This window comes from Micromonospora sp. NPDC005254, assembly GCF_042872525.1.
Lineage (GTDB): Bacteria > Actinomycetota > Actinomycetes > Mycobacteriales > Micromonosporaceae > Micromonospora.
Map to the genome: position 1 here is coordinate 255,995 of NZ_JBIAKM010000003.1, position 57,479 is coordinate 313,473.

Sequence of the window (57,479 nt, forward strand, 5' to 3'; positions counted from 1 at the left end):
CCCAGGCCGCCCAGAACCCGGCCGCGTTCGCCGAGAGCTGCTACAACCTGGTCGAGGACCCGCGCTGGGCGGACGTCTTCGACGGCATCGACGTCGACTGGGAGTACCCCAACGCCTGCGGCCTGAGCTGCGACACCAGCGGCCCCAACGCGTTCAAGAACGTGATCGGCGCCCTGCGGTCGAAGTTCGGGTCCAGCGCCCTGGTCACCGCCGCGATCACCGCGGACGGCAGCAACGGCGGCAAGATCGACGCCACCGACTACGCCGGCGCCATCGGCAACCTCAACTGGCTCATGCCGATGACGTACGACTACTTCGGCGCCTTCAACGCCCAGGGCCCGACGGCGCCGCACTCGCCGCTCACCTCGTACACCGGCATTCCGCAGCAGGGCTTCAACTCCGACGCGGCGATCCAGAAGCTCAAGAGCAAGGGCATCCCGGCCAACAAGCTGCTGCTCGGCATCGGCTTCTACGGTCGGGGCTGGACGGGCGTCACGCAGGCCGCACCGGGCGGCAGCGCCACCGGCGCGGCGCCGGGCACCTACGAGGCGGGCATCGAGGACTACAAGGTCCTCAAGAACACCTGCCCGGCCACCGGCACGATCGCCGGCACCGCGTACGCCAAGTGCGGCAGCAACTGGTGGAGCTACGACACCCCGTCGACCATCAACGGCAAGATGACGTACGCGAACAACCAGGGCCTCGGTGGCGCGTTCTTCTGGGAGCTCTCCGGCGACACCAGCAACGGCGAGCTCATCGGCGCCATCAAGGGCGGCCTCGGCTGAGCCGACGGTCGACGCACCACCCACACGGCGGGGAGGGGCCCGCACCGCCTCTCCCCGCCCGTGCCGTACCGGCCCGGTCGACGCCCAGCGTCGGCCGGGCCGCCGGCCTTAGGCGGGTCGGCCGGGCCGTCGGCCTTAGGCGGGTCGGCCGGGCCGCCGGCCTTGGGCAGGTCGGGCCCGATGTGGCAGACTCGCGGCTCGGCACGTCTCGATTCCCCGTCGACGGAGGTGGTCATGCGCCCGATCCACCGCAGGCTGGCGGCGGCCGCCACCGGCCTGGTGCTGCTCCCGGCCGCCCTGGTCGGCTGCGGGATCGGCGGCGGTGACGAGGACGAGTCGACCGCCAAGCCCGAGCGTGCCCCCGCCGAGGAGGCCGGCACCCGGTCCCGCGAGCGCGTGCAGGCGTACCTCGACGCGATGACCGCCAAGGACGTCGCCGCCGGCCGCAGCCAGCTCTGCGGGCTGCTGCACGAAGGGTTCGACCTGGCCGCCACCGGCCCCAACGGCGACTTCGCCGACCACTTCGAGGTGCCCGAGGCGGCCATCACCGACGTCCGGTCCGGCCCGCGCGGCCAGGAGGTCAGCGTCTCGGTCTCGGTCACCGCCGGAAAGAGCAAGGTCACCCGCCCGCTGGTGTTCACCGTCACCCGCGACGGCGGCGACTGGTGCATCGCCGGGGAGGCGCCGGGCGGTAACCCCGCCGCCAGCCCGTCGCCAAACGGGGTCGGCGCCTCACCGGTGTCCTGACCGACCGACATCGGTGGGATTGATCTCCCATCTGCCGGAACCGTCCCCCTCGCCGCTCGGGTACGCCCACGGTCGCCGTACGCTTTCTCTCATGCGCCATGAGTGGCATCAGCTGAGCCATCCCGCGGTAGGCAGCCCGGGCCTGCAGACCAGCCGTCCGACAGTCGACTCCGCCGAGGACGCCGCCCTCGGTCTGGACCGCTGGCGGGAGCTGCCCCGCGAGCAGACCCCACCGTGGTCCGATCCGGCCGCCGTCGCCGAGGTCTGCAAGGTGCTCGACACCGTGCCGTCGGTCGTCGCGCCCTACGAGGTGGACCAGCTCCGGCAGAAGCTGGCCCTGGTCTGCGAGGGCAAGGCGTTCCTGCTCCAGGGCGGTGACTGCGCCGAGACCTTCGTCGACAACACCGAGAGCCACCTGCTGGCCAACGCCCGCACCCTGCTCCAGATGGCGATCGTGCTCACCTACGGCGCGTCGCTGCCGGTGGTCAAGGTCGCCCGGGTCGCCGGCCAGTACACCAAGCCGCGCTCGCTGCCCACCGACGCGCGTGGCCTGCCCGCCTACCGCGGCGACATGATCAACTCGCTGGAGGCCGACCCGGCCGCCCGCGTCGCCGACCCGCAGCGCATGATCCGGGCGTACGCCAACTCGGCCGCCGCGATGAACATGCTGCGGGCGTACCTCGCCGGTGGGCTCGCCGACCTGCACGCGGTGCACGACTGGAACAAGGGCTTCGTGAAAACCTCCCCGGCGGGGGAGCGCTACGAGGCGATCGCCCGGGAGATCGACCGGGCGCTGGCCTTCATCCGGGCCTGCGGGATGACCGACGACGAGGCGCTGCGGACCGTCACCCTCTACTGCTCCCACGAGGCCCTCGCCCTGGAGTACGACCGGGCGCTCACCCGGGTCTCTGACCGCCGGGCGTACGGGCTGTCCGGGCACTTCCTCTGGGTCGGCGAGCGCACCCGGCAGATCACCGGCGCGCACATCGACTTCATCTCCCGGATCGCCAACCCGATCGGCGTCAAGCTCGGCCCGACCACGTCCCCGGACGAGGCGATCGAGCTGTGCGAGAAGCTCAACCCGGACAACATCCCCGGCCGGCTCACCCTGATCAGCCGGATGGGCAACCACCGGGTCCGCGACGCCCTGCCGCCGATCGTGGCCAAGGTCACGGCCTCCGGCGCCAAGGTGGTCTGGCAGTGCGACCCGATGCACGGCAACACCCACGAGTCGTCCAACGGCTACAAGACCCGGCACTTCGACCGGATCGTCGACGAGGTGCTCGGCTACTTCGAGGTGCACCGTGGCCTGGACACCCACCCCGGCGGCCTGCACGTCGAGTTGACCGGTGAGGACGTCACCGAGTGTCTCGGCGGCGCCCAGGGAATCGAGGACCTCGACCTGCCCGACCGGTACGAGACCGCCTGCGATCCTCGGCTGAACACCCAGCAGTCGCTGGAGCTGGCCTTCCTCGTGGCGGAGATGCTGCGTGGCTGACGCGGGCCCCGCAGTCGACGGACGAAGGGATGATCATGGCTGACGCGTTCGTGGACCTGCGTTCCGACACGGTGACCCGGCCGACCGCCGGGATGCGGGAGGCGATGGCCGCCGCCGAGGTCGGTGACGACGTCTACGGCGAGGATCCCACCGTGAACGCGCTGGAGGCGGAGGTCGCCGCGCTGTTCGGGCACGAGGCGGCGCTCTTCGCCCCGAGTGGGTCGATGGCCAACCAGATCGCCCTGCAACTGCTGGTGTCGCCCGGCGACGAGCTGCTCTGCGACGCCGACGCGCACGTCGTCACGTACGAGATCGGCGCCGCGGCCGCGTACGGCGGGATCTCCTCGCGGACCTGGCCCGCTGTCGGCGCGGACATCGACCCGGAGCTGGTCGCCCGGATGATCCGTCTGGACGGCTACTTCGCCGTGCCCACCCGCGCGATCGCCGTCGAGCAGACCCACAACCGGGGCGGTGGCGGGGTTATCCCGCTGGCCACCCTGCGGGAGCTGCGCGGTGTCGCCGACGACGCGGGGGTGGCGCTGCACTGCGACGGCGCCCGAATCTGGCACGCGCACGTCGCCGACGGGGTGCCCCTGACCGAGTACGGCCGGCTCTTCGACACGCTGTCCGTCTGCCTCTCCAAGGGGCTCGGCGCGCCGGTCGGCTCGCTGGTGGTGGGCAGCGCGGAGAAGATCGAACGGGCCCGGCTGATCCGCAAGCGGATGGGCGGCGGCATGCGCCAGGCCGGCATCCTCGCCGCCGCCGGCCGGTACGCCCTCGCGCACCACGTCGACCGGCTGGCCGAGGACCACGCGAGGGCGGCCCGGCTCGCCGAGGCGGTCGCGCCGTTCGGGGTGCTCGCCACAGCGGTCCGCACCAACCTCGTCCCGCTGGACCTGACCAAGCACGCGCTGGACGCCCGCGCTCTGGCCGCCGCTGCACGCGCGGAGGGCGTACTGGTCTCGGTGCTCGGCCCCCGTACCGCCCGCCTGGTCACCCACCTGGGCGTCGACGACACCGCGATCGACCGAGCGGCCACCGCCCTGACCAAGATCCTGGCCGCCTGACCCACCCTTGTTGATCAAGAGCTTTGCGTCATCCGGAGACCGGATTCTGACGCAAAGCTCTTGATCACCCCTGGGGGCGGGCCCGGAGGGCCCGGGGCCGGGTGGGGGTGGGGGGTTAGGGGTTCAGGCGGTTGAGGGTTGCTATGTCGGCGGTGTGGCCGAGCTGCTTCTCGCTGGGGGTTTCCACCACCACGGGGACACCGGCGGTGGCCGGATGGGCCATCAGCTCCGCGAAGGCCGGCTCGCCGATGGTGCCCTTGCCGATGTTCTCGTGCCGGTCCCGGGTCGAGCCGCACAGATCCTTCGAGTCGTTGGCGTGCACCAGCCGCAACCGGTCGGGCCCCACGGTGGCCACCAGCGTGTCCAGGGTCGCGGTCACCCCGCCCTCGGCGGCCAGGTCGTGACCGGCGGCCCAGGCGTGGCAGGTGTCGAAGCAGACCCCGAGCATGGGATGCCGGTCCACCGTGTCGAGGTAGGGCCCGAGCTGCTCCACGCGGGAGGCGAGCGAGCGGCCGCCACCGGCGCTCGGCTCGACCAGCAGCATCGGCCCACCGGCCTCGGCGGCCCAGTCGAGCAGGGGCAGCAGCTCCCGACGGACCTGCCGCATCGCCGCCTCGGCGTACCCCTCGTCGACCGCGCTGCCGGCGTGGAACACCACCGCCCGCGCGCCGATCGCCACACCCCGGCGCAGCGCGTGCGCCAGCGTCTGCGCCGACTTCTCGACCGTGGCCGGCGTGGGTGAGCCCAGGTTGACCAGCAGCGAGGCGTGGATGAACGCGGGGATGCCCCGCTCGGCGCAGCCCTCGCGGAACAGCGCGTCCTGCGCCGGGTCACCCGGGGGAAGCGCCCAGCCTCGCGAGTTGGAGACGTACACCTGCACGGCCTCGGCGCCGGTCGCGTCGACGTACGGCAGGGCGGCCTTGGCCAACCCCCCGGAGGTCGGAGTGTGCGCGCCCACCGGCCGCGAACGAAGCGTCGGCATCAGAAACACGTGATGGTGACCGGGGTGCCCGGGGGCACCTGTGAATTCTCGCCCGGGGCCTGGATCCGGACCGTGGCGTTCGGGTTGAACGCGACGGTCACCGGGTAGCCCTGGCTCTCCAGCAACTGCTTGGCCTGCGGGCAGGGCAGGTCGATCACCCGGGGCACGACGACCAGCGGCGGACCCTTGCTGATCTCCAGCTTGACCTGGGTGCCCTTCTCCACGCCCGCGCCGTCGGCCGGACTCTGGCTGAGAATCTCGTCCTTGGGTTTGTCGGAGTCCTTGAAGGTCTCCACCGGCACCAGGCCAAGCCCGCTCAGGGTGGCCCGCGCATCGGTGAGGCTCTTGCCGACCAGGTTCGGCACCGACACCGGCGCCCGGCCTCGGCTCAGGATGAGGGTGATCTTCGTGCCCGGCTTGACCTCGGCCCCCACCTTCGGGGAGCTGTCCAGGACGACGCCGGCCGGCAGGGTGTCGTCGTAACGGGGGGTGCCCTTGGCCACCACCAGTTTGACGTTGACCAGATCGGCCTCGGCCAGCTCGTACTCCTTGCCGATCACGTCCGGTACCGGGAAGCGCTCCGGACCCAGCGAGAGGGTCAGGGTGATCGTGCCACCCTTGACGATCTTGCTGGCCGAGGCCGGGTCCTGCCCGAGCACGCTGTCCTTCGGAGCCTTCTCGTCGTAGCGCGGCTCCCCGTACGCCAGGGTCAGGCCGGCGCGTTCGGCCTGGGCCTGCGCGTCGGCCTTGCTCAGGCTGACCAGCTGCGGGGCGGACGTGTAGCGGCCGACACCGAACCACCAGCCGCCCAGCGCGGCCACCAGGCCCAGCGTCACCACCACGGCGGCGACGGCCAGCCGGCCCTGCGGATTGCCCAGCACCGTGGTGCGCAGCGCCGCGAGCCGGGCTCCCAGACCCTCCGACGGCTCCGGTGCGGCCCGCCGCCGGCCCGGCCCCTGACTGGCGCCCTCCGGCAGCCGGGCCCAGGTTGGCCGTTCGGCCGGGCGGACCGTGGCGACCATCATGGTCGGCTGGGAGACCGGCGGCTCGTCCGTCACCCGACGCAGCACGGCGGTGCTGGTGCTGTTGACGTCACCCAGGCGGTCCCGGGCGACCTGAACCTCGGCCAGCAGCGCGCCGGCGTCGGCGGGCCGGGCGGCGGGATCACGCCGGGTGGCCCGCTGGACCAGAGCGTCGAGGGCCGACGGCAGGCCGGGCACCAGCGTCGAGGGCGCGGGCACATCCCGGTCGACGTGCTGCCAGGCCACGTCCACCGGACGGTCCCCGTCGTACGGCACCCGGCCGGTGAGCATCTCGAACAGCACGATGCCGGCGGAGTAGACGTCGGTGCGCGGGTCGGCCCGACCCTCGGTGACCAACTCCGGGGCGACGTACGCCACGGTGGCCATCAGTTGGTTGCCCTGCTCCTCGTCGGCGCTGGCCTCGACCGCGCGGGCCAACCCGAAGTCGGCCACCTTGACGACGCTGTCCACCAGGTTGGCGACGCCGCCGGTGGGCGCCTCGGCGACCAGCACGTTCTCCGGTTTGACGTCGCGGTGCACGAGGCCGGCCCGGTGCGCGGCGGCGATCGCGGCGAGCATCTGCTCGGCGATGGCCAGCACCTCGTCCGGGTTGAGCCGGCGTCGCTCAGCCAGCACGTCGCGCAGCGTACGGCCGCGGACGTACTCCATCACCAGATACGGCAGACCGGCGTGGGTGCCCTGGTCGTAGACCGCGACGACGTTCGGGTGGGTCAGCCGGGCGATGGTCTTCGCCTCGTCGGTGAACCGGGCCACGAAGTTGGCGATCCGGGCCCGTGCCTCGGGCGCCTGGGTCGGGTGAATGATCTTGACTGCGACGGTGCGCTCGAGGCGTTCGTCGGTGGCGGTGTACACGGTCGCCATGCCGCCACGGGCCACGCGACCGCGAATGCGGTAGCGCCCGTCGATCAGCGAGCCCAGCAACGTGTCGGCGACCTGTGTGTCCATCGGCAGGGAGTCTATGTGTCCAGGGGGTGGGAGTTGAACAGGATGCTACAGCCCGGAGTCGTCCCTGGTCCGTCCCGTCGTGATCGCCACCTCGGTGGTGGCCCTGATCCGCTGCTCACCGACGGTGCCCGTCGGCGGGCGCGGACTGGCCGTGCGGGGTGCCGGTGGCCCTCGCCGGCCGCGGCGTGGCAGGGTGATCGGGTGACCGAATCCGTACCCGACCAGGCCGTACCCGGCCCCGAGCTCGCCGGCCCCACCGACCCGGCGGGCTGGCTCGCCCTGCCCGACGTCGCCGAGCGGCTCGACGTGTCGATCAGCAAGGTGCACCAGATGATCCGCGACCGGGAGCTGTTGGCGGTCCGCCGCGACGGCATCCGCCGGATACCCGCGGAGCTGGTGGCCAACGAGACAGTTCTCAAGCACCTGCCCGGCGTGCTCAACCTGCTCGCCGACAACGGCTACGACGACGAGGCGGCGCTGCGCTGGCTCTACGAGCCGGACGACACGCTTCCCGGCAACACCCCGGCCGCGGCCCTCTCCGGCGACCAGGCCCGCGAGGTCAAGCGCCGAGCCCAGGCCCTGGGCTTCTAGACCCCTCCCGGGCCTCCAGATCCACCGTCGATCATGAAGTTGTTGCCACGACACGCCGCGCGCGTGGGCAACAACTTCATGATCGACGGCGGATCTGGGAGGGGGTGGGGGGAGGGGGGACGGGGTTAGTCGGCTCGGCGGGTTGCCGCTATGGCCAGGTCCACCAGGGCCTGGCGGGCCTCGGTGTCCAGGTCGACGGCCGTCAGCGCGGCGAGCGCGGAGTCGGTGAGTGTGACGATCCGCTGCTCGGTGCGGGCCAGCGCCCCGCTCGCGTCGATCAGCTCGCGAAGCCGGGCCACGCCCCGCTCGTCCAGGCCCGGGTCGCCGAGCTGGCTGAGCAGCAGCTCCCGGCCCGCGTCGTCGGTGGCCTCCACGGCCGCCGCCACCAGATAGGTGCGCTTGCCCTCGCGCAGGTCGTCACCGGCCGGCTTGCCGGTCTGCGCCGGGTCACCGAAGACCCCCAGCACATCGTCGCGGAGCTGGAACGCCTCGCCCAACGGCAACCCGTACGCCGAGTAGGTCGTCCGGATGTCCTCGCCCGCGTCGGCCAGCGCGGCGCCGAGCAGCAGCGGACGCTCGACGGTGTACTTCGCCGACTTGTACCGGGCGACCTTGCTGGCCCGTTCCACCGACGTGTCCCCGGTGACCTGGGTCAGCACGTCGAGGTACTGCCCGACGGTGACCTCGGTGCGCATCTCGTCGAAGACCGGCCGGGCCCGGGCCACCGCCCGCAGGTCCAGGCCGGCGGAGTGCAGCAGCTCGTCGGACCACACCAGGCAGAGGTCACCGAGCAGGATCGCGGCGGAGTCGCCGAACCCGTCCGGGTCGCCGCCCCAGCCGGCCGCCCGGTGCCGGGTCGCGAACCGCCGGTGCACCGCCGGCTCGCCGCGCCGGGTGTCGGAACGGTCCATCAGGTCGTCGTGGATCAGGGCGCTGGCCTGCACGAACTCCAGCGCCGCGAGGGCCGTGAGGACCTGGTCGCCGTCCACCCCGCCGGCGCCCCGGAACCCCCAGTACGCGAAGGCCGGGCGCAGGCGCTTGCCGCCACCGAGCACGAAGGCTTCGATCGCCTCCGCCACCGGGACGAGGGCCTCGTCCACCCGGGTCAACCGGGCCCGCTGGCCGGCCAGAAACTCGGTGAGCGCCCGGTCGACCCGCTCCCGCAGGCCGGCACGGTCGACGGGGGACACGGGAGCAGCGTGGGTCACGCCACGACGCTAGCGGGTCGTCCCGGCTCGCGCTCCACCGCCACGCGTACTGCCGCCGGTACGGCCCGGACCGGTCCGCCCGGCCGGCCGCGCACCGTCCGCGCCGGGTCGGCCCGACCCGCCGGCCGTGGGCGGGCAGGTTCGCCGGGTGCGCACGGCCGCCTCGGTGAGCACCGCCGCCGGTATGTCCAGCACGACGGCGAGCCAGCCGAGCCAGAACCCGCCGGGTACGCGTCGCTGCCGTTCCCACCGGGACACCTCGTGGCGGCTCAACGTCGGCACGCCCGCGGCGGCGCACAACTCGGCGGCGGTGCGCCGCTGGCTCCAACCCCGGGCCAGCCGATGCCGGACCAGGAGCGGCCCGAGTTGGGTGCGGTGCGGCGGTGGGGACGAGGTCACGGGTCCTCCCGGCGGACGTCGACGCGGTGACACCCCGCCCGCGCCACGGGCCGGGCACACCTCGGCTGGGTGACCCCCACGCGGGAACCGGGCCACCCCCGCCGCCCCTCCCGCGCTCCCCCTTCCTACCCCGGGGGTACGACGGCTTCCTTCGCCGAACGTGCCGCGCGTCGCCGGGCCGCACCGCCCCCGCGTCGGGCACTACCGGCTGCGGGCCCGGTCTGTCGGCTTAGGTGAGGTCGATCCAGTAGTCCAACTCCACCAGATCGGCACGCCTGACGATTCGCGCCACCTCGACCACGCGCTCACCGACATACGTCTGTCGAGTGATCACCACGACGTGAACTCCGCCAGGGATTTGCAGAGCCTCCACCTCATCCGGCGTCGGCATCCTCCATCCCGGCCGCTCACGGATGCCAGTGACTGTGTGCCCGAGGCTATAGAGCTGTGACGTGTTGCCGCCTGGCCAGGGCTCGTTCTCCGGGTCGGCTACCGGGGTGCCGGCGACCATGTCGAGCAGCAGCGACGAGACGGACAGCTGTTGCGGCACGCCGTGAGTACGGAACAGGAAATGGCGCTCCAATAGCATCGTCCCCTGCTCCACCCCGAACAGCTCGGCCATGGACTCGGTAGCCGGCACCTCGAAGAAGCTCTTATCGAGGCTGTAGGCAGACCAGTCGACCTGCTGGTCAGCAGTGAAGGACGTCCCGAGCTCGCCGCTGCGAACCTGCTCCAGCTCTTTGCGGTACCTCTCGGAAGCGAGTCGACGCACGGGCATGATCGGACGGGCGTAGGTGCCTCGTCCAACCTCTGTCAACACCAAGCCCTCTGCCCGCAGCAGCGCCAAGGCTTCACGAACGGTTCCGCGCGCGACTGCGAACTCGGCCATCAAGGTCGATTCACTGGGCAGCAAGGAGCCGGGGGCGATCACGCCGGCCTCGATCCGGTGGCGTAGCTCGTCGGCGACCTGCCGGTAGCGGCGCGGCTGTGGGTGCGGGGTAGGCACGCCCGTCACCGTACTCCCGATCTTCCCGACCGCCTGTTCGCCATGACACGACATTACCTGTCTGAACAGGTTGCCTAGACAGGATTAGGGTTGCAGCGTGGTCGGCACGCTGAGTGATCTAGGGGTAGGCACTGCGTGTCGGCCACCCAAGGAGTCTCGGGAGGCAGCTCATGCGTCGATGGAAGTGGTTCCAACGTCCTAACGAATCGATCGACGTCGTCGAGCGCTCGGCCTATCAGCCCGTGGCCTGTGACCCTCCTACGCCGCCACGGAAGCAGGGAGATACCACCAGCGCACGGCCAGCCGCGAAGCGGCACAGCCAGCGAGACGACCGCCCTAATGCTTGAGGAGAGCAGGCCGGAGCCACCGTTTCTCGTGATCATGGCCGGTTTCATAGTGGATCTGCACATCCGCAAGACGTGCCCACGCTGCCGGCAGGATGGCTGTCCAAAGCTCAGAGCCGCTGGACTCATTCTGAAGCTCTGGCGAGCAAGGAAGCAGCCGTGAAGGCCGGTGACGTTCTGCGGCTTGATCGGAAGGTCAGCGTTCAGTTCATGAGCCCGATAACCGTTCGGGTCATCAGAAGGCTTGACTGGGTTACCTACGACGGTTGGTGCTGGATCGACTGCTACCAGCTCGACAGCAGAGGTGATGCCATCGCCAGACGTTCGTTGTTCATCCGACCTGAGTTTGTGGAGTCCGCCGCGGACGGCCTGGCCGCGCCGCAGGGCCGGGATCGACCGACTCGCGTACGGCGGTGGGAAGCTCCTGGGTCCCGATGGCGTCGCCCGCTAGAGTCGGGTCGTGGCGCTCGGTCTTCCCTCGGTACTCCCCAATCCGCAGCCGGCGATCGGGGAGCTCATCCGTGACCGCCAGCCGACCTTCTCGTTCGAGTTCTTCCCGCCCAAGACCGAGGCGGGGGAGCGGCTGCTCTGGCAGGCGATCCGCGAGCTGGAGTCGTTGCGTCCGTCGTTCGTTTCGATCACCTACGGCGCGGGCGGTTCGACCAGGGACACCACCGTGGCGGTGACCGAGCGGATCGCCACCGACACCACCCTGCTGCCGATGGCCCACCTGACCGCGGTCAACCACTCCGTGGCCGAGCTGCGGCACGTGATCGGCCGGCTCGCCGGGGTCGGGGTGCGCAACGTGCTGGCCGTGCGCGGTGACCCGCCGGGCAACCCGGGCGGCGAGTGGGTCCGCCACCCCGAGGGCGTCGACTACGCCGAGGACCTGGTCCGGCTGGTGCGCGACTCCGGTGACTTCAGCGTCGGTGTGGCGGCCTTCCCGTACAAGCACCCCCGCTCGCCCGACGTGGCCAGCGACACCGCGCAGTTCGTCCGCAAGTGCCGGGCCGGCGCCGAGTTCGCGATCACGCAGATGTTCTTCGAGGCCGACGACTACCTGCGCCTGCGCGACCGGGTGGCCGCCGCCGGCTGCGACACCCCGATCCTGGCCGGGGTGATGCCGGTGACCCAGATCGGCACCATCGAGCGGTCCGTGCAGCTGTCCGGGGCGCCCTTCCCGCCGGCGCTGGCGGCGCGCTTCGAGCGGGTGGCCGACGACCCGGAGGCGGTGCGCCGGCTCGGCATCGAGCAGGCCAGCGACATGTGCCGTCGACTGCTGGACGAGGGCGTTCCGGGTGTCCACTTCATCACCCTCAACCGGTCCACCGCCACCCGAGAGGTCTGGCAGAACCTCAAGGCCGGCGCGCGGGTGTGAACACGGAGTCTGCGACACCTGATGCCCGGCACGACGGTTGATCCTCAGGTGGGCACACAGCTGAACTGGGACCAGTACGCCACGGCGTGGGCGCGGTTGCACGGCGGGTTCGACCCGCGGGTCGCCGCGCCGGTGGTGCGTGCCTGGCTGCGGTTCGCCTACCACGTCGGGTATGTGCTGGGTCGGCTGCGGGTCGGCCCCACCCCGGTCACCGTGGCGGGGGTGCTGCTCTGCTTCTGCGTACCGTTGCTGGCGACCCGGCCGGGCGACGGCCCGTTCCTCGGCGCGCTGTTCGTGCTGCTCGCCGCGGTGGCCGACAGCGTGGACGGTGCGGTGGCCGTCGCCACCGGCCGCACCACCCGGCTCGGCTACGTCTACGACTCGCTGGCCGACCGGCTCGGCGAGGTGGCGTGGCTGCTGGCGTTCTGGCTGGTCGGCGCGCCGGGCGCGCTTGTCGTCGCAGCCGGGGCGCTGTCCTGGCTGCACGAGTACGTCCGGGCCCGCGCGGTCTCCGCCGGGATGCGCGACATCGGCGCGGTGACCGTCGGCGAACGACCCACCCGGGTCTCGGTCGCGCTGGCGGGCCTGGTGGTCGCAGGGCTGGCCGGCCTGATCGAGCCGGAGCTGGCCGCCGGCACCATCACCATGGCGACCGCGGTGTGGGTGCTGCTGGCCGGCTTCGGGCTGGGGCAGCTGCTGTCCACCGTCCGCCGCGCGCTGCTCGACGCCGGCTGAGCGCCCCGTCGGGTCTCACCAGGCGGGGCCGATCTCGTCGGCGACGATCTGCGCGGAGAGGGTCACCATCGGCAGGCCACCGCCGGGGTGGCTGGAGCCGCCCACCAGCCACAGCCCGTGCGCCGGGCCCCGGTTGGCCGGGCGGAGCAGGCCACCGGCGGTGCCGTAGATCGCGCCGCCCGGCGCCCCGGTCGCCGCGTCCAGGTCGGCCGGGGTGCGCACCTCGCGGAACAGCAGCCGGTCCCGCACGTCGACGCCGCGCTCGGCCAGGACATCCAGGATCCGATCGGCGTACGCGTCGGCCAGCCCCGGGCGTCGCCAGTCGACCGCGCCACCGGCGGTGCCCTGCCGGGCGGCGTTGACCAGCACGAACCACGCCTCGTGCCCGGCGGGGCGGACCATCGGATCGTCGGCCACGGTGACGAACACCGTCGGGTCGGCCGCCGGTCGGGCCCGGACGCCCCGCCCCGGATCGCCGAAGACCGCGTCGAACTCCGCGTCGTAGTCGCGCGGGAAGAAGACGTTGTGGTGCGCCAGGCCGGTGCTGCCGGAGACGCCGAGCAGCAGCACGAAACCGGCGAGGCTGCGATCGGTCAGGCCGGCCAGCCGGCGCGCGTGTGGCAGCAGGTCGCGGTAGACGGTGAGCGCGTCGACGTTGGCCACCACCACGTCGGCGGGCACCGGCGCGGTGACGCCGGCGAGGCGTACCCCGTGCACCCGGCCGCCCGCCGCGTCGATCCGGGTGACCGTGGTGCCGGTCTGCACCACCACGCCGAGGTCCAGGCAGCGGGTCAGCAGCGCGTCGGCGAGCGTGCCCAGCCCGCCGCGCAGGTACCACCCGCCGTAGGTCAGCTCGGCGTAGGGGACCGCGACCAGCGCCGCCGGGGCCCGCCGCGGGTCGGCGCCGGTGTAGGTGGCGTACCGGTCCAGCAGCATCCGCAGCCGCGGGTCGGACAGGTGCCGGCGGCCCAGCCCGCGCAGGGTGCGGCCCGGGGCGATGGCAGCCAGGTCACCGACGCGCCAGGCCAGCGACGCGAGGTCGCGGGGGGAGTCGACGGTACGGCGCAGGATGTCCCGCGAGGAGGCCTCCCACACCCGTGCGGCCCGGCGCCACAGCCGCTGCCAGTCGGCCGCCGCCCGGTCGCCGAGGGCGGCCCCGATCCGCGCGGCGAACTCCACCGGGTCGGTGCACGAATCCAGGGTCGGGCCGCCACCTGCGAAGACGTGCCGGACGATCGGGTCCAGCGGCGTCAGGTCCAGGTACTCGTCGAGCTTCGCCCCGGTCGCCTCGAACAGGTCGTGGAAGACCTCGGGCAGGGTGAGCAGGCTCGGCCCGGTGTCGAAGTGGAACATCCCGGCCGGGGTGTCGTGCGCGTACCGGCCGAGCTTGCCGCCGACCGTGTCGGCGGCCTCGAAGACGGTCACCTGGTGCCCGGTTGCGGCCAGCCGGGCGGCGGTGGCCAGGCCACCCACCCCGGCGCCGACGACCACGATCCGCGCCATGCCGCGCCCTCCTAGCTGACCGGGCGGCCCCGCCAGGTCAGGCGGCGTCGCTTTCGCAGATGGTACGACCGCAGCGTCAACCAACCGAGGACCACGACCGACACGGGGTGTGCGAGCGCGTCGGGCCACCACCGGCCGCCGGTCGCCCGGGCAGTGAGCACCCGCCCGGCCACCCCGAGCAGGTATGCGATGAGCGCAACCATTGACATCCGGGGAGCTGTCGAGGCGACCGCCAGCGCGACCAGCGGCGGGGCGGTGTAGAGCAGGAGCAGCAGCGTCACCACGGCGGCCGCCGCGCCGGGGTGCCCGAACGACGCCCACAGCGACTTCGAGTACCCGTCGCGCAGCTGCGGCCAGTCGTCGTACATCCGGCAGGTGGCCAGCCGGGAGCCGTCGGCCAGGGCGATCCGCCTCCCGGCGCGCTTGACGGCCCGGGCCAGCTCGACGTCCTCCAGGATCTTGTCGGCGACGGACGCGTGCCCGCCGGCGGCGGTGTAGCCGGCCCGGTCCAGCACCAGGAACTGCCCGCCCGCCGCGGCCAGCGACGGCCGCCGCGAGCGCTCCATGGCCCGCAGCGGCAGGAAGGTCAGCCACAACCACTGCAACAGCGGCTGCACGAGCCGGTCGGCCGCCGTCGCCACCACGATCCGGGGGTACGGCGACAGCAGCGTCGCGCGGGCGGCGCGCAGCTCGGTGACCGCCGCGGCCACGGCGTGCGGGGCGAGCACCACGTCGGCGTCGACGAAGACCAGCGCGGTGGCCGCCGGGTCGGCCCGGGTGGCCAACTGCCAGCAGGCGTGCGGCTTGCCCAGCCAGCCCGGCGGCGGGGCGACCCCGCTGAGCAGGGTGACCCGCGGGTCGTCGCCGACGACCGCGCGGACCACGTCGGCGGTGCCGTCGGTGGACCCGTCGTCGAGGACCACGATGCGCAGCGCCGGCACACCACGCTGGGCGAGCAGGGCGCGCAGGCAGGGCGTGACCCGGGTGGCCTCGTCGCGCAGCGGCAGCAGCACGGCCACCGGCTCGTCGACGTCATCCGGCCGGTCGGTGGGTCGGCGCAGCCATCGGGCGGCGTTGACCCAGGTGTGCCCGGTCAGCGCGGCGACGGCGAGCAGCAGGGCGACGAGGACGGTCATCGGGTCGCGTCGACGCCCGGGCGGTGCGGTTGGTGGTCGTCCCGGCGCGCGTGGTGGGGCCGGCGGGCGCGCAGCAGGGTCACCGCCAACGGCACGGCGGTGACCGCCATGCCTGCCGCGCCCCAGAGCGCCGACGCGGGCAGGTCCAGGAAGACCGCGTGGGCCAGGATGCTGGAGAAGTACGTCCACAGGTACAGCGCGAGCATCGGGTGGTCCCGCCGGTCGGTGTGCTCGGCGGCCGGACCGGCCAGCGGGCGCAGCGCGCTCATCAGCAGCACCGCGAAGAGCAGCCAGCCCAGGTAGTTGCTGACCGGGATGCCGGCCAGGCCGGGCAGCGCCGGGGTGGCGTCCCGCCAGACCCAGTAGCCCTCGGCGACCATCTGCGGGTCGAGGAAGAGGTCCCAGGCGGCCAGCCCCACCGCGGCCAGCGCGATCCGGCCCACCCACCGGCCGAGCGGCGTGCCGCTGCCGCCGGTCAGGCGGACCGCGGCCAGCCAGGCCGGCCAGGCCATCCAGGTCCAGGCCAGCGGGATGATCAACGGCACCCCGGCCAGCTTGGGGCCCAGCTCACCGGAGTAGTCGTAGCTGCCGAACGGCACACCGGTGGCCACCCCGATCGCCTCGATCGCGAACCCGCCGCCGGTGGCCACCGCGACCAGCGCCGCCGCCACCCGAGGGCCCCGGCTGAGCAGCGCGTGGCCGACCGAGAGCAGCCAGCCGAGCACGACCGTGGCCACGGTCAGCCCGGCCCGGGTGGCGCCGGTGGTCAGCGGGTAGCAGATCTGGGCGAGCACCAGGACGGCGAGCAGCGTCCAGGAGATCCGCCGGGTCATGACGCGGCGGGCTCGAGCGGCAGGTCTCGACCGAGTACGCCGAAGGGCCGCTCGTCACCGGGGAAGTGGAAGTCGCGCAGCACGTCGACGAAGCCGAACCGCCGGTACAGCCGCCAGGCCCGCGAGGTCTGCTCCTCGGCCTCCGGGGTGGACAGCAGTGTGGTGTCGCCCTCGGCCATCGTGAGCAGCGCCCGCAACTGCCCGGCGCCCAGCCCGTGCCCCTGCGCCGGCGGACGGACGTGCAGCTCGACCACCTCGAAGCAGTGGGTGAGCCAGCGCTTGCGGGTCGGGGCGTCCAGCGCCCGGTGCACCTGGTCGTGCCACCACTGGCCCGGACCGCCCAGATAGCCGTACCCGAAGCCGGCGAGGTGACCCTCGCTGGTCAGGCTGGCCACGGCCCGGAACCCGGGCCGGCGGACGTGGGTGGCGATGTAGCCGCGCCGGGCCTCCAGCAGGTCGGTGCGGTACCCCATCGCCTCGCCGTAGACGGCCACCACGTCGTCCAGCCGTCGGACGAGATCGTCCGGCGTCCAGCGCACCAACCTCATGCCCGTCCACCCTTCACTGTCGCCTGGTCGCCGTCGGCGACCCACCCGAGGACCGTCCGGTCGCCGACCACGTCACGTACCTCGAACCGGGCGAACAGCTCCTCGGCGTACCAGCCCGCGGTGGGGGTTCGCATGATCGCCGCCCGATGCTGCGGGTGACGGTACGCGAACGCCACCAGGTCCGTCGGGTCGCGCCACACGCTCACCGTGCCCTGCCATCCCAGCGGGGCCTCACCGACGCCGAACCGGGCCAGCAACCCGGGCGCGTCGCGCAGCGCGGCGGCCACCGGCGGGATCGCCCGCCAGAAGGTGGCCGCCCGGCGGGCCCGTAACCGGGCCCGGGTCAGCGCCAGCACCGGGCCGGTGACCCGGCCGCCCGGCGGCTCGCCGAACGGTCGCTGGCCGGACCACTCGCCCCGGCTGCTCAGCGGGCGCAGGTCGACCCGGGCCTGGGCGTGGGCGATCCGCGCCCAGGCGCGTCCGACCGGCGAGTCGTCGAAGCCGGCCGCCGCGGCGGGGGAGTCCCAGACGGTCAGCGCCGCCCACCGGGTCAGGTCGGCGTCACCCGGCCCGAAGCCGGTGCCGGTCCCCGTGCCCAGCAGCTTGCCGAACCGGACACCCGGCAGGGCCCGCAGCCGACGCGGGTCCACCGCCATCCGGGTCAGCGCCCGGGGCAGCGCGCCGCGGGAGGTCCGCCACACGTGCAGGGTGACCAGCTCCGGTACGGCGCTGCTGGGCCGGCCGGTTCGCTCGCGCGGCTCGCTCACGCCACCTCGGCCGGGACGCCGGCGGTGACGCGCAGCAGCTCGGCGTAGGTGGTCGGGAAGACCGCCTGCGGTACGCCGCCCGCGGCCCAGATCTGCGGGTACGCCGCCAGCGCGGTGTCCACCAGGGTGCGCAGCGCCTGCGGGTGCCCGAGCGGGGCTACCCCACCGATCGGCTGCCCGGTGTGCTTCCGGACGAACTCCGGGGTGGCCCGGCGCAGCCGGGTGACTCCGATGGACGCGGCGAGGCCGGCGGTGTCGACCCGGTGCGCGCCGGAGGTGAGCACGAGCAGCGGCGCGTCGTCCGCGTCGAAGATCAGCGAGTTGGCGATCTGGCCGACCTCGACGCCGAGCGCCTCGGCCGCGGCTGCCGCGGTGTGCACCGCGTCGGGCAGCAGGCGGACCGTGCTGGGCTGGCCGGCGCCGTCGCGCGCACCGGCGCCGTCGAGTGCGTCCTGCACCGCCCGTACGTTCGGGTGTGGCTGCATGGGGACATTCTTCCCGGTCCGCCGGCGCCGGTTCACTCCGGTGCGTACGGACGGCGAGCCTCGGCGCGTCACACGTTGCATTTTCGTCGGAGGGGAGGTGTACTGTCAGGAGCAGTTAGAACGAGTGTTCGATTGCCTCGAACGCCCGTTCCAACCAGCCGGAGCGCGGTGTTTCGCGGCGCCAGCTCCGGGCGGTGTGGCTTCGCGGGCCGCACCTGGGTTTCCGGGCAGTCGCGAGCCCGGTCCCGTCAGGCAGGAGCGTCGCTCGCCGCCCACGACCCCCGGGCGGCGGGCGACGAACCCGCCGGTACGCCGGCCGGGTGTGGTGTGGGGAAGCATCCACACCCGGCCGGCCACCCTCGGTGCGTCTTCCTCCGCACCACCCGACCTCGGCGTCTCGTCGGCGGCACCACTGCCCCGGCCGACGCCCCGGCCATGTGGAGGAGACAGTCCATGCCGATCAACCCGGCTCAGGCACCGACGGTGCCGGCGCACGTGCTGCCGCACCGCACCCCTGCCCAGCTCCTCACCCTGGCCCGCCGTGGGCTGGTCGAGGCCGGCCAGACCCGACCTGACGGCCTGCGCTATGCGGCCGCCCACCTGGCGGCGCTGCGTGCGGCGGCCGCCCTGCTCGCCGCCCGGGCCCGGCCCGCCCCGAGCCGGCGCAACCGGATCACCAGCGTCTGGGTCCTGCTCTGCGCCGTCGCCCCCGAGCTCGACGAGTGGGCCCGGTTCTTCGCCGCCGGGGCCGGCAAGCGAGCCGCCGCCGAAGCCGGCATCCCCCGGGTGGTCAGCGCCCGGGAGGCCGACGATTTGCTCCGCGCCGCCGAACAGTTCGTCACGGTGGTGGAGACCGCGCTCGGCGTGGCACACCAACCGGCCCTGGACGGCCTCGCCGCATGAGCCCGCCGTGACGCCGACCGCCTGGAAGGGAAGCCGGGCGGCCGGCGTCACGGTGCGTCGGTCCTGATCTGTTCCACAGCAACGACGGGGGAGTTGGTCCAATGGCGGGCCGCATGGTGGTCGGTTCCGCCGCACTGGCCGATCTGGTACGCCCGGCGAGCGCACCCGATCCGGTCGGCGGCCACCGGGTGCTGCCGGTGGCGCCCGAGCTGACCGGCCTGCTGCCCAACCGGGGCCTGCGCCGCGGCAGCACGATCGCGGTCGCCGCCGGTCAGCCCCGACGCAGTGGCGGCACCTCGCTGGTGCTGGCCCTGCTGGCCGAGGCGTCCCGGGCCGGTTCGTGGTGTGCCGTGGTCGGAGTGCCGACGTTCGGCGCGGGTGCGGCAGCTGAGCTGGGCATCGCCCTGGACCGGCTGGCCCTGGTGCCGAATCCCGGCCCCGAGTGGGCCACAGTGGTCGCCGCGTTGATCGACGGGGTGGACGTCGTGGTCACCGCCGTACCCGCCGCGGTCTCCGCCTCGGTCGCCACCCGGCTGGCCGCGCGGGCCCGGCAGCGCGGCAGCGTGCTCGTTCCGTACGGCCGGTGGGACGGCGCGGACGTGACGTTGCAGGTGGTCCGTGGGGTCTGGGAAGGGCTCGGCCAGGGCCGGGGGCGGCTGCGTCGCCGGGAGGTCACCGTCTCGGCGCGCGGGCGCGGAGCGGCCGCCCGCCCCAAGGAGATCAAGGTCTGGCTTCCCGGTGCCGAGCTCACCCGGGTCATTCCCCGGGCGGTGCGGTCGACCGTGGGCCGTCCGTCCGTGCCGCTCGCCCTGGTCGGGTCGGGGTGACCGGCTCGCCGATCCGGACCCTGCTGCTGTGGTGCCCGGACTGGCCGGTGCTCGCCGCCGAGATCGTCGACGGGGTGCCGGCCACCGGTCCGGTCGCCGTGTTGCACGCCAACCGGGTGGTCGCCTGCTCCGAGCGGGCCCGCGCCGAGGGCGTGCGCCGAGGGCTGCGCAAGCGGGAGGCGCAGGGCCGTTGCCCGCAGCTCACCGTCGTGGAGTACGACCCCGGCCGGGACGCCCGGGCGTTCGAGCCGGTGGTCGCCGCGCTGGAGGAACTGGTCGCCGGCGTCGAGGTGGTCCGCCCGGGCGCCTGCGCGGTCGCCGCCCGGGGCCCGAGTCGTTACCTCGGCGGTGAGGAGGCGGCCGCCGAGCGGCTCATCGAGCATGTCGCCCAGTCCTGTCTGGTGGAGAGCCAGGTGGGCATCGCCGACGGGGTGTTCGCCGCGGGGTTGGCCGCCCGCGCCGGCCGGGTGGTGGCGCCGGGCGGAACACCGGCGTTCCTGGCCGGGATGCCGGTCGAGGCGCTCGGTCGGTCCGCACTGGCCGATCTGCTGCGCCGGCTGGGGGTGCGGACCCTCGGCGACTTCGCCGCGCTACCGGCCGGTGACGTGCTGGCCCGGTTCGGGTTCGACGGCGCGCTGGCCCACCGGCTGGCCGCCGGCCGGGATCACCGCCCGCTCGCCGTCCGGCAGCCGCCGACCGACCTGACGGTGACCTCCGCGTACGACGAGCCGATCGACCGGGTCGACGCGGCGGCGTTCGCCGCCCGCGCGCTGGCCGAGCAGTTGCACGACCGGCTCGCCGGGCACGGGCTGGCCTGCACCCGGCTCGGCATCGAGGCGGTCACCGAGCACGGGCAGGAGCTGCACCGGGTGTGGCGGCACGACGGCCTGCTCACCGCCGCCGCCATCGCCGACCGGGTGCGCTGGCAGCTCGATGGCTGGCTCTCCGGCAGCAACGGCCGCGCCGGTGCCCGACCGGCCCGGCCGACGGCCGGCATCATCCGGCTGCGGCTGATCCCGGACGGGGTGATCGCCCAGGCCGGCCTGCAGACCGGCCTCTGGGGGGAGACGGGCGAGGAGCGGGAGAGGGCGCACCGGGCATTGAGTCGGGTGCAGGGCATCCTCGGCCCGGAAGCGGTGGTCACGGCGGTGCTCGGCGGTGGGCGTTCCCCGGCCGACCAGGTGCGCCTGGTGCCGTGGGGCGACGAACGGCTCCCCGCCCGGCCCGGCCCGCCGGCCGTTGCCGGCGCCGACCCGGCCCCCGGCGGTGACCGTGCCGGCGGTGACCGTGCCGGCGGTGACCGGGCCGGTGGTGCCGGTCGGCCTGCTGACCGCGGCGGGGGCGTTCCGCCGTGGCCGGGCCGGCTGCCGCCGCCCGCGCCCGCCGTGGTGCTGCCCAGCCCGCTCGCCGCGACCGTGCACGACGCCACCGGCGAGCCGGTGGTGATCAGCGCGCGGTTGGCGGTGAGCGCTGTTCCCGCCCGGCTGGTGGTCGGCGACGGCCGACCGGCGGAGATCGTGGGCTGGGCCGGGCCGTGGCCGGTGGACGAGCGCTGGTGGGCGCCGGCCGAGGCTCGCCGTCGGGCACGGTTCCAGGTCAGCCTCGCCGACGGCACCGCTCTGCTGCTCGCTGTGGAGTCCGGGCAGTGGCTGGTGGAGGCGATCTATGACTGAGTCAGGTTGGCCCATGACCGGCGTTGGCCGGGAGGCAGATGTCCTGATGAGCGGTATGACTGTGAGTCATAAATATGACTCACAGTCATACCGCTCACGGTGGCTGTTGCCGCTGGCGGGGTCGCGCACCGCCGGGCGGCTGGTCGGTCATGCCACCGCCGTCGGGCCGGCAGAAGCGGCCGGCGCGGTCCGAGCGGGCGGCGCGGTCCGAGCCGGCGGAGGGGCCGGATGAGCTTTCACAACCCGAAGATGCCCTGGTCGGAGCTGGAGCGGGTGCTCTCCGGCCGGGCCAGCGGCGGCTCCGGCGGCGGGCGGTCGCGCGAGGAGCGGCACCTGCACGTGGTGGACCCGCTCGCCGTGGACGCCGACGGTGGGGACTCCCCGGCCTGGAGTCGCCGGCGCGAGCAGTACCAGCCGCCGGAGCTGCCCCGCCCCGACGGTGTGGTGCCCTACGCGGAGCTGCACGCGCACACCAACTTCAGCTTCCTCGACGGCGCCAGCCATCCCGAGGAGTTGGCCGAGGAGGCGGCCCGGTTGGGGCTCACCGCGCTCGCCGTCACCGACCACGACGGCTTCTACGGGGTGGTCCGCTTCGCCGAGGCGGCCCGCACGCTGGGCCTGCCGACCATCTTCGGCGCGGAGCTGTCCCTCGGGCTGCCCGGCCCGCAGAACGGCGAACCCGACCCGCACGGCGCGCACCTGCTGGTGCTCGCGCACGGCCACGAGGGGTACGCCCGGCTGGCCACCACCATCGCCCGTGCCCAACTGCGCGGCGGGGAGAAGGGCCGCCCGATCTACGGGGACCTGGAGGAGGTCGCCGCCGAGCTGCGCGACCACGTGCTGGTGCTGACCGGCTGCCGCAAGGGGCACGTGCCGGGCGCGCTGCTCACCGAGGGAGTGGACGCGGCGGCCCGCGAACTGGACCGGCTGACCGCGCTGTTCGGCGCGGAGACGGTGGCGGTGGAGCTGACCGACCACGGGCATCCCGTCGACGCCGACCGCAACGACGCGCTCGCCGAGCTGGCCGCCGCGGCCGGGCTGCCGACGGTGGCCAGCAACAACGTGCACTACGCCAGCCCCGGTCGGCGTCGGCTGGCCACCACTGTCGCCGCCGTCCGAGCCCGGCGCAGCCTCGACGAGATCGACGGCTGGCTGCCCGCGGCGGCCACCGCCCACCTGCGCAGCGGCGCGGAGATGGCGGCCCGGTTCGCCGCGTACCCGGGCGCGGTGGCGCGGGCCGCCGAGTTCGGCGCCGAGCTGGCCTTCGACCTGCAACTGGTCGCGCCGCAACTGCCGGCGTACCCGGTGCCGCCGGGGCACACCGAGATGAGCTGGCTGCGCAAGCTGACCGCCGACGGGGCACACGAGCGCTACGGGCCGCCGCAGGCGCACCCGACGGCGTACGCGCAGCTCGACCACGAGCTGAACATGATCGAGGAGCTGGGCTTCCCCGGCTACTTCCTGGTGGTCTACGACATCGTCACGTTCTGCCGCGAGCAGGACATCTACTGCCAAGGTCGGGGCTCGGCGGCCAACTCGGCGGTCTGCTACGCGCTGCGCATCACCAACGTGGACGCCGTCCGGCACCGGCTGCTCTTCGAGCGGTTCCTCGCCCCGGAGCGGGACGGTCCGCCGGACATCGACGTGGACATCGAGTCCGACCGCCGGGAGGAGGTGATCCAGCACGTCTACACCCGCTACGGCCGGGAGCACGCCGCCCAGGTCGCCAACGTCATCTCCTACCGGCCCCGGTCGGCGGTACGGGACGTGGCCAAGGCGTTCGGCTTCTCACCCGGTCAGCAGGACGCCTGGAGCAAGCAGATCGACAGGTGGGGCTCGGTCGCCACGGTCGACGTCGAGGGCATCCCGGAGCAGGTGGTGGAGTACGCCAACGAGCTGCAGACGTTCCCCCGGCACCTGGGCATCCACTCCGGCGGCATGGTGATCTGCGACCGTCCGGTGATCGAGGTCTGCCCGGTGGAGTGGGGGCGGATGCCCGGCCGCAGCGTGCTCCAGTGGGACAAGGACGACTGTGCCGCCGTCGGCCTGGTGAAGTTCGACCTGCTCGGCCTCGGCATGCTCTCCGCGCTGCACTACGGCTACGACATGATCGGGTCCCGGCTCGACCTCGGCGACATGACGCTGGACGACCCCGAGGTCTACGACATGCTCTGCCGGGCCGACTCGGTCGGGGTGTTCCAGGTGGAGAGTCGCGCCCAGATGGCCACCCTGCCCCGACTCAAGCCCCGCGAGTTCTACGACCTGGTGGTCGAGGTGGCGCTGATCCGACCGGGCCCGATCCAGGGCGGCTCGGTGCACCCGTTCATCCGGCGCAAGAACGGTCAGGAGCCGGTGACCTTCGCCCACCCGTTGATGCGCAACGCGCTGGAGAAGACCCTGGGTGTGCCGCTGTTCCAGGAGCAGTTGATGCAGCTCGCCATCGACCTGGCCGGTTTCGACGCGGCCGAGGCCGACCAGCTGCGCCGGGCGATGGGCGCGAAACGCTCGGTCGAGCGGATGACCCGCATCGCCGACCGGCTCTACGCCGGGATGGCCGAGCGGGGCATCACCGGCGAGCTGGCCGACGACGTCTACCGCAAGCTCACCGCGTTCGCCAGCTACGGCTTCCCGGAGAGCCACGCGATGAGCTTCGCCTACCTGGTGTACGCCAGCTCCTGGCTCAAGCGCTACCACCCGGCGCCGTTCCTGGCGGCGCTGCTCAACGCCCAGCCGATGGGCTTCTACTCCCCGCAGACCCTGGTCGACGACGCCCGCCGGCACGGGGTGGAGGTCCGCCGCCCGGACATCAACGCCAGCGGGGCGCTGGCGGTGTTGGAGTCCACCCCGGACACCCGGTGGGGCAGCGGGCCGGGGGAGCCGCCGCACGCCTGGGGACTGGGCGGCCCGGCCGTCCGGCTCGGACTGTCCAGCGTGCGTACCCTCGGCGCCGAGGTGGCCGAGCGGATCGAGGCCGAGCGGGCGGCCGGCGGGGCGTACCGCGACATGCCGGATCTGGCCCGGCGGGTCGGTCTCACCGCCGCGCAGCTGGAGGCGCTGGCCACCGCGGACGCCTTCGCCTGTTTCGGGCTGACCCGGCGGGAGGCGCTCTGGGCCGCCGGCGCGGCGGCCCAGGACCGACCGGGCCGGCTGCCCGGCACGGTGACCGGCGCGGCGGCGCCCACGCTGCCCGGCATGGAGGCGGTGGACCGGCTGGTCGCCGACGTGTGGGCCACCGGGTTGTCGCCGGAGAGCCATCCGGCCCGGTTCATCCGGGGGCAGCTCGACGTGCTCGGCGCGGTGCCGATCGCCCGGCTCGGTCGGGTGGAGCCGGGCCAGCGGATCCGGGTCGGCGGCATCGTCACCCACCGGCAGCGCCCGGCGACCGCCGGCGGGGTGACCTTCCTCAACCTGGAGGACGAGACTGGGATGCTGAATGTCACCTGCTCACCGGGGCTGTGGCAGCGTTACCGGCGGGTGGCCCGCACCAGCGCCGCACTGGTGGTCCGGGGGCGACTGCAACGGCACGAGGGAGTGACCAACCTGGTCGCCGACCGGCTGGACGCGATCGAGCCGCCGGTCAGCCCCGCGTCCCGTGACTTCCGCTGATCCAGTGATCCACATTACGGTTTTCGGCGTCGCCGGGCGGGAGACTCGTCCTGAGCGGGCAGAGCGGCCCGTGATCCGTGAGGGGGAATGACAAGTGATGGGGAACCACACGTACACCGGCGGCGGAATCGCCAACGCCCGGCGGACCCGGCTGGGCTCCGGCTGGATGCCGTCGCACCTCACCGACCCCCGCGAGTACGAGGTGACCAACGGTCCGGTGGCCAACGAGCGCCGGTCCCGGGCCGAGGACGCGGTCGAGGGCACCGAGTCCTGACCACTAGGCTCGACCGGGTGGAGCAGACCCGAGGCCGGTTCGCCGGGCCGCCGCTGACCCCCCGTACCGCCGTGATCTGGTCGGTGCTCCGCGCCGAGCTGGACCGGCGCGGCGCCGCCGAGCTGACCGTGCTGGACGTGGGCGGCGGCACCGGCGGGTTCGCCGTCCCGCTGGCCCGCGCCGGGCACCGGGTCACAGTCGTCGACGCGAGCCCGGACGCGCTGGCCGCGCTGACCCGTCGGGCCGCCGAGGCCGGGGTCGCCGACCGGATCGTGGCCGTGCAGGGCGACGGCGACGCCCTGGCCGGGCTGGTCGAGCCGGCCAGCGTCGACCTGGTGCTCTGCCACGCCGTCCTGGAGGTCGTCGACGACCCCACTCCGGTGGTCGCCGCGCTGGCCAGCGCGTTGCGCCCCGGTGGCGCGGCGAGCGTCCTGGTCGCGGGGCGGGCCGCCGCCGTGCTGGGCCGCGCCATGAACGGCCATCTGGAGGTCGCGGCGGCGCTGGCCGCCGACCCGGCCGGCACCGCCGGGCCGCGCGACACGCTGCGCCGCCGCTACGACGCCCCCGGCGCCGCCGCGCTGCTCACCGCCGCCGGGCTGGCGGTCGAGGAGATCCACGGGGTACGCGTACTGGCCGACCTGCTGCCGGCCGCGGTCGCCGACGGGCAGTCCGCGGCCCTGGTCGAGCTGGAACTGGCGCTGGCCGCGCAGTCTCCGTACCGGGACCTGGCCGCCCAGCTGCACCTGTTCGCCCGCCGGCCGGCATGACCGTCGCGCCGGGTGGTGGGCCGCCGCCGCTGGCCGTCCTCGGCCCGGCGCACAGCGGGGACCGGCTCGCCGACGTGCTGCCCAGCGCGCTCGCCGTGCTGGGCGTTCCCGGGTCGACCGACCCGCTCGGGCTGGCCCCCGCCCTGGCCGGGGTACGCCGGATCGCCGTGCTGCTGGTCGACGGGCTCGGCTGGTACCAGGTGCCGACCGCCGCGCCGCACGCGCCGACCCTCGCCGGGCTGGCCGCGACGGTGGGTCGGCCGCTCATCGCCGGTTTCCCGTCCACCACCCCGACGAGCCTGGTGACGCTGGGCACCGGCGTCGCGCCCGGAGCGCACGGGGTGCTCGGCTTCACCGTGCGGGTGCCCGGCACCGACCGGGTGCTCACCCACACCGACTGGACCGCCGACCCGTCGCCGCTGCGCTGGCAGCCGGTGCCCACGCAGCTCCAACGGGCCCGCGCGGCCGGGGTGGCGGTGAGCGTGGTGAGCCGGCCGGAGTTCGGCGGCAGCGGGTTGACCCTGGCCGCCAACCGGGGCGGCGACTTCCGGGGCGCCGCCGGCGTCGACGAGGTGGCTGCCACCATGCTGGCCGCGTTGTCCGCCGGCCCGGGGCCGACCCTGGTCTCCGGCTACCACGCCGACCTGGACCGGCACGGGCACCTCAGCGGACTCGACTCCGCGCCCTGGCGGGTCGCCGCCGCCGAGGTGGACAACCTGCTCGCCCGGCTGGTCGACGGGTTGCCACCGGACGCCGCGCTGCTGGTGACCGCCGACCACGGGCAGCTCGACGTGCCCCTGACGCACCGCTTCGACCTGGACACCGATCCACGGCTGCGCGACGGGGTCCGGGTGGTCGCCGGCGAGGCCCGGGTGCGCTACCTGCACGTCGAGCCGGGCGCGGTCGACGACGTGGTGGCCGCCTGGTCGGCGGTGCTCGGCGACGCGGCGCGGGTGCGTACCCGGGCGGAGATGGTGGCCACCGGCTGGTTCGGGCCGGTGCCCGAGGAGCACCTGGAACGGATCGGCGACGTGGTGGTGACCTGCAACGACACGTACGCCGTCATGGCCAGCCGCACCGAGCGGCCGATGGCGTCGAAGTTGGTGGCGTACCACGGGGCGGACACCGCCGCCGAGCTGACCGTGCCGCTGCTGGTCGTGCGGGGCTGAGCGGCGCGCGGTCCGGCCGGTCGGCCGGTGGTGCTGTCGTACCCCCGGGTTAGCCTGCCGGGATGGGTCGCAGCCAATCGTTGCCCCGGGGCGACGATCCGCGCTTCGGGCCGGACGCCGACGACTCCGCCAGCCCGATCCTGCACGTCGACATGGACGCCTTCTTCGCCGCCGTCGAGGTGCGCCGTCGGCCCGAGCTGCGCGGCCGGCCGGTCGTCGTCGGCGGGGTGGGGCCGCGCGGCGTGGTCAGCTCGGCCAGCTACGAGGCCCGCCGGTACGGGGTCCGCAGCGCGATGCCGACCAGCCAGGCCCGCGCCCGCTGCCCCCACGCGGTCTACCTGCCCCCGGATTTCACCGCGTACACGGCCGCGTCCCGGGCGGTCATGCAGATCTTCCGGGACGTCACCCCGCTGGTCGAGCCGCTCTCCCTCGACGAGGCGTTCCTCGACGTGACCGGTGCCCGCAGACTGTTCGGCTCCCCGGCGACGATCGCCCGGCTGATCCGGCGCCGGGTCGTCGACGAGCAGGGGCTGACCTGCTCGGTCGGGGTGGCGCCCAGCAAGTTCGTGGCCAAGCTGGGCTCCACCCGGGCCAAACCCGACGGTCTGTTGGTCGTGCCTCCGGGGCAGGTCCTCGACTTCCTGCACCCGCTACCGGTGGACGCGCTGTGGGGCGTGGGGGAGCGGGCTGCCGAGACACTGCGCCGGCTCGGCCTGGCCACCGTCGGCGACCTCGCCGCGGCACCGCTGGGCATGCTCCGCCGGGCGGTGGGTGCGGCGTCCGCGGCGCACCTGCACGAGCTGGCCGCAGGGCGTGACCCGCGGCGGGTCACCCCGGAGCACGTCGACAAGTCGATCGGCGCCGAGGTGACCTTCGACGCGGACGTGGCCGACCCGGTGGAGATCCGCCGCGCCCTGCTGGCGCTCAGCGCGAAGGTCGGCGTCCGGTTGCGCGGTTCCGGCCAGGTCGGGCGCACGGTCACCCTCAAGGTGCGGCTGGCCGACTTTCGCACCGTCAACCGCTCCCGCACCCTCGGCGTGCCCACCGACACGGCCCGCGAGATGTTCGACACGGTCTGGGCGCTCTACACCGCACTGGACCCGGGCGAGCGGATCCGGCTCGTCGGTGTCCGGGTGGAAGGGCTCGCCCCGGCGCAGGGCGCTCCCCGGCAGCTCACCCTCGGCGCGCCCGAGCGCGGTTGGCGGGAGGCGGAAGCTGCCGCGGACGCCGCTGCTGCCCGATTCGGGCGGTCCGTCATAGGTCCGGCCAGTCTGATGGGCGACCGTGACGCCCATCGAAAGGAAAATCCGCCCCACCCGTAGGTCGTCCCGCTTTCCGACGCGCGACCCCCCTCGTAGACTTGCGGGTAAGCAGCCGGTTGGCTGCCACGGTCTGTCGGCCCGAGTGGGCCCGACCAACGTGACCGGGGAGGAGTGCCGTGCCGCTCTCGGAGCACGAGCAGCGGCTGTTCGAGCAGATCGAGCGGTCGCTTGCCGAGGACCCCAAATTCGCCTCGGCCGTGCGCGCCAGCGATCCGCGCTTCCACGCGCGGCGTCGCCTGCTCGTCGCTGCCGGCGTGATCATCGCTGGCTTGGCTCTACTGGTCTATGGCGCGGTGATCAAGACTCCACCGCTGGCGGTGGCGGGCTTTGTCGTCATGCTGGCGTCGGCCGCGTTCGCGGTGCAGTCGCACCGGCGGGCGCAGTCACCTGACCTGCACGTGGTGGGTGGCACGACGAGTCGTCGTCCCCGCGGTGGCCGGTCCGGTCGCCGCCGGTCGATCCTGGACCGGATGGAAGACAGGTGGCGGCAGCGCCCGGAGGGGCACCGCTGAGCCCGTCCCGCCGCTGAGGCGGGCCGTACACCGCGACGAGCGGGTCGCCGGGAACGCCCCGGCGACCACTGTCGTATCCGTGCGCCCCGCCACCCTCCCCGACTGCCCGCCGCTTCCCGCGCGCGCCCGCTGCTTCCCGCGCATGCACGCTGCCTGCCGCTCTCCGCGCGTGCCGCTTCCCGCGCGCGCCCGCCGCTTCCCGCGCATGCACGCCGCTCTCCGCGCGCGTCTTCGGTGGGCGCGAAGATCCAGGCCAGGTCGCCGATGTGGGCGTTTCCAGAGGCTCGGATCCGCCCACATCGCCGACCCGGAGTCGATCAAACATTCGGGGCGACGGCCGCCGGCCGTCGCCCCGAACGTGACAGACGTCGGTCAGCGGGCCGCTCGGTCGGCCAGCACCCGCCGCGGATTCCAGCGCAGCAGCCGGTAGCGGATCCGCCCGGTCAGCGCCACCAGGCGGCCGGAGGCGTCCGCCAGGGCGATCCGCCAGCGCAGCAGCACCGAGGGCGGCAGCACGGTGGCGACCAGTCGGGTCCGTCGATCCGCCCGGGTGGCGAGCGCGCTGCGGATCGCGCGTAGCGCCGGCGGTAGCGGTTCGCCGGTCAGCGGGTTCCGCGCGTACCGGGCCCGCTCCTCCGCCCGGCCGAGCAGACGCGCCGCTCCGACCGCCGCCGTGTCGTCGGCGAGGGCATCGCGGACCAGCCGGTCCGCGGTCGCCCGGGGCGTCTCGGTCTGGTCCACCCGGACCTTGAAGTCGACCATCGTGTCCAGCAGCTCCGCCCAGGCGGCGTGCGCGTCCGCGCGAGCGCGACCGGCGTCCGCCTCGACCACCATCACCGGCTTGCCGTCGGCCGACGGGGTGTCGTCCCCGGCGGCGGCGGTGGCCACCATGGCGTCGGCCCGGCCGGCCCGCCGCCGACGCAGCGCCAGTCGACGAAGCGCCGGCACCGCCAGCAGCGCCAACAGGGCCAGCACGCCCGCCGTCCACCATGGCCAGACCGGCGGCTGCTCGGCCGGCGTCTCACCGCCGAGGGAGAGCCCGGAGTCGGTGTCGCGGTCGGCGTTGTCCGGGCCGGCCGGCCCCGCCGACGAGTCCGGGCCGGTCGGGCTGTCCGTGGCGCCCGTCTCCGGACTGGACGGCTCGGGCGCGTCAGTGTCCGGAGCCCAGGCCGACCGGGTGGAGCCGGGCACGCCGTACGCCGGGGTGGCGTCGAACGGCACCCAGCCGATCCCGTCGAAGAAGACCTCGGTCCAGGCGTGCAGGTTGAGGTTGGTCAGCGTGTACGTGTCGCCGTCGCGCTTGCTGCCATTGGTGAACCCGAACGCGACCCGGGCCGGGATGCCGGCCGAACGGACCAGCCAGGCCATCGCGGCGGCGTACTGCTGGCAGTAGCCGACCTTGTTGGTGAGGAAGTTGACGATGTCCTGGCCGCTGCTGCCGCTCTCGGTGCTGAGCCGGTAGCTGAACCCGTTGTCCGCCGAGAAGTGCTGGTAGATCCCGAGCACGCGGTCGTAGTCGGTGCGCTTGCCCTGGGTCAACCCCTTGACCAGCTCCTCCACCTCGGGCACCGGCCCGGGAGTGGCGGTGAGCTGGCGGCGGACCGGATGGTCGGCGGGCAGCGGCCGAGCGGCCCGCAGCGCCGCCGGCGTGTACGTCGAGCGGACGTAGTCGAAGGAGTACTTGCGACCCCGGGAGTTCTCCCGGTTGGAGAAGACGACCTGCTGGCTGGGGTCGTACAGCCAGTTGCTGTTGAGGTCCTCGGTGCGCACCGGCTCGGCGTACACCGGCATGAGGGACATGCTGAGGCTCTTGGTGACCTCGACGGTCGCCTGGTAGCGGACCTGCTGCACCCCCTGGCCGGCCCGCTCGGTCGGGTCCGGCAGATCCCGGTTGGCCGGCCGGCCACTCGGGTTGCGGGCCTGGAAACCACTCGGGCGCAGCTCGTCGGCCACCGCGTAGCGCAGGTAGAACGGGTTCGGCTCGGAGGTGGTCACCTTCACCAGGTCGGCCACCTCGGACTGGTTGAGCTGGCCGGCGAGCGACGCGAACAGGTCGATCCGGCCGGACGAACCGCCCGCGCCCCGGCCGGTGCCGCTGCCGTTGCCCGTGCCACCGGAGAGCGTGTCGAGCAGCCCACTGGTCATGCCGGGCACCGCCAGTGGCAGCGCCACGGCCACCACCACGCCGACCACGGCGAGCCGACGGCCGGCGGAGGCCAGCGGCGACGCCTCCCACACGTCGACGTCACGACCGTCTCCGGTGAACCGCCGGCCGAACCGACGGACCCGGTCGACGTTGTCGGTGACCAGCAGCCACAGGTAACCGGCCGCGCCCACCACGAACGGCGCCGGGGGGACGCTGTCCACGTAGACGGCGACCGGCACCGAGTAGATCGCGAGCATCGGCAGCCCGGCCAGCGCGGGCCGGCGCAGCCCCACCGCCAGCACGTCCACGAGCACGGCCACCCCACCGACGCCGAGCACGGTGATGAACAGCAGCGGGTCCGTGTCCGGAACCTCGACGCCGTACGAGCGCATGTCCTGCGCCGAGCCGGCGAGCAGGTCGGCGAAGTGCTCGATCGTGGCCGGCGTGGGCAGGAAGGTCAGCAGCTCGCTGCCGCTGGGGAACAGCCAGGTCAGCGCGAGCAGCAGGGCGGCCAGCATGCCGAGCACCTGACCCCACAGCGGTGCGCGGACGAGCCGCGTCAGCGCGGCGACCCCGGCCACCACGGCTACCGCGATCGCGCACTGGATCAGCCACGTCCAGGTCTGGAAGATGGCCGACAGCGGCGCGGCGGCGAGCAGTGTCGCGGCGGCCGCCACCGCGCCGGTGTTCCGGCTGGCGATCATGAGGGGAACCTTCCGTTCATCGCACGCCGCCGGCGACCGTCTCGGCCAGCGCGGCGCGCAGGGCGAAGCCCTGAGATCCTCGGCCGGCCTGCGGCCACAGCGCCGGCAGTCGGCTGCCGTGGTCGACGCCGACCACCCGCCAGCCACTGCGCACCATGGCCAGCACCGCCGCGCCGTGCGTGTGCTCCGCCTCGGCGCGGGCCTTCTCCGGGAGGCTCAGCCAGGTGGAGCTGTCCAACAGGAAACCGGCGCACGTCGCGCCGTTGCCCCGCAGCCCGGCCAGCAACTCGGCCTCGGCGACGCTCACCATGCCGAACAGCCCGATGATCAGACCACCGTCGGCGCGCTGCCGAACCCGCTGCACCAGCCCGGTCACGTCGGCCCGCTGGTCCAGACGTACCTCGGCCAGGTGGTCGAGCAGCACACCGTCGCCGCCGCCCTCCGAGGCGTCCACGTCGACCCCCGAGCCGGTGACCAGGCGCAGCTTGTAGCCGGCCTGCCGCAGGTGCACGGCGATGCTGGCGGCGGCGGAGACCGCCCACTCGAAACTCGCCGTCGGGCCGTCGCCCCGGTGGCCGTACGCGCGGGTGTCCAGGACGACAGTGGCCCGACTCTCCCAGGGCTGCTCCTCCCGGCGCACCATCAGCTCGCCGGTGCGGGCGGTGGACTTCCAGTGCACCCGGCGCAGGTCGTCGCCCCGGCGGTACTCCCGGGTCGCCGCGTCGTCCTCGCCGTGCACCGCCACCGAACGCGCCCGGCTGTCGCCGCTGCCCGCGTACTCCCCGGGGAGCCGGACCGACGGCAGAGGCGTGACCTGCGGGATGACCGTCAGGTGGTCGGTGCTGGGAAACGCCCGGGTGAGCTCGCAGAGACCGAACGGGTCGGTCATCCGAACCACCAGCGGGCCCACGTCGTAACGGCCCCGCACGTCGGCACGGACCGTGTACGCCACGGAGCTGGCCTGGTGCGCGCCGAGCCGCTCCAGCACGACCCGTGGCCGACTGCCCAGCGCGTAGGGCAGCCGGTCCTCCAGTAACAGGGTGCCGGTGGGCAGCCGGGAGAGGTTCTGCAGGCGCAGCACCACCCGCGAGTTGGCCCCGACCGGGACCCGGTGCGGGTCCAGCGAGCGGTTGCAGGCCAGCTTGTAGCGGCTGCGACCCACGTAGGCGGCGGCCAGTAGCGGCAGGATGGCCAGCAGTACGGCCACCCGGAGCAGGTCCTTCTCGCCCAGGATGACGGCCGAGATCGCCGCCGCGATCGCGGCCGCGAGGAACGAGCGCCCGCGGGTGGTCAACCCGCGCAGCCCGGCACGCACGTCACGGCCTCCGCGGCTCGTAGGGCGCGCGACCGTTGCCGGTGGCGGGCCGGGTGTCGTAGGGGCTGCGTTGCCGGTCGTGCGGCAACGGCAGTCGGTGCACCAGCTCGGAGACGATCGCGTCGGTGGTGCGTCGGGCGAGCTGCGCGTCAGCCGTCGGGATGATCCGGTGCGCGAGCACCGGCACCGCCAGGGCCTGCAGGTCGTCGGGGAGGACGTAGTCGCGGCCCTCCAGCGCGGCGACCGCCCGGGCTGTGCGCAGCAGTTGCAGGGTCGCCCGGGGGGACGCGCCGAGGCGCAGGTCGGGGGCCTCGCGGGTGGCGGTGACCAGGTCGATGGCGTACTGCTTGACGGCGTCCGCGACGTGCACCTGTCGGACGGTGGCGATGAGCTGCCGGACGATGTCCGCGTCGGAGACCGGCCGCAGCTCGTTCAGCGGGTCGGTGCCGCCGTGCCCGTCCAGCATGGCCAGTTCGGCGCCGGCGTCGGGGTAACCCATCGCGATCCGGGCGGTGAACCGGTCGCGCTGCGCCTCGGGCAGCGGGTACGTCCCCTCCATCTCGATCGGGTTCTGGGTGGCGATGACCATGAACGGGGTCTGTAGCTGGTAGGTCACGCCGTCGACGGTGACCTGCCGTTCCTCCATGCACTCCAGCAACGCCGACTGGGTCTTCGGCGACGCCCGGTTGATCTCGTCGCCGACGACCAGGTTGGCGAAGACGGCCCCCGGACGGAACTCGAAGTCGTGGGTCTCCTGGTTGTAGACGCTCACGCCGGTGACATCGCTGGGCAGCAGGTCGGGGGTGAACTGGATCCGGCGCACCGTGCAGTCGATGGACCGCGCCAGGGCCTTGGCCAGCTTGGTCTTGCCGACGCCGGGAACGTCTTCGATGAGGAGGTGACCCTCGGCGAGCAGAACGGCCAGGGCCAGCCGCACGGTGGCGGTCTTACCCTCGATGACCTGCTCGATGTTGGCCACGATGGCCTCGCTGGCGGCGCGGAACTCGTCGTGCGGCAACAGGCCGCCCACCTCGTCCCAGGTCTGTTGTGTCACGGGCCTCCTCCTCGTCGCCGTCACGGCAGCTCTGTAGAGAGCACCTGGACCCGCCGTTGGGTTCGCGACGTCGAGCCTCGTTTGCCGCAGGATTCTCACTGGCCTCTCAGGCTAACCATGTTTGTCGTTATCGCCGACCCCCGCAGGTAGTCCGCCGCTTACGCACGGATATTCGCCGAGTTGGGGGATCGACCGGACCGCGCCCGGCGGTTCCTCCGGTCCCGTCGGCGACGGGGTACACTGCCGGACATGGCCGGAGTCTTCCTGCTTCTTACCGGGCCGTGCTGATGCGCTGAACGCGCGACAGCACGGCGGCCCCTCCTGCGCGAGGGGCTTTTTTGTGCCCGCCGCCGGTCCGGCCCGGCGGTGCCGAGACGAAGCGAAGCGAAGCGAGGAGAAACGATGAGTGAGGCAGCCGCACCGGCGGGCGACATCCCCCCGTTCCGGTACACCGCGGCCCTGGCCGACGAGATCGAGACCCGTTGGCAGGACACCTGGGCGCGCGAGGGCACCTTCCACGCACCGAACCCGACCGGTCCGCTGGCCGATCCGGGCCACCCCCGGGCCGGGGCGGAGAAGCTGTACGTGCTGGACATGTTCCCGTACCCGTCCGGCGCCGGCCTGCACGTCGGCCACCCGCTGGGCTACATCGGCACCGACTGCTTCGCCCGCTACCAGCGGATGGCCGGGCGCAACGTGCTGCACGCGATGGGGTTCGACGCGTTCGGCCTGCCCGCCGAGCAGTACGCCGTGCAGACCGGCACCCACCCCCGGACCACCACTGTCGCGAACATCGAGCGGTACAAGTCGCAGCTGCGCCGCCTGGGGCTGGCGCACGACGAGCGCCGGTCGGTGGCGACCATCGACACCGACTTCTACCGCTGGACGCAGTGGATCTTCCTGCAGATCTTCAACTCCTGGTACGACCGCGACGCCGGCAGGGCCCGGCCGATCGCCGAGCTGATCGCCGAGTTCGAGGGCGGCAACCGCTCCACCCCGGACGGCCGGCCCTGGGCCGAGCTGAGCGTCGCCGAGCGCCGCCAGATCGTCGACGACCACCGGCTGGCGTACGTCTCGGAGGCGCCGGTGAACTGGTGTCCCGGGCTGGGCACCGTGCTGGCCAACGAGGAGGTCACCGCCGACGGGCGCTCCGAGCGCGGCAACTTCCCGGTCTTCAAGCGCAACCTGAAGCAGTGGATGATGCGGATCACCGCGTACGGCGACCGGCTGCTGGACGACCTGGACAGCCTGGACTGGCCCGAGGCGATCAAGCACATGCAGCGCAACTGGATCGGTCGCTCCACCGGCGCGCACATCGACTTCCCGACCACCCGGGAGCCGATCCGGGTGTTCACGACCCGCCCGGACACCGTCTTCGGGGCCACCTACATGGTGCTGGCGCCCGAGCACGAGCTGGTCGACACGCTGGCGCCGGCCAGTTGGCCCGACGGCACGAGGGACGCCTGGACCGGCGGGCACGCCAGCCCCTCCGAGGCCGTCGAGGCGTACCGCAAGGCGGCGGCGGCCAAGACCGACGTCGAGCGGCAGTCCGACAGCAAGGAGAAGACCGGCGTCTTCATCGGCGCTTACGCCACCAACCCGGTCACCGGCGGGCGGATCCCGATCTTCATCGCCGACTACGTGCTGGCCGGCTACGGCACCGGCGCGATCATGGCGGTGCCCGCGCAGGACGAGCGGGACTGGGCGTTCGCCGAGGTCTTCGAGCTGCCCATCGTGCGTACCGTGCAGCCGGCGGAGGGCTTCGACGGCAAGGCGTACACCGGGGACGGCCCGGCCATCAACAGCGCCGCGCCCGAGCGCGGCCTGGACCTGAACGGCCTGGGGGTCGCCGACGCCAAGGCGGCGATCATCTCCTGGCTGGAGGCGAACGGGCACGGCACCGGCGCGGTGACCTACCGGCTGCGCGACTGGCTGTTCTCCCGCCAGCGCTACTGGGGTGAGCCGTTCCCGATCGTCTATGACTCCACCGGCGCGGCCATCGCCCTGCCGGAGGAGATGCTGCCCGTCGAGCTGCCCGAGGTGGACGACTTCTCCCCGAAGACGTTCGACCCGAACGACGCCGACTCCAACCCGGAGACCCCGCTGTCGCGGCGGCGGGACTGGGTCGAGGTCGAGCTGGACCTGGGTGACGGGCCGAAGCGCTACACCCGGGAGACCAACGTGATGCCGCAGTGGGCCGGCTCCTGCTGGTACGAGCTGCGCTACCTGGACCCGACCAACAGCGAGCGGTTCGTCGACGCGGAGAACGAGCGGTACTGGATGGGCCCGCGCGCCGAGGGCGACTGCGGGGGCACCGACCTGTACGTCGGCGGCGCCGAGCACGCCGTGCTGCACCTGCTGTACGCGCGGTTCTGGCACAAGGTGCTGTTCGACCTGGGGCACGTCTCGTCGTTCGAGCCGTTCCGCAAGCTGTTCAACCAGGGCATGATCCAGGCGTACGCGTACACCGACTCGCGCGGCAGCTACGTGCAGGCCGAGGAGGTCGTCGAGCGCGACGGCGCCTACTACCTGGGCGACCTGACGGTCAACCGCGAGTACGGCAAGATGGGCAAGTCGCTGAAGAACGTGGTGACCCCCGACGACATGTGCGCCGCCTACGGCGCGGACACCTTCCGGGTGTACGAGATGTCGATGGGCCCGCTGGAGGTGTCCCGACCCTGGGAGACCCGGGCGGTGGTCGGCTCGTACCGGTTCCTGCAGCGGGTCTGGCGGGCCATCGTCGACGAGCAGACCGGCGCGCTGCGGATCACCGAGGCTCCGGCCGACGAAGCGACCCGTCGGCTGCTGCACAAGGTGATCGACGGGGTCCGCGGCGACATGGACGGCATCCGGTTCAACACCGCGATCGCCAAGCTGATCGAGCTGACCAACGGGCTGACCCGACTGTCGGCCACGCCGCGGGAGGTGGCCGAGCCGCTGGTGCTGATGGTGGCGCCGTTCGCCCCGCACCTGGCCGAGGAGCTGTGGCGCAAGCTGGGCCACGACACCTCGCTGACGTACGCGGACTTCCCGACCGCCGACCCGGCGCTGCTGGTGGCCGAGACGGTGACCTATCCGGTGCAGGTCAACGGCAAGGTCCGTGGCCGCATCGAGGTCCCCGCCGACGCCTCCGAGGAGACCGTCCGCGCGACGGCCCTGGACGCGGTGGCCGCCGCGCTGGCGGGCAAGGAACCCCGCAAGGTCATCGTGGTGAAGGGCCGGATGGTCTCCGTCGTCATGTGATGGTGGTCGGTCGTCATTACGTCCCGTACCGGCCGGCCGCTTGTCCACCGTGCCGGTACGGGATGCACTCAGCGGACGACGGCCGCCACCTCCGGCCGGCGACGGGGATGGCCGTGGGCCGCCGAGAGCTTGTCGCGCAACTGCGCGGCAGCTGGGTGCCGCATGTCGCTATGGATCTCGAAGGCACGCAGCCAGCAGTCGTGTGCGGCAGCCAGGTCGCCGAGGGCCTCGTGGTTGTCGCCCAGGTGGTGCAGCGTCTCCGCCTCGTTGTAGCGGTGTCCCAATTCTCGACTGAGCGCCAGTGACCGTCGAAAGCAGCGGGCTGCCCGGCGGTAGCGGCTGAGATGGTGATGGGCGTAGCCCAACGTGTCCCAACTGTTCGCCTCCCCGACCCCGTCACCGAGCCGGCGCTGCAGGACCAGCGCCCGCTGGCAGTAGCCGACCGCCTCCCGGTACGCGCCGAGCACGGCATGATCCCAGCCGATCGCATTGAGCGCCCGGGCTTCCCCCGCCTGGTGCCCGTCGGCCCGGAAGAGGGCCAGCGCCCGCTCGTCGTGGTGCAGCGCGGTCATCTGGTCACCCTCCTTCTCGTTGATCCAGCTGAGGGTCAGCAACGTCTGCGCCTGCCCGGTCCGGTCGCCGAGTTCCCGCAGCAGCGCCAGAGCCGACTCCAGGTGCTGACGGGCCAACCGGAGGCGGCCGGTCTCGGAGAAGGCCGCGACGACGTCGCGATGTGCCTGCGCCGCTGCGGCCCTGTCGCCGCAGCGTTCAGCCGCGGCCAGCGCGCGGTGCTGTACGGCGATCAGGTCCTCCCAGCAGCCACGACGGGACAGGAAGGTGGTCACCGCCCACGCCAACTGCCACACGTGCCGGTCGAAGCCGTGCCGAGCAGCCAGCTCGACCACCCGGATGAGCACGCCGTGCTCCTCGGCGAGCCAGGCCAAGGCCGAGGCGCCGTCCGCAGGCTCCTCCGGAGTCACGCCCGTCGTCAACGACGGCGGCGTGATCGGCTGCCGTAGCGGGGACAGTCGCGCGTCGGCCGTGCGGGCGCTGAGCAGATAGTGGTCGACGATCCGGCGCCGCGCCGCGTGGCCTACCTCCGGGGGCTCCGACGCGACCAGCTCCGCCGCGTACGCCCGGAGCAGATCGTGGCAGGTGTACCTGCCCGGTGCCCGCTCCATGACGAGTTGCGCACGGGCCAGTTCGGCGAGGACGGGGCGGACCTGCCGCTCGGGCAGTGCGGCGAGGCTTGCGGCGGCCCGCACCGAGATGTCCTGCCCGGGGTGCAGCCCGAGTAGGCGGAACAACCGCGCTGCCGCACCGCCGAGAGCCCGGTACGACCAGGAGAAGACCGACCGGAGGTCGGTGGCCGGATCGCCGGCCGCGAAGCCGTCGAGGCTGCCGCGGGACTCGGTCAGTTCCCGGGCCAGCACGGCGAGCGGGAACCGGGGATGAGTCGCCGCGCGGGCCGCCACGATCGCCAGGGCCAGCGGCAGCCGGTCACACCGTTCGATGATCCCTGCCACGGGCCCCGGCTCCGTCGCCACCCGGTCGCCACCCAGTCGGCTCGTCAGCAGATCGCGGGCTTCGGCGGCAGTGAGCAGGTCGAGGGTGACCGGTTGGGCGCCCTCGACGGTCACCAGGCCGGGTAGTTGCTGTCGACTGGTCACCACCACCGCGCACCCGGCGGCACCGGGCAGGAGTGGGCGCACCTGACCGGCGTCGCGGGCGTTGTCGAGCACGATCAGCATGCGGCGCTCCGACAGCAGCCTCCGGTAGTGGCCGGCCCGACTCTCCTCGCGCGCCGGCGTCTGCTCCGGTGGCACCCGCAAGGCGTCCAGGAAGAGTCGCACCGCCTCGTCCCCGGCGATCGCCGTACCGCCCGGATCGAAGCCGCGCAGGTTGACGTATAGGCATCCGTCCGGGAAATCCTCGGCGAGCAGGTGCGCCAAGCGGACGGCGAAGCTGGTCTTGCCCACGCCGGCCGCACCGGTCACGAGCAGGATCTGCTGCCGTTTCAGCGCCAGGCAGTGCCGCCGAGCCGCATCGAGCTCGGCGGCCCGGCCGACGAAGTGCGGCGGGTCCGGTGGCAGCAGGCTCGCCGGCGCCACCGGCGCGAGTCCGCCGACCACCGCCGCGGGTGCCGGGATCGGCAGCTCGTCGCGCCGCAGGATAGCGGCGTACAGACGGTGGAGTTGCGGTGCGTCCATGCCTCGTTCCCGCAGCAGGGCGATGCCCCGTCGGCAGACCTCGGCGGCCTCGTCCACCCGCTGCTCGGCGTAGAGGGCGAGCGTGAGCAGGTGGCGAACGCCCTCGTCGTACGGGTCGTCCAGAACCGCGCCGGTGAGCACGCCGACGGCTGCGGCGGGTCGCCCGAGCGCGATCAGCGCCTCGGCGTGACCGCGTCGGGCGGTGCGGCGCAACGCGTCGAGGCGGGCCACCTCGGGCAGGGCGAACGGCCGGTCGGCGACGTCAGCGAAGGCCGGCCCCCGCCAGTGGGCCAGTGCGGCGCCGAAGAGCTCGGCGGCGCGTGGGATCACCGCCGGGTCGCTGGCGTCGAGCAGCCGCCGCCCCTGCGTGGCCTGCTGTTCGAAAAGGCAGGCGTCCACACAGTCGGGGGGCAGATCCAGCCGGTACGCCAGGCCGGGGCCGGTGCCGACGGTGGCGACGATCGAGGCCTCCGCGGGCGCGGACCGGCCGGGCCCCAGGGCACGCCGCAGGTGCGAGACATGGCTGCGGAGCGTCGGCGCCGCGCCGTCGCCGGCGGTGGTACCCCAGAGGAGATCCACCAGGCGGCGGGCCAACACCGGGCGGCCGAGTTCGATGACGAGCACGGAGAGCAGCTCCACCTGCCGCGGGCCGAGCCGGATCACGGCGCCAGCCCGTTCGGCCTCCAGCGGACCGAGCACGGTGAGCTGCAGTTGCTCCATCCGAGACCCCCCGTGCTCGTCGCGGCCACCCGGACGCATTGTATCGATCCTGGCGGATTGAGCGCTGCACCCGACTTCCACTCCGCTTCCACCACGCGCCGGGAGAGTGTGCGCAACGGGGGGCGGCAAAGCGCCTCGACCGGGCGTCAACGAAGCGGCGTCCGGGCACGATGAGGAGGGCACATGAAGCAAGCCTGGCAGCGTGGCCTGCGAACCGTCGTAGCCACCGGCCTTGTCGGGACCGCCGCAGTGGTCCTGTCACCAACGGCCGCGTCCGCGGCCGCATGCCGCAGCGGCACGGCCAGCATCTCCGGAGCCGATCTGACGTACCAGATCTGCCCCGAGGCCTTTACCACCGGCCTCAGCTACTTTCTTGAAGACACGGCCAAGGACGGTCGCCGCGCCGAGGTGTGGATCAGGACACCGAGCACGTCGACTGCCGGCGTGAAGCTCGACGAGGCGACCGGAGGCGTCGGCGACTGGGCCGAGGACGAGTGGTACGGCCCCTTCAGCTCGGGCGTCTACCTCAAGGTCTGCACCAGTGACGGCAACACCAACCGCCGCTGCGGCGGCTGGCTCTGATCGCCGGACAGGAGACAACCGTGAAAGCACTCCGCATGGCCGTGGTGGCCGTGGTCGCCGCCACCTCCAGCATCTTCGTCGTGCCAGGAATTGCGCACGCCGCCGACACCCAACTGGGCATCGACGTCGGTAACATCGCCTGGGAACAGTTCACTTCGGAGAACACCGATGTGCAGTACCGCCTGAAGGAGCGCAGCGGCCAGGACTGCAACTTCTACACCGGCTTCTGGGCCGACCCGAACAACGATCGCTACGACAGCTCGGGGACCGGCACCTGCGGTCCGGTGAGCCCCGGGTACATGTACCGGAACGGGTCAAAGACCTGGGACGACGTGAGGTGGCGGGCCCGGGCGTGGTGCGCCGACTTCGCGAAGTTCGCGTTCTACTGGGGTGGTGCGAAGTACACCGGGCTCAACGCCGCCGCGTCGAGCTTCCGGACCTACGGCATCAACAACGGCACCTGGCACGGCCGGGGCAGCGGCTACGTCCCGCGCAAGGGTGACGCCGCGTCCTACGACTGGGGTGGCGACGGAGTCATCGACCACGTGGCCATCGTGACTTCGTACTACGACACCAGCACGGACGGCAATCACTACGTGGTCGGCGGCAACCAGTCGAACACGGTCTCCCACGTGTTGCACTCCAACTGGGAGTCAGCCGTCGTCGGCTACACGTCGCCGGTGCCGAAGTAGGATCCCGGTTCGCAACCGGCCCTGCGTCTCTCGCCGGGTCGGTTGCGTTCCGATGTGGCTGAGCACCTGCCGGCCGAGGGCGTCGACCCCCAGGTACCGAGGCGGGAGGTCCGCGCCGACCACGGCCAGGTGGTCCAGGAGCCGCCGACGAAGTCCAGGTTGGCAGGTGGCGTCCGACGCACCGTGTCGCCGATCCGGACCACGTCGCTGACCAAGCCCTCAGCCAGTCGCTGCTCGCCCGTCGGATCCGTCGGGTTGGGCACGGTCAGACCGACATCGACCGGCGGCGTCGTTCGCCGCGCCACCACTGGTGGACGAGCACGACGCTGGCGATCAGGCCGAGGCTGGCCGGGGCGGCGGCGTACCAGTTGATCTGGCCGGGTGAGCTGACGGCCGCGCCGATCGCGGCGTAGCCGAACGCGGTCGGCGCGGCGGCGATCACGCTGCCGGCCAGGAACGGCAGCATCCGGGCGCCGGTCGTGCCGTAGCCGTAGCTGACCAGGCCGAAGCCGGCGATCGGCAGCAGCCGGACGGTGACCACGCCGACCACGCTCTGCCGGGCGAACCACCCGTCGAGGCGGGCCAGTCGGCCCCGGACCCGATCGGCGACGAACTCCCGGCCGAGCAGCCGGCCGACCGTGAACCCGATCGCCGCCGCCACCAGCGCGGCGCCCAGGGCGTACGCCGCGCCCTCCAGGGGGCCGAAGATCGCGCCCGCGGCGAGCGTGATGAAGGTACGGGGAACCAGCGCGACCAGCAGCAGCGCCCCACCGAGGATCGCCGCCACCGGCGCGAGGCCGCCCAACCGGTCGGCCAGTTCCGGCAGGTGCGCCGGATCCGGCCGGGGCACCAGGAGCAGCAGCAGCCCGCAGCCGCCGATCAGCAGCACGAGCAGGGCGAACCGGGCGGCCGACGGCTGCCGGAGCAGCCGCCGGACGGCTCGGATCATGCCCGGGCGGGGGCCACTGCGGCGCGGCGCTCGTTGCGCAGCCGGTCGGACCAGGTGTCGTCCAGCGGCGGCAGCTGGTGTGCCCCGGTGGCCCAGCGCAGCAGCAGGTCGGCCAGGGCCGGGTTGCGGGCCAGGGCCGGGCCGTGCGAGTAGGTGCCCAGCAGCTTGCCACGCCACGCGCCCTCGGTGGCGCCGTCGTTGCCGACCCCGGTGGTGACCCGGGCCAGCGGGGCGACCTCCGGACCGAGATGGGTGCGACCGCCGTGGTTCTCGAAACCGGTCAGCGGGGGCAGGCCCAGTCGGGGGTCGATCTCACCGGCCAGCTCGCCGACGGCCCGGCTCTCGCCCCGGTCGGACTGCAGGTCCAGCAGCTCCAGCCCGCGACACTGCACACCCTTGGCGAAGAAGGAGGTGCCGAGCAGCTGGTAACCGGCACACACGCCGAACACCACAGACCCCTGGGCGACCGCCCGGTGCAGACCGCCGTCGGCGATCAGCCGCTGGGCGCCCAACGCCTGCGGGCCGTCCTCGCCACCGCCGACCAGGTAGATGTCGGCGGTCGCGGGCAGCCGCTGGTCGGAGCGGACCTCCAGCACCTCGACCGGCATGCCGCGTTGGCGGGCCCGTCGGGCGAGGATCAGGGCGTTGCCCCGGTCGCCGTAGGTGGACAGCAGGTCGGGGTAGATCCAGACGATGCGCAGGCTCTCAGATGACACGGTCCAACTCCGCTCGGATGTCCTGGAACGCGGTGTAGTTCGCGATGACCTCCAGTCGCCCGGGCGGGACCGACCGGATCGCGTCGTCGAAGGTGCGCACGTGCTGGAACGGTACGTCGTTGACGTCCAGTCGGACCGCCAGGTCGTAGGCCCGGTCGCCGGTGATCAACACCTGCCGGCCGCGCAGCGGGGCGAAGTCGACGTCGTAGAGCCAGGAGGTGTCCAGACCGTCGGGGTCGCGCGCGTTGATGGAGAGCAGGGTCGGCGCGTCGTCGGCCATGTCGAAGGCCTCCAACCAACTGGCCGGGTTCTTGGCCAGCAGCAGCCGAATGTTGCGGCCGTCCTTGTCGACCTGCGCGTAACGGCCGGCCACCGAGGTGACGATGCCGAGGCGGGACACCGCGTCGACCGGGCGTACGCCGAACTCGGCCGCCACGGCCAGCGCGGTCGCCGCGTTGCCGAGGTTGACCTTGCCGGGCAGCTGGAGGGAGACCTTGTGCCAGGCGCCGGTGGGGTCGAGCACGCCCTCGTCCTCGACGACCCAGTTCGGCTCCGGTCGGCGCAGCGGGCAGCCGGTGCACCACCACTGGTCGCCCGAGCGCTGGATCGTGGAGCCGCACTCCGGGCAGACCCAGGAGTCGTCGTGCCAGCGCTGACCGGCACTGAACCAGGTCACGTGCGGCGGGTTGATGCCCCGGGCGGGGTCGCCCGGCGGGGTGGCGGCCCAGACCACCAGCGGGTCGTCGGCGTTGGCCACCACCCGTACGTCGGTGTGCCGGACCAGCGCCGCGCGCCAGAGCTGCGCCATCATGGCGACCTCCTTGGCCCGGTCCAGCTGATCGCGGGAGAGGTTCAGCAGCGCGACCACGTGCGGCTCGGTCGACTCCAGCACCTGGGCGAGGTAGTGCTCGTCGACCTCCAGCACCGCGTACGGGGTGCTGCCGGCCTTGGCCAGCGCCGAGGTGTGCCCGCTGGGCATGTTGGCGCCGAAGGAGTTGGTGGCGACCCGGCCGAGCACGCCGACCGCGGCGGCGGTCAACCGGGTGGTGGTCGTCTTGCCGTTGGTGCCGGAGACGAGCGCGATGGCGCGTCCGGCCGACAGGTGCGCCAGCAGCTCCGGGTCGATCTTCAGCCCGATCCATCCGCCGATCACCGATCCGTCGCCACGGCCGGCGGCCCGGGAGAGCGCCGCGGCGGTCCGTGACACGGAGCTGGCCACCTTGGCCCGTAGGGGCATTTTCGCGTCCGTCACGCGAGCGAGGTTACCGGACCGCCCGCTTCACCAGATCGCCGCCGACGGTGAACCGTTCGGCCGTGGCATCCGCGCGGGTGGGCGGTTCGCGCTCCACCGGACGGAGTCGATCTATGTCGGAAAGCGGACCACGCCGGGGGAGGGCTCCGGCCCTCCACTCCGCTCCACCCCGTGTGACGTGCGGTTTTGCGCGTGAATCGGCCGCGCCACGCGGGCGAATCTGGTTGCAGGTGGAGGGAAGTGGAGTAAGGTGGGGCCCAATGGTGAGGCCGGGAGGGCTCACCGGCCCGGGGGGTCAGCGGCGCCGCGAACGCCGCTCAAGGGCGAGGGGGTAGGGCCGGATGTTCCTCGGCACCCATACTCCGCGCCTGGACGACAAAGGCCGGTTGATCCTTCCGGCCAGGTTCCGGGATGAGCTGGCGGGGGGTGTCGTGGTCACCAAAGGGCAGGATCGTTGCCTCTATGTCTTTCCGACACCCGAGTTCCAGCGGATCGCGGAGCAGTTGCGCGCGCAGCCGATGACGCACAAGGCGGCCCGGGCCTACAGCCGGGTCTTCTTCGCCAGCGCGCACGACGAGGTGCCGGACAAGCAGGGCCGCGTGACGATTCCGGCACACCTTCGGGAGTACGCGGCACTCGACCGTGACCTGGTGGTCATCGGCGCGAGCACACGGGTGGAGATCTGGGACAAGGTCGCCTGGGAGACCTACCTCGCCGAGAGCGAAGACGACTTCGCCGACATCGAGGAGGGGGTGCTGCCCGGCGGTCTGTAGGGCGGAACGGCGCCCGACGTACTGCGAGATCTCCAGCCGCTTTCGAGTTCCTGGCACCCCTTCCCCGGTGCCAGGCGCACGATCCAGTCATCGGGCGAGCGTCCGGTGTCCGGCGGGAGCGGATGGGGATCTGGCGGTACGACGGCAGCGCCGTCGCCACGGCAGGCGCGCGAGAAGAACGGACGTTTCAACCAGTGGGGGTCGACATGGGGGAGTTGCGCGGCACGCACGTGCCGGTGCTGCTCGAGCGGTGTCTCGAGCTGCTGGCCCCCGCGCTGGGTCGAGGCGGCCGGACGGTGCACGTCGACGCGACGCTCGGCCTGGCCGGGCACGCGGAGGCGGTGTTGGAGGCACACCCGGAGACGGTCCTGATCGGGCTCGACCGGGACACCGAGGCGCTCGCTCACGCGCGGGTCCGGCTGGCGCGGTTCGCCGACCGGGTGCACCTGGAGCACGCCGTCTACGACGAGCTGCCCGAGGTGCTGGAGCGGCTGGGCTATCCGGGTATCGACGGGATCCTGTTCGACCTGGGTGTCTCGTCGCTGCAACTGGACGCGCCCGACCGCGGATTCGCGTACGCGCAGGACGCGCCGCTGGACATGCGGATGGACCAGACGCGGGGGGTGACCGCCGAAGAGGTGGTCAACACGTACGCCCATCCGGATCTGGCCCGGGTGCTGCGGGTGTACGGCGAGGAGAAGTTCGCCGGCCGGATCGCCTCGGCGATCATCCGCGAGCGCGAACGCGCCCGGATCACCTCGTCCGCGCGGCTGGCGGAGCTGGTCCGGGACTCCATTCCGGCACCAGCGCGACGAACGGGCGGACACCCGGCAAAGAGAACGTTTCAGGCTTTACGGATCGAGGTAAACAGAGAGCTGGCAGCGCTGGAGACGGCGCTGCCGTCCGCGCTCGACGCTCTGACCGTGGGCGGTCGCATGGTGGTCCTGTCCTACCACTCGCTGGAGGACCGGCTCACCAAGGCGGCGCTCGCGGACCGGGTCCGCAGTAAGGGCCCGATCGACCTCCCGGTTGAGCTGCCCGGGTCCGGTCCGACGTTCCGGCTGCTCAGCCGGGGCGCCGAACTGCCCGGGGAGGAGGAGGTCGCCGCGAACCCGCGCGCCGCTTCGGTGCGGTTGCGGGCAGCGGTTCGACTCGACCCGAACGCGACAGAACAGGCGCGGACCGACCGCGAACGGTCCCGCCGCAGGGTGAAGGGGATGCACCAACCGGGCACTGGGTCAGCCTGATCCGTGGGGGATCAGGGGCACCGGGACGGCAGAGGGACGGATGTAGAGGGGGAGGGGACATGAACATTGACAAGCGCGACCGCCGGGACGTCACCGGCGGCGGGCAGCGCGCACCGCGGTCGGGGGGCCGGACCGCGGCGGAGCGAGCCCCGCGCGTGGGGAACGGTACGCCACGCATCGATCGAGTCAACCGGCAGGGGGAGGCTCGCGCCCGGGGGGCGCGCGAGTTCCCGACCCAGGGCAGCGCCGCGCTGCGTCCGGCCGAGAAGGCCGGCGTCGCGGCGACCGCTCGCTCGCCTCGGCTGCGGGTGGCGCCGCCGCCGCCAGTGTCGGTGCCGCGTGCGCCGTTCGCGGCGCTGATCGTGGTGCTGGTGGTCGGCGGGGTGCTCGGCATCCTGGCGGTCAACACCAAGATCAATGAGAACGCGTTCCGGCTGGAGAAGCTGCAGCAGCAGCAGGCCCGACTGGACCTGGAGAAGCAGCAGCTGGACAAGCAGATCACCGAGTACGAGGCGCCGGGCAACCTGACCGCCGAGGCGCGTCGGCTGGGTCTGGTGGACGCCGGTGAGCCGGCGTACATCCGGATGCCGGACGGCAAGACCATCGGCGTGCCGAAGCCGGCGACCGGCCAGCCGTCGGTCACCAGCCAGGGCGCGGGAGGCTGACCAGTGCCACCGAGGTCGGACGAGCCGCGCCGGAACCCCCCGGGGTCCCGGCGCGGTTCTTCGCGTGCGGCCGGGCCCGCCGACGAGGAGTCGCGGGCCGGCGAGCCGGGCATCGGGGGCATCTCCGGCGCCCGCGCGTACACCCCGAGAGGCCGGACCGTCCGCGAGGGCACACCGGCGCGCGGCGGGGCCGCCGAGCAGCGGCGTACCCCGCGTAGCACCCGGTCCGGCGACCCGTTCCGGCCGGCGTTGCAGGTGCTCGACGGCGGCCGGGCCGCCGCCCGTTCGGGCCGGCGGGACGCTCCGGCGGCCGGCCGGGGCGGCGTCGTGCGGACCGTCGCGCCGCGCACCCCGCGCGGGCCGGCCGGCGACGAGCCGCCGCCGCGGCGCCGCACCACGCCGCGCGCGCCCGGCCGCGCCGACCGACCGGCGGCCCGCCGTCCGTCGCGCAAGCCGCCGCGCCCGCCGAAGCTCGCCGACCCGCGGCTGCGGCTGCGCCTGGGCACCGTGCTCACCCTGGCGCTCTTCGTCGTCATCGGGGTGCGGCTGATCTTCCTGCAGGCGGTCGACACCCCGGCCTACGCCGGTGGTGGCGTCGCCGACCGGACCCGCACGGTCGAGCTGCCCGCGCCGCGCGGCGCGATCTACGACTTCCGGGGCGAGCCGCTGGCCCACAGCGTCGAGGCGCGGTACGTGTTCGCCGACCCGACGCTGATCGAGGACCGGCCCGCCACCGCCAAGGCGCTCTCGCCGCTGCTCGGCATCCCGGTGTCCAAGCTCACCGACCTGATGAAGCCCCGCAAGCTGGAGAACGGCAACCCGTCGCGGTTCGAGTACCTGGCCCGGGGGGTGGAGATCCCGGCGGCCAAGCAGGTGCTGGCGTTGGAGCTGCCCGGCATCGGGGTGCACCGCGACGAGCGCCGGGAGGTGCCCGGCGACGACCTGGCGGCCAACCTGATCGGCTTCACCAGCCAGGACATGGTCGGGCTGGAGGGTCTGGAGGCCCGCTACGACGACCTGCTCGCCGGGCAGGACGGCAAGCGGGTGTACGAGGCCGGCCTCGGTGACCTCGCCGCGCCGATCCCCGGCGGCTACAGCAAGACGACCCCGGCCAAGCCGGGCAGTTCGCTGACCCTCACCATCGACCGGGACCTGCAGTTCCGCACCCAGCAGATCCTCAGCGCGGGGATGGCGGGGCAGCGGGGCGCGACCGCCGCCGCCGTGATCATCGACGTCGCCACCGGCGAGGTGCGGGCCCAGGCCAGCGACCCCACCTACAACGCCGCCAAGCCGGTGCCGAGCGATCCGGTCGCCCGCGAGGACGCCGCGACCAGCTTCGTGGTCGACCCCGGCTCGGTGCACAAGGCGATCACCTACGGCGCGGCGCTGCAGGAGGGGGTGATCACCCCGGACACGACGCTGCCCATCGCGAACAGCATCAAGAAGGGTGACACCTGGTTCTCCGACACCCACCCGGCCAACGGCCGGAAGATGAGCGTGCCCGGGATGCTGGCCTTCTCGTCGAACGTCGGCGCGATCACCGTCGCCGACCGGCTCGGCCCGGAGCGGCTGATCGACTACCAGAAGCGGTTCGGGCTGGGCAAGCCCACCGGCGAGGGCCTGCCCGGCGAGGCCAGCGGCCGGCTGCTGCCGGTCGACGAGTGGAGCGGGTCGTCGGCCGGGTCGGTGCCGATCGGGCACAGCGTCGACGCCACGCCCCTGCAGATGGCCGCCGCGTACGCCGCCATCGCCAACGACGGCACGTACGTGCAGCCGCACCTCGTGAAGGAGACTATCGGCCCGGACGGCAAGCGCACCCCCGCGCCGGCGCCGGTCACCCGCTCGGTGCTCAGCCCGCAGAACGCGGCGGCGCTGCGCACCATGCTGGAGGCGGTCACCACGGTCGAGGGCGCCACCGGCACCCTGGCGGCGGTCCCCGGCTACCGGGTCGCCGGCAAGACCGGCACCGGTTGGCGTCTGGTGGACGGCAAGAAGCAGCCCGGCGAGGTGTCCTCCTTCATCGGCATGGCCCCCGCCGAGAAGCCCCGGTACGTGATCGCGGTCTTCGTGTACGCGCCCGGTGGTGGGGGCGCGGCGATCGCCAACCCGGCGTTCCGCGACATGATGCAGTTCACGCTGCGTCACTACCGCGTGCCGCCGTCCCCGAGTGGTTCCGCACCCAAGTTCGTGGTCTATCCGCGCTGACCAGCGGAGGCGCGACATCATCGGTGAGTGCCGACGAACCACCGGGGCGGCTGTGCGGCCGGAACCGGGCGACCGGGTAGGGTCTGACGCCGTGCCCGGCAATCCACGTCCACGTACCGTGACCGGCGTCCGGCTCGGTGACCTCGCCGTCCGGCTCGCCGTCGACCTCCCGGCGGACGCCGCCGACGTGGTCGTCACCGGTGCCACCCACGCCAGCCAGGAAGTCCGCCCCGGCGACCTGTACGCGGCCCTGCCCGGCGCCCGCCGGCACGGCGCGGAGTTCGCCGTCGGCGCGGCCGAGGCCGGCGCGGTGGCCCTGTTGACCGACCCGGCCGGCGCCGAGCTGGCGGCGGCGAGCGGCCTGCCCGCCCTGGTGGTGCCCGACCCCCGCGCGGTGCTCGGCGAGCTGGCCTCGGCGGTGTACGGCGACCCGACGGCGGCGCTCACCGTGATCGGCGTGACCGGGACCGCCGGCAAGACCTCCACGGCGTACCTGGTCGAGTCGGGGTTGCGCGCCGCCGGGCACACCACCGGGCTGATCGGCACCGTGGAGACCCGGCTCGGCGATCTGGTGATCGACAGCGTGCGCACCACCCCGGAGGCGACCGACCTGCACGCGATGCTGGCCACCGCCCGGGAGCGCGGCGTCACCGCCGTGGTCATGGAGGTCTCCAGCCACGCCCTGGCCATGGGCCGGGTCGGCGGGGTGCGCTTCGCCGTCGGCGGGTACACGAACTTCGGCTCCGACCACCTGGACTTCCACGCCGACAGCGCCGACTACTTCGCCGCCAAGGCGCAGCTCTTCGACGGCCGGTGCGCGGTCGAGGTGCTCAACCACGACGATCCAGCGCTCAAGCCGCTCTACAAGCCGGCGACGGTCAGCTACTCGGCGGCCGGCGACCCGACCGCGACGTGGTGGGCCGACGGCGTCGACGGCGAGGGGTACGCGCAGCGGTTCACCGCGCACGGCCCGGACGGCGTGGCGCTGACCGCCGGGGTGGCGCTGCCCGGGCGGCACAACGTGGCCAACGCGCTGCTGGCGATCGCCGCCCTGGTGGGCGCCGGGGTGGAGCCGGCGACCGCGGCGGCCGGCGTGGCCGCCTGCGGTGGCGTGCCCGGCCGTCTGCAACTGGTCGACGTCGTCGGGCCGGTACGCGGGGTCGTCGACTACGCGCACAAGGCCGACGCGATCGTGGCCGCGCTGGCCGCGCTGCGCGAGCTGAGCGCCGGCCGGCTGATCTGTGTGATCGGCGCCGGCGGGGACCGCGACCGGGGCAAGCGCCCGGTGATGGGCGCCGCCGCGGCCGAGGGGGCCGACGTGGTGCTGGTGACCGACGACAACCCGCGCACCGAGGACCCGGCGGAGATCCGCGCCGAGGTGCTCGCCGGGGCGTACCGGGCGGGCACCGCCGCCCGGATCATCGAGGTGGCCGGTCGCCGGGACGCGATCGACGAGGCGGTCCGACTGGCCGAGCCGGGCGATGTGATCGCGCTGCTCGGCAAGGGCCATGAGCGGGGCCAGGAGGTGGCGGGCGAGATGTTCCCGTTCGACGACAGCACCGAGCTGGCCGACGCGCTGCGGGCCCGCTTCTCCGACCGGGCGGGTCAGCGGTGATCGCGCTGACCCTGGCCGAGGTGGCCGCGGCGGTCGACGGGCGGCTCGTGCACGCGGACCCGGCCGCCACCGCCAGCGGTTCGGTCGAGTTCGACTCGCGCAAGGTGGGGCCCGGTTCGCTCTTCGTGGCCTTCCCGGGGGAGAAGGTCGACGGGCACGACTACGCGGCGACGGCGCTGGCGGCCGGCGCGGTGGCGGTGCTCGGCACCCGCGAGGTGCCTGAGGTGCCGATGGTGCTGGTCGACGACGCGCTGACCGCGATGGGCCGGCTGGCCCGCGCGGCGGTGGCCCGGCTGCCCGAGCTGACCGTGATCGGTGTGACCGGCTCCTCGGGCAAGACCACCACGAAGGACCTGATCGGCCAGCTCACCGCCCGCCTCGGCGCCACGGTGGCCCCGCCCGGCTCGTTCAACAACGAGCTGGGCCACCCGTACACGGCTCTGCTGGCCGGGCCGGACACCCGCTACCTGGTGATGGAGAAGGGCGCTCGCGGCATCGGGCACGTGCGTTACCTGTGTGAGCTGGTGCCGCCCCGCATCTCGGTGGTGCTCAACGTCGGCACGTCGCACATCGGCGAGTTCGGCTCGCAGGACAACATCGCGCTGGCCAAGGGCGAGCTGGTCGAGGCGCTGCCGGCCGACGGCCTCGCCGTGCTGAACGCCGACGACCCCCGGGTGGACGCCATGGCGGGTCGCACCCGGGCCCGGGTGGTCCGCTACGGCGAGGCGCCGGACGCCGACCTGCGCGCCGAGGACGTCACGCTCGACGAGCGGGGGCACCCGTCGTACACCCTGGTCACGCCGGAGGGGCGCGTGCCGGTGCGGCTCGCGTTGACCGGCCGTCACCAGGTCGGCAACACCCTCGCCGCCGCCGCGGTCGCCCGGGAGCTGGGCATGCCGCTGGCCGACGTGGGCACGGCCCTCGGCGAGCTGGGGCTGAAGTCCACCCGGCGGATGGACGTCTTCGACCGGCCCGACGGGGTGACGGTCATCGACGACTCGTACAACGCCAACCCGGCCTCGATGGCTGTCGCGCTCCGGGCGCTCGCCAGCCTCGGTCGGGGGCGGCGTACCGTCGCGGTGCTCGGTTACATGGCCGAGCTGGGCCCGTTCGAGCGCGACGGCCACGCCGAGGTCGGCCGTCTCGCGGCCGAGCTGGGTGTCGACCGGCTGCTCGTGGTGGGTGAGCCGGCCGCGCCGATCCACGAAGGCGCGACAGCGGTAGCGAACTGGGGAGGAGAGTCGGTGCTGCTCACCGATCAGGCGGCGGCCGTCGAGGTGCTGCGGGGCGAGCTACGGCCGGGCGACGTCGTCCTGGTCAAGGGCTCCCGGTACCGGACCTGGGAGGTGGCCGACGCCCTGCGCGCCGACGCCGCCGAGGAGGCCGGTCGATGAGGGCCATCATCGTCGCCATCGGGGTGGCCTTCGTCGTCTCGCTGTTCTGCACGCCGATCGCGATCAAGGTGTTCACCCGGCTCAAGGCCGGCCAGCCGATCCGGTCCGACGGCCCGGCCATGCACCAGGGCAAGAAGGGCACGCCCACGATGGGCGGCGTGGTCTTCATCCTGGCCACGGTGATCGCGTACGTGGCCGGGCACCTGGCCCTGACCACCCTGCCGGACGCGCAGATCGCCCAGGTGGAGCCGACCATCACGGCGCTGGTGCTGCTGGGGCTGATGGTGTTCTCCGGCGCGGTGGGCTTCCTCGACGACTTCCTCAAGGTGCGCAAGCGCAACAGCGCCGGCCTCAACAAGCGTGGCAAGTTGCTCGGCCAGATCCTGGTCGGCGCGGTCTTCGGGGTCATCGCGCTGTGGTTCCCGAGCACCATGACCGACGCGACGGGTAAGGCCACCAACACCCAGACCGTGGGCAGCACCACGCTGAGCTTCATCCGGGACATCGACTTCCTGGAGGTCAGCAAGGTCGGCGCGGTGATCATCTTCATCTTCGTGGTGATGGCCGCGACGAACGGCGTCAACCTCACCGACGGACTGGACGGTCTGGCCACCGGCGCCTCGGTGATGGTTCTCGCGGCGTACGCGCTTATCGCGTTCTGGCAGTACCGGCACTGGTGCGCCGACCCGAGCTACACCCAGCCGTACTGCTACGAGGTCCGTGACCCGTTGGAGATCGCGCTGATAGCCGGGGCCGCAGCCGGGGCCTGTGTGGGCTTCCTGTGGTGGAACACGTCCCCGGCGCGGATCTTCATGGGTGACACCGGGGCGCTGGGCCTGGGCGGCCTGATCGCCGGCATGGCGATGTCCACCCGGACCATCCTGCTGCTGCCGATCATCGGCGGGCTCTTCGTGATCATCACGATGTCCGTGGTGATCCAGATCATTTCCTTCCGCACCACCGGCAAACGCGTGTTCCGGATGTCGCCGCTGCAGCACCACTTCGAGTTGGCCGGCTGGAGCGAGGTCAACATCGTGGTCCGGTTCTGGATCATCGCCGGCATCGGTGTGGCCATCGCCCTGGGACTGTTCTACAGCGAGTTCCTCGCCAACATGACCTGATCCACCCTGTTCACCCGCCTGCCTGCCCGGCCGGCCGGCCGGTGCGGTGTGCGCGTAGCCGGTCGGGTGGCAGGGTAGTCGAACTCTCCTTTGCTCTGCTTCAACGGACGCAACACTCGCGCGGCAAAAGTGTTGCGTGGGGTGAAGCAGAGCAAAGGGGTGAGGCGCCTTCCCTGGGGGGCGAAGCCCGACACGCCCGGTGCATCGTTGTGGGCCTGTCGGGCGTGCCGAACGGTGATGATGTCCGGGTGGGGGAGGAACCAGGCACCGAGGACAGGACAACCGGTCGACCGCGACGGTCATCGGGCACGGCGCGTGCGGCGGAGGCGGGCCGCGCGGCCCGCGAGCCCGACCGCGCGGCCCGCCAGGCGGACGGCCCGGCGCGTCCGGCGGAAGGCGCAGCGCGTGAGCCGGGCCGGGGAGCGCGTGAGCCGGGCGCCCCGGGACGTGCGGCGGGATCGACGGGGCGTGAGCCGGAGGGCGGCGCTGCCGTCCCGCTGCGCGGATTCGACGCGGCCGGTGGGCTGGCCGCGCTGCGTGGCCTGCTGGACCGGCCGCTGGCGTCCTACTACCTGCTGCTGTCCTGCGCCGGCCTGCTGCTGCTGATCGGGCTGACCATGGTCTTCTCGGCGACCAGCGTGAAGGACTACGCCGAGGACGGCAACGCCTCGGCCTCGGTGACCAAGCAGGCGATCTTCGCGGTGATCGGCATCGGGGCGTTCTGGGCCTGCCAACGCCTGCCCGCCAGCACCTACCGGTCGCTGGGTCGGCCGTTGCTGATCACCTCGGTCGCGCTGCTGGTGGTGCTCAACCTGCTGGTCGGCTACGCCCGGCTCACCGGTCAGCGGTCGGCCGGGTTCGGGCCGGTCGAGGCGCGGCTGAACTGGCTGTTCGTCGGCGGGATCCAGCTACAACCGTCCGAGTTGGCCAAGTTCGCGATGGTGCTCTGGGGTGCGCACATCGTCGCCCGCAAGGGCGCCGCACTGGGGTGGTGGCGCGAGTTGGCCACCCCGCTTTTCCCGGTGGTCGGCCTGCTCTTCGTCCTGGTCGGCTACAACGACACGGGCACGATGCTCTGTCTGCTGGCCCTGGTGGTCGGCCTGCTCTGGGCCGCCGGGGTGCGGATGCGGGTCTTCGGCGCCCTGGCCACTGCCGGTCTGATCGGGATTGGCCTGCTGGTCGCGGTGGCCTCGCTGGGCGCCGGCTCCGGAGAGCGCGGCGCGGACAACTACCGGCTCGCCCGACTGGACATGTTCTTCAATCCACCGGACCCGGAGACCTGCAAACTCAACGACTGCCTCCAGTTCTACCAGGGGCGGCTGGCCATCGAGCACGGTGGCTGGTTCGGTGTCGGGCTGGGCAAGGGCAGCCTGAAGTGGGACTGGCTGCCCGAGGCGCACAACGACTTCATCTTCGCGATCATCGCCGAGGAGTTGGGCGTGATCGGCTGCGCGGTGGTGTTGAGCCTGTTCGCGGTGCTCGCGTACACCGGTCTGCGCATCGCCCGACGGGTCGACGACCCGTTCCGGCGGCTCGCGGCCGCCGCGGTGACCACCTGGCTGGTGAGCCAGGCGGTGATCAACATCGGTGGGGTGGTCGGGCTGCTGCCGATCACCGGCCTGCCGCTGCCGTTCATCTCCGACGGTGGAAGCGCCCTGGTCGTGACGTTGGCGGCGATCGGGATGCTGGCGTCCTTCGCTCGCGCCGAACCCGATGCGGCCAGAGCGCTGCATGCCCGTCCGCCGGCCCGGTGGGTCCGACTACTCTGGGCCCCGTTGCCGCCGCTTCCCGGCCGGCGTCGCCGACCGGCGCCGCCGCCGGCCGGCCGAGGGTCCGTGCCCCGGTCCCGCGAGCGGCGCCAGGACGACCAGGCCGCACCGCGCGGCGCCCGGCAGGGCCGGAGCCGCCAGGGTACGGCGAGCGAGAGGAGACGCTGATGGGTCCGCTGCGTTCGGTGGTGCTCGCGGGAGGTGGCACCGGGGGGCATATCTACCCGCTGCTCGCCTTCGCCGACTGCCTGCGCCGACACGACCCGGGCGTCCGGATCACCTGCCTCGGCACACCCAAGGGCATGGAGAACGAGCTGATCCCGCCACAGGGATACGACCTGCGGCAGATCCCGGCGTACCAGCTGCCCCGGTCGGTGAACATGAACCTGGTGCGTACGCCGGGCCGGATGTGGACCGCGGCCCGCGCCGCGGGCAAGGTGATCGACGAGGTACGCGCCGACGCGATCGTCGGCTTCGGCGGGTACGTCTCGGTGCCGGCCTACCTGGCCGCGTGGCGCCGCGAGCTGCCCATGGTGATCCACGAGGTGAACGTGCCGCCGGGCGTGGCCAACCGGCTGGGCATGAAGTTCACCAAGAACATCGCGGTCGGCTTCCCGCACCAGCCGAGCCAGGCCGAGTCGCTGCGCGACGCGACGGTGGTGGGGGTGCCGCTGCGCCGCAGCATCGCCTCGCTGGATCGGTACGCGCTGCGCAACGCCGCCCGCGCCCACTTCGGGCTCCGCCCCGACCTGCCGGTGCTCTTCGTCGCGGGCGGCTCGTCGGGCGCCCGCTCGATCAACCTGGCGGTCTCCGGCGCGGCCAAGGAGCTGGCCCGCAACGGTGTGCAGGTGCTGCACGTGATGGGGGCCCGCAACGAGCCGGTGCCGATCCCCACCGACCTGCCGGTGCCGTACGTGACGCTGCCGTACCTGTCCGAGATGGAGCTGGGCTACGCGGCGGCCGACCTCATGCTGGCCCGGGGCGGTGCGATGACCGTCGCCGAGGTGGCCGCGATCGGCCTGCCGACGATCTTCGTGCCGTACCCGCACAGCAACCAGGAGCAGAAGCGCAACGCGCTGCCCGTGGTGGAGGCTGGCGGCGGGCTGCTCGTCGACGACGGGGAGCTGACCCCGGACTGGCTGGAGCGCGCGGTGATCCCGCTGATCCGCGATCCGCAACGGCTCTACGCGATGGGCGCCGCGGCGTCGGCGTACGGGCGGCGCGACGGTGACGAGGCGCTGCGCTCGTTCGTCCTCGAGGCGGTGGCCCGGTGACCGCGCAGTTCACCCCGGCGGGCACGCTGACCGCCGAGGACCTGGGCGCCGTCCACCTGATCGGCGTGGGCGGGGTGGGCATGCTCGGTGTGGCCCGACTGCTGCTCACCCGGGGCATCCGGGTTTCCGGCAGCGACCTGCGCGAGTGGCCCTCGCTGGCGGGTCTGCGGGCGCTCGGCGGGACCATCTACCTCAGCCACGAGGCGACCAACCTCGACGGGGTGGACACCGTCGTCTACTCCTCGGCCATCCCGAATGACCACCTGGAACTGGTCGAGGCGCGTCGCCGCGGCCTGCGGGTGCTGCACCGCTCGGAGGCCCTGGCCGCGGCGATGACCGGCCGCCGGGCGGTGGCGGTCGCCGGCACCCACGGCAAGACCACCACCACCTCGATGGTGACCATGGTGCTCCAGCAGGCCGGGGTCGACCCGTCCTTCGTGATCGGCGGGGAGATCTCCGAGGTCGGCTCGGGCGCGCACCACGGCACCGGCGAGTACTTCGTGGTGGAGGCCGACGAGAGCGACCGCTCGTTCCTCATCTACCGCCCGTACGTTTCGATCATCACGAACGTCGAGCCGGACCACCTGAACACCTACGGCGACTACGCGACGCTGGAGGCGGCGTTCGTCGAGTTCGCCCGGCTCACCGACCCGAACGGGTTCATCATCACCTGCGCCGACGACCCGGGCGGTCGGCGGTTGGCGGCGACCCTGCGCGCCGAGGGGCGGCGGGTGTTCACCTACGGCGCGGCCGAGGACGCCGACCTGCGGCTGACCGAGA

General features: G+C 73.2%; 47 protein-coding genes (2 of these 47 running past the window's edge). 29 read left to right on the forward strand and 18 right to left on the reverse strand.

Annotation, left to right across the window (positions count from 1 at the left end; genetic code table 11):
• The 4 genes from ACFYPR_RS10890 to ACFYPR_RS10905 all read left to right on the forward strand — a co-directional run.
• Window positions 1–785, forward strand: the end of a protein-coding gene (locus tag ACFYPR_RS10890; RefSeq protein WP_387259589.1) for a glycosyl hydrolase family 18 protein. Its footprint begins 850 nt before the window's first position; the window shows 785 of its 1,635 coding nt (coding positions 851–1,635); its start codon lies off the left edge, out of view; its stop codon occupies window positions 783–785.
• Window positions 786–1,019: 234 nt separating this feature from the next.
• Complete coding sequence (locus ACFYPR_RS10895; protein WP_387259591.1) at window positions 1,020–1,532, forward strand: nuclear transport factor 2 family protein; 513 nt, start codon at window positions 1,020–1,022, stop codon at window positions 1,530–1,532.
• Between the two features lie 91 nt (window positions 1,533–1,623).
• Window positions 1,624–3,030: a class II 3-deoxy-7-phosphoheptulonate synthase gene (locus ACFYPR_RS10900; RefSeq protein ID WP_354858250.1), complete on the forward strand. Its 1,407-nt coding sequence runs from the start codon at window positions 1,624–1,626 to the stop codon at window positions 3,028–3,030.
• A 35-nt stretch (window positions 3,031–3,065) separates the two neighbouring features.
• Complete coding sequence (locus ACFYPR_RS10905) at window positions 3,066–4,097, forward strand: threonine aldolase family protein (RefSeq protein ID WP_387259593.1); 1,032 nt, start codon at window positions 3,066–3,068, stop codon at window positions 4,095–4,097.
• 115 nt (window positions 4,098–4,212) lie between these two features.
• On the opposite strand, the gene ACFYPR_RS10910 is transcribed toward ACFYPR_RS10905, so the two are convergent.
• Together ACFYPR_RS10910 and pknB are read right to left on the reverse strand one after the other, a co-directional pair.
• On the reverse strand, window positions 4,213–5,079 hold the full coding sequence (locus ACFYPR_RS10910; protein WP_387259595.1) for a deoxyribonuclease IV: 867 nt from the start codon (window positions 5,077–5,079) through the stop codon (window positions 4,213–4,215).
• Window positions 5,079–7,067 (reverse strand): Stk1 family PASTA domain-containing Ser/Thr kinase, encoded by a 1,989-nt coding sequence (gene pknB / locus ACFYPR_RS10915; RefSeq protein WP_387259597.1) that lies wholly within the window; start codon window positions 7,065–7,067, stop codon window positions 5,079–5,081. The genes ACFYPR_RS10910 and pknB overlap by 1 nt, the downstream gene beginning before the upstream one ends.
• A gap of 201 nt (window positions 7,068–7,268) precedes the next feature.
• Between pknB and ACFYPR_RS10920 the strand changes: the two genes are divergently transcribed.
• Entirely contained in the window at window positions 7,269–7,658 is a 390-nt protein-coding gene (locus ACFYPR_RS10920) for an Rv2175c family DNA-binding protein (RefSeq protein WP_354858258.1), read from the forward strand.
• 125 nt (window positions 7,659–7,783) lie between these two features.
• Here the strand turns inward: ACFYPR_RS10920 and ACFYPR_RS10925 are convergent, their stop codons facing one another.
• The 3 genes from ACFYPR_RS10925 to ACFYPR_RS10935 all read right to left on the reverse strand — a co-directional run bounded on the left by ACFYPR_RS10925 (window position 7,784) and on the right by ACFYPR_RS10935 (window position 10,271).
• Window positions 7,784–8,866 carry a polyprenyl synthetase family protein gene (locus ACFYPR_RS10925; RefSeq protein ID WP_354862758.1) on the reverse strand — a complete coding sequence of 361 codons (1,083 nt, stop codon included), beginning with the start codon at window positions 8,864–8,866 and terminating at the stop codon, window positions 7,784–7,786.
• 9 nt (window positions 8,867–8,875) lie between these two features.
• A complete protein-coding gene (locus tag ACFYPR_RS10930) occupies window positions 8,876–9,265 on the reverse strand; it encodes a helix-turn-helix transcriptional regulator (RefSeq protein WP_354862760.1) in 390 nt (129 codons plus the stop codon).
• Window positions 9,266–9,494: 229 nt separating this feature from the next.
• Complete coding sequence (locus tag ACFYPR_RS10935) at window positions 9,495–10,271, reverse strand: GntR family transcriptional regulator (protein WP_387259600.1); 777 nt, start codon at window positions 10,269–10,271, stop codon at window positions 9,495–9,497.
• Window positions 10,272–11,075: 804 nt separating this feature from the next.
• On the opposite strand from ACFYPR_RS10935, the gene metF reads away from it, so the two are divergent.
• Together metF and ACFYPR_RS10945 are read left to right on the forward strand one after the other, a co-directional pair.
• Window positions 11,076–11,993, forward strand: coding sequence for a methylenetetrahydrofolate reductase [NAD(P)H] (metF, locus tag ACFYPR_RS10940; RefSeq protein WP_354862764.1), 918 nt, complete (start codon window positions 11,076–11,078; stop codon window positions 11,991–11,993).
• Between the two features lie 21 nt (window positions 11,994–12,014).
• Window positions 12,015–12,728: a CDP-alcohol phosphatidyltransferase family protein gene (locus ACFYPR_RS10945; RefSeq protein WP_355066882.1), complete on the forward strand. Its 714-nt coding sequence runs from the start codon at window positions 12,015–12,017 to the stop codon at window positions 12,726–12,728.
• 15 nt (window positions 12,729–12,743) lie between these two features.
• Here ACFYPR_RS10945 and ACFYPR_RS10950 read toward each other — a convergent pair whose 3' ends face one another.
• From ACFYPR_RS10950 to ACFYPR_RS10975, 6 genes are read right to left on the reverse strand one after another with little or no spacing between them, the layout of a single operon-like run.
• Window positions 12,744–14,231, reverse strand: coding sequence for a phytoene desaturase family protein (locus tag ACFYPR_RS10950; RefSeq protein WP_354862768.1), 1,488 nt, complete (start codon window positions 14,229–14,231; stop codon window positions 12,744–12,746).
• Between the two features lie 11 nt (window positions 14,232–14,242).
• Window positions 14,243–15,367, reverse strand: coding sequence for a glycosyltransferase family 2 protein (locus tag ACFYPR_RS10955; protein WP_354862770.1), 1,125 nt, complete (start codon window positions 15,365–15,367; stop codon window positions 14,243–14,245).
• Entirely contained in the window at window positions 15,364–16,200 is an 837-nt protein-coding gene (locus ACFYPR_RS10960; RefSeq protein ID WP_354862772.1) for a carotenoid biosynthesis protein, read from the reverse strand. Before ACFYPR_RS10960 ends, ACFYPR_RS10955 begins: the two co-directional genes overlap by 4 nt.
• On the reverse strand, window positions 16,197–16,748 hold the full coding sequence (locus ACFYPR_RS10965) for a GNAT family N-acetyltransferase (RefSeq protein ID WP_354862773.1): 552 nt from the start codon (window positions 16,746–16,748) through the stop codon (window positions 16,197–16,199). The genes ACFYPR_RS10960 and ACFYPR_RS10965 overlap by 4 nt, the downstream gene beginning before the upstream one ends.
• Window positions 16,745–17,515: a monooxygenase gene (locus ACFYPR_RS10970; protein WP_387259603.1), complete on the reverse strand. Its 771-nt coding sequence runs from the start codon at window positions 17,513–17,515 to the stop codon at window positions 16,745–16,747. Before ACFYPR_RS10970 ends, ACFYPR_RS10965 begins: the two co-directional genes overlap by 4 nt.
• The gene (locus tag ACFYPR_RS10975) at window positions 17,512–18,000 is read right to left on the reverse strand and encodes a YbaK/EbsC family protein (protein ID WP_387259606.1); all 489 of its coding nucleotides are present in this window, start codon (window positions 17,998–18,000) and stop codon (window positions 17,512–17,514) included. Before ACFYPR_RS10975 ends, ACFYPR_RS10970 begins: the two co-directional genes overlap by 4 nt.
• A gap of 453 nt (window positions 18,001–18,453) precedes the next feature.
• On the opposite strand from ACFYPR_RS10975, the gene ACFYPR_RS10980 reads away from it, so the two are divergent.
• The 9 genes from ACFYPR_RS10980 to ACFYPR_RS11020 all read left to right on the forward strand — a co-directional run bounded on the left by ACFYPR_RS10980 (window position 18,454) and on the right by ACFYPR_RS11020 (window position 29,053).
• Complete coding sequence (locus ACFYPR_RS10980; RefSeq protein ID WP_387259608.1) at window positions 18,454–18,903, forward strand: SAV_6107 family HEPN domain-containing protein; 450 nt, start codon at window positions 18,454–18,456, stop codon at window positions 18,901–18,903.
• Window positions 18,904–19,004: 101 nt separating this feature from the next.
• Window positions 19,005–19,730 (forward strand): hypothetical protein, encoded by a 726-nt coding sequence (locus ACFYPR_RS10985; protein ID WP_355134899.1) that lies wholly within the window; start codon window positions 19,005–19,007, stop codon window positions 19,728–19,730.
• Window positions 19,727–21,403 carry a DNA polymerase Y family protein gene (locus ACFYPR_RS10990; RefSeq protein WP_354862376.1) on the forward strand — a complete coding sequence of 559 codons (1,677 nt, stop codon included), beginning with the start codon at window positions 19,727–19,729 and terminating at the stop codon, window positions 21,401–21,403. Before ACFYPR_RS10985 ends, ACFYPR_RS10990 begins: the two co-directional genes overlap by 4 nt.
• Window positions 21,404–21,631: 228 nt before the next feature.
• On the forward strand, window positions 21,632–25,009 hold the full coding sequence (locus ACFYPR_RS10995; protein WP_355066878.1) for an error-prone DNA polymerase: 3,378 nt from the start codon (window positions 21,632–21,634) through the stop codon (window positions 25,007–25,009).
• 97 nt (window positions 25,010–25,106) lie between these two features.
• Window positions 25,107–25,283: a hypothetical protein gene (locus ACFYPR_RS11000; RefSeq protein ID WP_354862384.1), complete on the forward strand. Its 177-nt coding sequence runs from the start codon at window positions 25,107–25,109 to the stop codon at window positions 25,281–25,283.
• Window positions 25,280–26,050, forward strand: coding sequence for a methyltransferase domain-containing protein (locus ACFYPR_RS11005; protein ID WP_354862385.1), 771 nt, complete (start codon window positions 25,280–25,282; stop codon window positions 26,048–26,050). The genes ACFYPR_RS11000 and ACFYPR_RS11005 overlap by 4 nt, the downstream gene beginning before the upstream one ends.
• Window positions 26,047–27,219 (forward strand): nucleotide pyrophosphatase/phosphodiesterase family protein, encoded by a 1,173-nt coding sequence (locus tag ACFYPR_RS11010; protein ID WP_354862380.1) that lies wholly within the window; start codon window positions 26,047–26,049, stop codon window positions 27,217–27,219. The genes ACFYPR_RS11005 and ACFYPR_RS11010 overlap by 4 nt, the downstream gene beginning before the upstream one ends.
• 62 nt (window positions 27,220–27,281) lie before the next feature.
• Window positions 27,282–28,541, forward strand: coding sequence for a DNA polymerase IV (locus ACFYPR_RS11015; protein ID WP_387259613.1), 1,260 nt, complete (start codon window positions 27,282–27,284; stop codon window positions 28,539–28,541).
• 116 nt (window positions 28,542–28,657) lie between these two features.
• Window positions 28,658–29,053: a DUF3040 domain-containing protein gene (locus tag ACFYPR_RS11020; protein ID WP_234590673.1), complete on the forward strand. Its 396-nt coding sequence runs from the start codon at window positions 28,658–28,660 to the stop codon at window positions 29,051–29,053.
• A 372-nt stretch (window positions 29,054–29,425) separates the two neighbouring features.
• On the opposite strand, the gene ACFYPR_RS11025 is transcribed toward ACFYPR_RS11020, so the two are convergent.
• From ACFYPR_RS11025 to ACFYPR_RS11035, 3 genes are read right to left on the reverse strand one after another with little or no spacing between them, the layout of a single operon-like run.
• A complete protein-coding gene (locus tag ACFYPR_RS11025) occupies window positions 29,426–31,903 on the reverse strand; it encodes a transglutaminaseTgpA domain-containing protein (protein ID WP_387259616.1) in 2,478 nt (825 codons plus the stop codon).
• A gap of 16 nt (window positions 31,904–31,919) precedes the next feature.
• Window positions 31,920–33,218, reverse strand: a complete 1,299-nt coding sequence (locus ACFYPR_RS11030; protein WP_354856121.1) for a DUF58 domain-containing protein — start codon at window positions 33,216–33,218, stop codon at window positions 31,920–31,922.
• A 1-nt stretch (window position 33,219) separates the two neighbouring features.
• Window positions 33,220–34,272: a MoxR family ATPase gene (locus ACFYPR_RS11035; RefSeq protein ID WP_234590654.1), complete on the reverse strand. Its 1,053-nt coding sequence runs from the start codon at window positions 34,270–34,272 to the stop codon at window positions 33,220–33,222.
• A gap of 402 nt (window positions 34,273–34,674) precedes the next feature.
• Here ACFYPR_RS11035 and leuS point away from each other — a divergent pair, with 402 nt between their 5' ends.
• Window positions 34,675–37,515, forward strand: a complete 2,841-nt coding sequence (gene leuS, locus ACFYPR_RS11040) for a leucine--tRNA ligase (RefSeq protein ID WP_387259619.1) — start codon at window positions 34,675–34,677, stop codon at window positions 37,513–37,515.
• Window positions 37,516–37,583: 68 nt separating this feature from the next.
• On the opposite strand, the gene ACFYPR_RS11045 is transcribed toward leuS, so the two are convergent.
• On the reverse strand, window positions 37,584–40,445 hold the full coding sequence (locus tag ACFYPR_RS11045) for a BTAD domain-containing putative transcriptional regulator (RefSeq protein ID WP_387259621.1): 2,862 nt from the start codon (window positions 40,443–40,445) through the stop codon (window positions 37,584–37,586).
• A 183-nt stretch (window positions 40,446–40,628) separates the two neighbouring features.
• Here ACFYPR_RS11045 and ACFYPR_RS11050 point away from each other — a divergent pair, with 183 nt between their 5' ends.
• Together ACFYPR_RS11050 and ACFYPR_RS11055 are read left to right on the forward strand one after the other, a co-directional pair.
• On the forward strand, window positions 40,629–41,027 hold the full coding sequence (locus ACFYPR_RS11050; protein WP_354856124.1) for a hypothetical protein: 399 nt from the start codon (window positions 40,629–40,631) through the stop codon (window positions 41,025–41,027).
• A gap of 20 nt (window positions 41,028–41,047) precedes the next feature.
• The gene (locus tag ACFYPR_RS11055) at window positions 41,048–41,719 is read left to right on the forward strand and encodes a CHAP domain-containing protein (protein ID WP_354856125.1); all 672 of its coding nucleotides are present in this window, start codon (window positions 41,048–41,050) and stop codon (window positions 41,717–41,719) included.
• A 265-nt stretch (window positions 41,720–41,984) separates the two neighbouring features.
• Here ACFYPR_RS11055 and ACFYPR_RS11060 read toward each other — a convergent pair whose 3' ends face one another.
• Genes ACFYPR_RS11060 through ACFYPR_RS11070 form a run of 3 tightly spaced genes read right to left on the reverse strand, consistent with a single transcriptional unit; the run spans window position 41,985 to window position 44,621 of the window.
• Entirely contained in the window at window positions 41,985–42,668 is a 684-nt protein-coding gene (locus tag ACFYPR_RS11060) for a VTT domain-containing protein (protein WP_354856126.1), read from the reverse strand.
• A complete protein-coding gene (locus tag ACFYPR_RS11065; protein WP_354856127.1) occupies window positions 42,665–43,384 on the reverse strand; it encodes a glutamine amidotransferase in 720 nt (239 codons plus the stop codon). The genes ACFYPR_RS11060 and ACFYPR_RS11065 overlap by 4 nt, the downstream gene beginning before the upstream one ends.
• Window positions 43,374–44,621, reverse strand: a complete 1,248-nt coding sequence (locus ACFYPR_RS11070) for a MurT ligase domain-containing protein (RefSeq protein WP_354856178.1) — start codon at window positions 44,619–44,621, stop codon at window positions 43,374–43,376. The genes ACFYPR_RS11065 and ACFYPR_RS11070 overlap by 11 nt, the downstream gene beginning before the upstream one ends.
• A gap of 356 nt (window positions 44,622–44,977) precedes the next feature.
• On the opposite strand from ACFYPR_RS11070, the gene mraZ reads away from it, so the two are divergent.
• The 10 genes from mraZ to murC all read left to right on the forward strand — a co-directional run.
• A complete protein-coding gene (gene mraZ, locus ACFYPR_RS11075) occupies window positions 44,978–45,409 on the forward strand; it encodes a division/cell wall cluster transcriptional repressor MraZ (RefSeq protein ID WP_355066874.1) in 432 nt (143 codons plus the stop codon).
• Between the two features lie 206 nt (window positions 45,410–45,615).
• Window positions 45,616–46,656: a 16S rRNA (cytosine(1402)-N(4))-methyltransferase RsmH gene (rsmH, locus tag ACFYPR_RS11080; protein ID WP_355066914.1), complete on the forward strand. Its 1,041-nt coding sequence runs from the start codon at window positions 45,616–45,618 to the stop codon at window positions 46,654–46,656.
• A 59-nt stretch (window positions 46,657–46,715) separates the two neighbouring features.
• Complete coding sequence (locus ACFYPR_RS11085; protein WP_354856129.1) at window positions 46,716–47,321, forward strand: hypothetical protein; 606 nt, start codon at window positions 46,716–46,718, stop codon at window positions 47,319–47,321.
• Between the two features lie 3 nt (window positions 47,322–47,324).
• Window positions 47,325–49,526 (forward strand): penicillin-binding transpeptidase domain-containing protein, encoded by a 2,202-nt coding sequence (locus tag ACFYPR_RS11090; RefSeq protein ID WP_387180018.1) that lies wholly within the window; start codon window positions 47,325–47,327, stop codon window positions 49,524–49,526.
• A 52-nt stretch (window positions 49,527–49,578) separates the two neighbouring features.
• Complete coding sequence (locus ACFYPR_RS11095) at window positions 49,579–51,141, forward strand: UDP-N-acetylmuramoyl-L-alanyl-D-glutamate--2,6-diaminopimelate ligase (protein WP_354856131.1); 1,563 nt, start codon at window positions 49,579–49,581, stop codon at window positions 51,139–51,141.
• The gene (gene murF / locus ACFYPR_RS11100; RefSeq protein WP_387259624.1) at window positions 51,138–52,535 is read left to right on the forward strand and encodes a UDP-N-acetylmuramoyl-tripeptide--D-alanyl-D-alanine ligase; all 1,398 of its coding nucleotides are present in this window, start codon (window positions 51,138–51,140) and stop codon (window positions 52,533–52,535) included. The genes ACFYPR_RS11095 and murF overlap by 4 nt, the downstream gene beginning before the upstream one ends.
• Window positions 52,532–53,656, forward strand: a complete 1,125-nt coding sequence (gene mraY, locus ACFYPR_RS11105; protein WP_354856133.1) for a phospho-N-acetylmuramoyl-pentapeptide-transferase — start codon at window positions 52,532–52,534, stop codon at window positions 53,654–53,656. The genes murF and mraY overlap by 4 nt, the downstream gene beginning before the upstream one ends.
• Before the next feature lie 524 nt (window positions 53,657–54,180).
• Window positions 54,181–55,593, forward strand: coding sequence for an FtsW/RodA/SpoVE family cell cycle protein (locus ACFYPR_RS11110; protein WP_387259992.1), 1,413 nt, complete (start codon window positions 54,181–54,183; stop codon window positions 55,591–55,593).
• The gene (gene murG / locus ACFYPR_RS11115; protein ID WP_387259627.1) at window positions 55,593–56,699 is read left to right on the forward strand and encodes an undecaprenyldiphospho-muramoylpentapeptide beta-N-acetylglucosaminyltransferase; all 1,107 of its coding nucleotides are present in this window, start codon (window positions 55,593–55,595) and stop codon (window positions 56,697–56,699) included. Before ACFYPR_RS11110 ends, murG begins: the two co-directional genes overlap by 1 nt.
• Window positions 56,696–57,479, forward strand: the 5' portion of a protein-coding gene (murC, locus tag ACFYPR_RS11120) for a UDP-N-acetylmuramate--L-alanine ligase (RefSeq protein WP_387259628.1). 782 nt of this gene lie beyond the right edge of the window; the window shows 784 of its 1,566 coding nt (coding positions 1–784); the start codon lies at window positions 56,696–56,698; its stop codon lies off the right edge, out of view. The genes murG and murC overlap by 4 nt, the downstream gene beginning before the upstream one ends.

Bases quoted from the DNA above. Each gene is read 5' to 3' on its own strand.
- mraY (WP_354856133.1), top strand. From the start codon at position 52,532: ATGAGGGCCATCATCGTCGCCATCGGGGTGGCCTTCGTCGTCTCGCTG.
- leuS (WP_387259619.1), top strand. From the start codon at position 34,675: ATGAGTGAGGCAGCCGCACCGGCGGGCGACATCCCCCCGTTCCGGTAC.
- ACFYPR_RS10985 (WP_355134899.1), top strand. From the start codon at position 19,005: ATGGCGGGCCGCATGGTGGTCGGTTCCGCCGCACTGGCCGATCTGGTA.
- ACFYPR_RS11085 (WP_354856129.1), top strand. From the start codon at position 46,716: ATGAACATTGACAAGCGCGACCGCCGGGACGTCACCGGCGGCGGGCAG.
- ACFYPR_RS10980 (WP_387259608.1), top strand. From the start codon at position 18,454: ATGCCGATCAACCCGGCTCAGGCACCGACGGTGCCGGCGCACGTGCTG.
- ACFYPR_RS11010 (WP_354862380.1), top strand. From the start codon at position 26,047: ATGACCGTCGCGCCGGGTGGTGGGCCGCCGCCGCTGGCCGTCCTCGGC.
- murG (WP_387259627.1), top strand. From the start codon at position 55,593: ATGGGTCCGCTGCGTTCGGTGGTGCTCGCGGGAGGTGGCACCGGGGGG.
- ACFYPR_RS10905 (WP_387259593.1), top strand. From the start codon at position 3,066: ATGGCTGACGCGTTCGTGGACCTGCGTTCCGACACGGTGACCCGGCCG.
- ACFYPR_RS11050 (WP_354856124.1), top strand. From the start codon at position 40,629: ATGAAGCAAGCCTGGCAGCGTGGCCTGCGAACCGTCGTAGCCACCGGC.
- mraZ (WP_355066874.1), top strand. From the start codon at position 44,978: ATGTTCCTCGGCACCCATACTCCGCGCCTGGACGACAAAGGCCGGTTG.
- ACFYPR_RS10960 (WP_354862772.1), bottom strand. From the start codon at position 16,200: ATGACCCGGCGGATCTCCTGGACGCTGCTCGCCGTCCTGGTGCTCGCC.
- ACFYPR_RS10955 (WP_354862770.1), bottom strand. From the start codon at position 15,367: ATGACCGTCCTCGTCGCCCTGCTGCTCGCCGTCGCCGCGCTGACCGGG.
- rsmH (WP_355066914.1), top strand. From the start codon at position 45,616: ATGGGGGAGTTGCGCGGCACGCACGTGCCGGTGCTGCTCGAGCGGTGT.
- pknB (WP_387259597.1), bottom strand. From the start codon at position 7,067: ATGGACACACAGGTCGCCGACACGTTGCTGGGCTCGCTGATCGACGGG.
- ACFYPR_RS10975 (WP_387259606.1), bottom strand. From the start codon at position 18,000: ATGCAGCCACACCCGAACGTACGGGCGGTGCAGGACGCACTCGACGGC.
- ACFYPR_RS11015 (WP_387259613.1), top strand. From the start codon at position 27,282: ATGGGTCGCAGCCAATCGTTGCCCCGGGGCGACGATCCGCGCTTCGGG.
- ACFYPR_RS10995 (WP_355066878.1), top strand. From the start codon at position 21,632: ATGAGCTTTCACAACCCGAAGATGCCCTGGTCGGAGCTGGAGCGGGTG.
- ACFYPR_RS11025 (WP_387259616.1), bottom strand. From the start codon at position 31,903: ATGATCGCCAGCCGGAACACCGGCGCGGTGGCGGCCGCCGCGACACTG.
- ACFYPR_RS11070 (WP_354856178.1), bottom strand. From the start codon at position 44,621: ATGCCCCTACGGGCCAAGGTGGCCAGCTCCGTGTCACGGACCGCCGCG.
- ACFYPR_RS11000 (WP_354862384.1), top strand. From the start codon at position 25,107: ATGGGGAACCACACGTACACCGGCGGCGGAATCGCCAACGCCCGGCGG.
- ACFYPR_RS10965 (WP_354862773.1), bottom strand. From the start codon at position 16,748: ATGAGGTTGGTGCGCTGGACGCCGGACGATCTCGTCCGACGGCTGGAC.
- ACFYPR_RS10945 (WP_355066882.1), top strand. From the start codon at position 12,015: ATGCCCGGCACGACGGTTGATCCTCAGGTGGGCACACAGCTGAACTGG.
- ACFYPR_RS10910 (WP_387259595.1), bottom strand. From the start codon at position 5,079: ATGCCGACGCTTCGTTCGCGGCCGGTGGGCGCGCACACTCCGACCTCC.
- ACFYPR_RS10950 (WP_354862768.1), bottom strand. From the start codon at position 14,231: ATGGCGCGGATCGTGGTCGTCGGCGCCGGGGTGGGTGGCCTGGCCACC.
- ACFYPR_RS10900 (WP_354858250.1), top strand. From the start codon at position 1,624: ATGCGCCATGAGTGGCATCAGCTGAGCCATCCCGCGGTAGGCAGCCCG.
- ACFYPR_RS10895 (WP_387259591.1), top strand. From the start codon at position 1,020: ATGCGCCCGATCCACCGCAGGCTGGCGGCGGCCGCCACCGGCCTGGTG.
- ACFYPR_RS11045 (WP_387259621.1), bottom strand. From the start codon at position 40,445: ATGGAGCAACTGCAGCTCACCGTGCTCGGTCCGCTGGAGGCCGAACGG.
- ACFYPR_RS11060 (WP_354856126.1), bottom strand. From the start codon at position 42,668: ATGATCCGAGCCGTCCGGCGGCTGCTCCGGCAGCCGTCGGCCGCCCGG.